Source organism: Microcoleus sp. D2_18a_B4, from assembly GCF_036702475.1.
In the GTDB taxonomy this organism is placed as follows: Bacteria; Cyanobacteriota; Cyanobacteriia; order Cyanobacteriales; family Microcoleaceae; genus Microcoleus.
In genome coordinates this window covers 1-57,377 of record NZ_JAUBTL010000048.1, presented here as the reverse complement: position 1 = coordinate 57,377, position 57,377 = coordinate 1, and the positions used below count along the sequence as shown (strand labels likewise).

Annotated in this window: 58 protein-coding genes, 1 tRNA gene and 1 pseudogene (1 of these 60 running past the window's edge); 35 read left to right on the top strand and 25 right to left on the bottom strand. The window is 46.4% G+C overall.

The window, feature by feature from the left end; all coding sequences use genetic code 11:
- On the bottom strand, positions 1-297 hold the 5' portion of the coding sequence (locus QUB04_RS23800; RefSeq protein ID WP_333288146.1) for an SDR family oxidoreductase. Its footprint begins 492 nt before the window's first position; only the first 297 of its 789 coding nucleotides appear in the window; it begins with the start codon at positions 295-297; the stop codon falls past the left edge of the window.
- Positions 298-393: 96 nt separating this feature from the next.
- Here QUB04_RS23800 and QUB04_RS23795 point away from each other — a divergent pair, with 96 nt between their 5' ends.
- Positions 394-1,728 carry a hypothetical protein gene (locus QUB04_RS23795; RefSeq protein WP_333288144.1) on the top strand — a complete coding sequence of 445 codons (1,335 nt, stop codon included), beginning with the start codon at positions 394-396 and terminating at the stop codon, positions 1,726-1,728.
- A 193-nt stretch (positions 1,729-1,921) separates the two neighbouring features.
- Here the strand turns inward: QUB04_RS23795 and QUB04_RS23790 are convergent, their stop codons facing one another.
- The 3 genes from QUB04_RS23790 to QUB04_RS23780 all read right to left on the bottom strand — a co-directional run bounded on the left by QUB04_RS23790 (position 1,922) and on the right by QUB04_RS23780 (position 5,645).
- Positions 1,922-2,158 (bottom strand): 2Fe-2S iron-sulfur cluster binding domain-containing protein, encoded by a 237-nt coding sequence (locus QUB04_RS23790; RefSeq protein ID WP_333098507.1) that lies wholly within the window; start codon positions 2,156-2,158, stop codon positions 1,922-1,924.
- A 110-nt stretch (positions 2,159-2,268) separates the two neighbouring features.
- Positions 2,269-3,735: a cobyric acid synthase CobQ gene (cobQ, locus tag QUB04_RS23785; RefSeq protein ID WP_333288142.1), complete on the bottom strand. Its 1,467-nt coding sequence runs from the start codon at positions 3,733-3,735 to the stop codon at positions 2,269-2,271.
- Between the two features lie 200 nt (positions 3,736-3,935).
- Positions 3,936-5,645, bottom strand: coding sequence for a Ycf66 family protein (locus tag QUB04_RS23780; RefSeq protein WP_333288140.1), 1,710 nt, complete (start codon positions 5,643-5,645; stop codon positions 3,936-3,938).
- A gap of 370 nt (positions 5,646-6,015) precedes the next feature.
- Here QUB04_RS23780 and QUB04_RS23775 point away from each other — a divergent pair, with 370 nt between their 5' ends.
- The gene (locus QUB04_RS23775; RefSeq protein ID WP_333288138.1) at positions 6,016-6,198 is read left to right on the top strand and encodes a hypothetical protein; all 183 of its coding nucleotides are present in this window, start codon (positions 6,016-6,018) and stop codon (positions 6,196-6,198) included.
- A gap of 374 nt (positions 6,199-6,572) precedes the next feature.
- Positions 6,573-7,013 carry a DUF6918 family protein gene (locus QUB04_RS23770; RefSeq protein WP_333141058.1) on the top strand — a complete coding sequence of 147 codons (441 nt, stop codon included), beginning with the start codon at positions 6,573-6,575 and terminating at the stop codon, positions 7,011-7,013.
- A 120-nt stretch (positions 7,014-7,133) separates the two neighbouring features.
- Here the strand turns inward: QUB04_RS23770 and QUB04_RS23765 are convergent, their stop codons facing one another.
- The 3 genes from QUB04_RS23765 to QUB04_RS23755 form a co-directional block, all read right to left on the bottom strand.
- Positions 7,134-8,636, bottom strand: a complete 1,503-nt coding sequence (locus QUB04_RS23765) for a HoxN/HupN/NixA family nickel/cobalt transporter (RefSeq protein ID WP_333288137.1) — start codon at positions 8,634-8,636, stop codon at positions 7,134-7,136.
- Between the two features lie 259 nt (positions 8,637-8,895).
- A complete protein-coding gene (locus QUB04_RS23760; protein WP_333288134.1) occupies positions 8,896-10,296 on the bottom strand; it encodes a tetratricopeptide repeat protein in 1,401 nt (466 codons plus the stop codon).
- 116 nt (positions 10,297-10,412) lie between these two features.
- A complete protein-coding gene (locus QUB04_RS23755; RefSeq protein WP_333288132.1) occupies positions 10,413-11,627 on the bottom strand; it encodes a DUF4331 domain-containing protein in 1,215 nt (404 codons plus the stop codon).
- A gap of 777 nt (positions 11,628-12,404) precedes the next feature.
- Between QUB04_RS23755 and QUB04_RS23750 the strand changes: the two genes are divergently transcribed.
- The 4 genes from QUB04_RS23750 to QUB04_RS23735 all read left to right on the top strand — a co-directional run bounded on the left by QUB04_RS23750 (position 12,405) and on the right by QUB04_RS23735 (position 15,623).
- The gene (locus QUB04_RS23750) at positions 12,405-12,971 is read left to right on the top strand and encodes a sigma-70 family RNA polymerase sigma factor (protein WP_333288130.1); all 567 of its coding nucleotides are present in this window, start codon (positions 12,405-12,407) and stop codon (positions 12,969-12,971) included.
- 150 nt (positions 12,972-13,121) lie between these two features.
- On the top strand, positions 13,122-13,736 hold the full coding sequence (locus tag QUB04_RS23745) for a cupin domain-containing protein (RefSeq protein ID WP_333288128.1): 615 nt from the start codon (positions 13,122-13,124) through the stop codon (positions 13,734-13,736).
- Positions 13,737-13,930: 194 nt separating this feature from the next.
- Complete coding sequence (locus QUB04_RS23740) at positions 13,931-14,404, top strand: DUF732 domain-containing protein (protein ID WP_333288126.1); 474 nt, start codon at positions 13,931-13,933, stop codon at positions 14,402-14,404.
- 409 nt (positions 14,405-14,813) lie between these two features.
- A complete protein-coding gene (locus QUB04_RS23735; protein ID WP_333288124.1) occupies positions 14,814-15,623 on the top strand; it encodes a hypothetical protein in 810 nt (269 codons plus the stop codon).
- Positions 15,624-15,842: 219 nt separating this feature from the next.
- Here the strand turns inward: QUB04_RS23735 and QUB04_RS23730 are convergent, their stop codons facing one another.
- Positions 15,843-16,430: an acireductone dioxygenase gene (locus QUB04_RS23730; protein ID WP_333288122.1), complete on the bottom strand. Its 588-nt coding sequence runs from the start codon at positions 16,428-16,430 to the stop codon at positions 15,843-15,845.
- Positions 16,431-16,651: 221 nt separating this feature from the next.
- Positions 16,652-17,860: a NupC/NupG family nucleoside CNT transporter gene (locus QUB04_RS23725; protein ID WP_333288120.1), complete on the bottom strand. Its 1,209-nt coding sequence runs from the start codon at positions 17,858-17,860 to the stop codon at positions 16,652-16,654.
- A gap of 245 nt (positions 17,861-18,105) precedes the next feature.
- On the opposite strand from QUB04_RS23725, the gene der reads away from it, so the two are divergent.
- The 8 genes from der (at position 18,106) to QUB04_RS23685 (ending at position 24,817) form a co-directional block, all read left to right on the top strand.
- Complete coding sequence (gene der / locus QUB04_RS23720; protein ID WP_333103879.1) at positions 18,106-19,467, top strand: ribosome biogenesis GTPase Der; 1,362 nt, start codon at positions 18,106-18,108, stop codon at positions 19,465-19,467.
- A gap of 169 nt (positions 19,468-19,636) precedes the next feature.
- Positions 19,637-20,632, top strand: a complete 996-nt coding sequence (locus QUB04_RS23715) for an energy-coupling factor transporter transmembrane protein EcfT (protein WP_333288118.1) — start codon at positions 19,637-19,639, stop codon at positions 20,630-20,632.
- A 250-nt stretch (positions 20,633-20,882) separates the two neighbouring features.
- Entirely contained in the window at positions 20,883-21,341 is a 459-nt protein-coding gene (gene acpS, locus QUB04_RS23710; protein ID WP_333141032.1) for a holo-ACP synthase, read from the top strand.
- 42 nt (positions 21,342-21,383) lie between these two features.
- Entirely contained in the window at positions 21,384-21,653 is a 270-nt protein-coding gene (gene pipX / locus QUB04_RS23705; protein WP_006634205.1) for a transcriptional coactivator PipX, read from the top strand.
- 72 nt (positions 21,654-21,725) lie between these two features.
- Positions 21,726-22,391 carry a YggS family pyridoxal phosphate-dependent enzyme gene (locus QUB04_RS23700; protein WP_333141030.1) on the top strand — a complete coding sequence of 222 codons (666 nt, stop codon included), beginning with the start codon at positions 21,726-21,728 and terminating at the stop codon, positions 22,389-22,391.
- A 117-nt stretch (positions 22,392-22,508) separates the two neighbouring features.
- A complete protein-coding gene (locus QUB04_RS23695; RefSeq protein ID WP_333080778.1) occupies positions 22,509-23,126 on the top strand; it encodes a cell division protein SepF in 618 nt (205 codons plus the stop codon).
- Between the two features lie 199 nt (positions 23,127-23,325).
- Positions 23,326-24,171 carry a pyrroline-5-carboxylate reductase gene (gene proC / locus QUB04_RS23690; RefSeq protein ID WP_333141028.1) on the top strand — a complete coding sequence of 282 codons (846 nt, stop codon included), beginning with the start codon at positions 23,326-23,328 and terminating at the stop codon, positions 24,169-24,171.
- A 16-nt stretch (positions 24,172-24,187) separates the two neighbouring features.
- Complete coding sequence (locus tag QUB04_RS23685) at positions 24,188-24,817, top strand: hypothetical protein (protein WP_333141026.1); 630 nt, start codon at positions 24,188-24,190, stop codon at positions 24,815-24,817.
- A gap of 372 nt (positions 24,818-25,189) precedes the next feature.
- On the opposite strand, the gene plsY is transcribed toward QUB04_RS23685, so the two are convergent.
- From plsY to QUB04_RS23665, 4 genes are all read right to left on the bottom strand, one after another.
- Entirely contained in the window at positions 25,190-25,870 is a 681-nt protein-coding gene (gene plsY / locus QUB04_RS23680; RefSeq protein WP_333141024.1) for a glycerol-3-phosphate 1-O-acyltransferase PlsY, read from the bottom strand.
- A gap of 167 nt (positions 25,871-26,037) precedes the next feature.
- On the bottom strand, positions 26,038-27,369 hold the full coding sequence (locus QUB04_RS23675) for a DUF3086 domain-containing protein (RefSeq protein ID WP_333288116.1): 1,332 nt from the start codon (positions 27,367-27,369) through the stop codon (positions 26,038-26,040).
- 58 nt (positions 27,370-27,427) lie between these two features.
- A complete protein-coding gene (locus QUB04_RS23670; RefSeq protein ID WP_333141020.1) occupies positions 27,428-27,820 on the bottom strand; it encodes a DUF3119 family protein in 393 nt (130 codons plus the stop codon).
- A 53-nt stretch (positions 27,821-27,873) separates the two neighbouring features.
- Complete coding sequence (locus QUB04_RS23665; protein ID WP_333141018.1) at positions 27,874-28,668, bottom strand: MlaE family lipid ABC transporter permease subunit; 795 nt, start codon at positions 28,666-28,668, stop codon at positions 27,874-27,876.
- A gap of 186 nt (positions 28,669-28,854) precedes the next feature.
- On the opposite strand from QUB04_RS23665, the gene QUB04_RS23660 reads away from it, so the two are divergent.
- The 19 genes from QUB04_RS23660 (at position 28,855) to QUB04_RS23570 (ending at position 47,280) form a co-directional block, all read left to right on the top strand.
- Positions 28,855-29,142 carry a hypothetical protein gene (locus QUB04_RS23660; protein WP_333288115.1) on the top strand — a complete coding sequence of 96 codons (288 nt, stop codon included), beginning with the start codon at positions 28,855-28,857 and terminating at the stop codon, positions 29,140-29,142.
- A gap of 98 nt (positions 29,143-29,240) precedes the next feature.
- A complete protein-coding gene (locus tag QUB04_RS23655) occupies positions 29,241-29,369 on the top strand; it encodes a hypothetical protein (protein ID WP_332959644.1) in 129 nt (42 codons plus the stop codon).
- Between the two features lie 27 nt (positions 29,370-29,396).
- Positions 29,397-29,840 (top strand): Hsp20/alpha crystallin family protein, encoded by a 444-nt coding sequence (locus tag QUB04_RS23650; RefSeq protein WP_333141014.1) that lies wholly within the window; start codon positions 29,397-29,399, stop codon positions 29,838-29,840.
- Between the two features lie 325 nt (positions 29,841-30,165).
- Entirely contained in the window at positions 30,166-30,528 is a 363-nt protein-coding gene (locus QUB04_RS23645) for a hypothetical protein (protein WP_333288112.1), read from the top strand.
- 1 nt (position 30,529) lies between these two features.
- Entirely contained in the window at positions 30,530-30,913 is a 384-nt protein-coding gene (locus tag QUB04_RS23640; protein ID WP_333288110.1) for a hypothetical protein, read from the top strand.
- 128 nt (positions 30,914-31,041) lie between these two features.
- On the top strand, positions 31,042-31,404 hold the full coding sequence (locus QUB04_RS23635; protein WP_333103896.1) for a hypothetical protein: 363 nt from the start codon (positions 31,042-31,044) through the stop codon (positions 31,402-31,404).
- Position 31,405: 1 nt separating this feature from the next.
- Entirely contained in the window at positions 31,406-31,789 is a 384-nt protein-coding gene (locus QUB04_RS23630; protein ID WP_333288108.1) for a hypothetical protein, read from the top strand.
- A gap of 128 nt (positions 31,790-31,917) precedes the next feature.
- Positions 31,918-32,280 (top strand): hypothetical protein, encoded by a 363-nt coding sequence (locus QUB04_RS23625; protein ID WP_333288105.1) that lies wholly within the window; start codon positions 31,918-31,920, stop codon positions 32,278-32,280.
- The gene (locus QUB04_RS23620; RefSeq protein ID WP_333288103.1) at positions 32,273-32,668 is read left to right on the top strand and encodes a hypothetical protein; all 396 of its coding nucleotides are present in this window, start codon (positions 32,273-32,275) and stop codon (positions 32,666-32,668) included. Before QUB04_RS23625 ends, QUB04_RS23620 begins: the two co-directional genes overlap by 8 nt.
- A gap of 346 nt (positions 32,669-33,014) precedes the next feature.
- The gene (locus tag QUB04_RS23615) at positions 33,015-33,416 is read left to right on the top strand and encodes a fasciclin domain-containing protein (RefSeq protein WP_006634220.1); all 402 of its coding nucleotides are present in this window, start codon (positions 33,015-33,017) and stop codon (positions 33,414-33,416) included.
- A gap of 202 nt (positions 33,417-33,618) precedes the next feature.
- Positions 33,619-38,724 carry a PAS domain S-box protein gene (locus QUB04_RS23610; RefSeq protein WP_333288101.1) on the top strand — a complete coding sequence of 1,702 codons (5,106 nt, stop codon included), beginning with the start codon at positions 33,619-33,621 and terminating at the stop codon, positions 38,722-38,724.
- Between the two features lie 316 nt (positions 38,725-39,040).
- Entirely contained in the window at positions 39,041-39,268 is a 228-nt protein-coding gene (locus tag QUB04_RS23605; protein WP_333141000.1) for a hypothetical protein, read from the top strand.
- A 317-nt stretch (positions 39,269-39,585) separates the two neighbouring features.
- On the top strand, positions 39,586-40,671 hold the full coding sequence (locus QUB04_RS23600; RefSeq protein ID WP_333140998.1) for an amino acid ABC transporter substrate-binding protein: 1,086 nt from the start codon (positions 39,586-39,588) through the stop codon (positions 40,669-40,671).
- A gap of 306 nt (positions 40,672-40,977) precedes the next feature.
- The gene (locus QUB04_RS23595) at positions 40,978-42,192 is read left to right on the top strand and encodes an ABC transporter permease subunit (RefSeq protein WP_333140996.1); all 1,215 of its coding nucleotides are present in this window, start codon (positions 40,978-40,980) and stop codon (positions 42,190-42,192) included.
- A gap of 48 nt (positions 42,193-42,240) precedes the next feature.
- Positions 42,241-42,840, top strand: a complete 600-nt coding sequence (locus QUB04_RS23590) for a hypothetical protein (protein ID WP_333288099.1) — start codon at positions 42,241-42,243, stop codon at positions 42,838-42,840.
- Between the two features lie 22 nt (positions 42,841-42,862).
- Positions 42,863-44,062 carry an amino acid ABC transporter permease gene (locus QUB04_RS23585; RefSeq protein WP_333288097.1) on the top strand — a complete coding sequence of 400 codons (1,200 nt, stop codon included), beginning with the start codon at positions 42,863-42,865 and terminating at the stop codon, positions 44,060-44,062.
- A gap of 51 nt (positions 44,063-44,113) precedes the next feature.
- Complete coding sequence (locus QUB04_RS23580) at positions 44,114-44,866, top strand: amino acid ABC transporter ATP-binding protein (RefSeq protein ID WP_333140990.1); 753 nt, start codon at positions 44,114-44,116, stop codon at positions 44,864-44,866.
- A gap of 116 nt (positions 44,867-44,982) precedes the next feature.
- Positions 44,983-47,058, top strand: a complete 2,076-nt coding sequence (gene uvrC, locus QUB04_RS23575) for an excinuclease ABC subunit UvrC (RefSeq protein WP_333288095.1) — start codon at positions 44,983-44,985, stop codon at positions 47,056-47,058.
- A gap of 151 nt (positions 47,059-47,209) precedes the next feature.
- Positions 47,210-47,280 (top strand) — tRNA-Gly (locus QUB04_RS23570).
- Between the two features lie 155 nt (positions 47,281-47,435).
- On the opposite strand, the gene QUB04_RS23565 is transcribed toward QUB04_RS23570, so the two are convergent.
- From QUB04_RS23565 to QUB04_RS23515, 12 genes are all read right to left on the bottom strand, one after another.
- On the bottom strand, positions 47,436-47,786 hold the full coding sequence (locus QUB04_RS23565; RefSeq protein ID WP_333288093.1) for a flagellar alpha dynein: 351 nt from the start codon (positions 47,784-47,786) through the stop codon (positions 47,436-47,438).
- A 32-nt stretch (positions 47,787-47,818) separates the two neighbouring features.
- Positions 47,819-48,136 carry a hypothetical protein gene (locus QUB04_RS23560; protein ID WP_333288091.1) on the bottom strand — a complete coding sequence of 106 codons (318 nt, stop codon included), beginning with the start codon at positions 48,134-48,136 and terminating at the stop codon, positions 47,819-47,821.
- A gap of 139 nt (positions 48,137-48,275) precedes the next feature.
- Positions 48,276-51,032: a DUF3854 domain-containing protein gene (locus QUB04_RS23555; RefSeq protein ID WP_333288089.1), complete on the bottom strand. Its 2,757-nt coding sequence runs from the start codon at positions 51,030-51,032 to the stop codon at positions 48,276-48,278.
- 133 nt (positions 51,033-51,165) lie between these two features.
- The gene (locus QUB04_RS23550; protein ID WP_333288087.1) at positions 51,166-51,558 is read right to left on the bottom strand and encodes a hypothetical protein; all 393 of its coding nucleotides are present in this window, start codon (positions 51,556-51,558) and stop codon (positions 51,166-51,168) included.
- A gap of 460 nt (positions 51,559-52,018) precedes the next feature.
- The gene (locus QUB04_RS23545; protein ID WP_333288086.1) at positions 52,019-52,297 is read right to left on the bottom strand and encodes a hypothetical protein; all 279 of its coding nucleotides are present in this window, start codon (positions 52,295-52,297) and stop codon (positions 52,019-52,021) included.
- The gene (locus QUB04_RS23540; RefSeq protein WP_333288085.1) at positions 52,290-52,766 is read right to left on the bottom strand and encodes a hypothetical protein; all 477 of its coding nucleotides are present in this window, start codon (positions 52,764-52,766) and stop codon (positions 52,290-52,292) included. The genes QUB04_RS23545 and QUB04_RS23540 overlap by 8 nt, the downstream gene beginning before the upstream one ends.
- A gap of 205 nt (positions 52,767-52,971) precedes the next feature.
- Complete coding sequence (locus QUB04_RS23535; protein ID WP_333288083.1) at positions 52,972-53,580, bottom strand: hypothetical protein; 609 nt, start codon at positions 53,578-53,580, stop codon at positions 52,972-52,974.
- A 284-nt stretch (positions 53,581-53,864) separates the two neighbouring features.
- Positions 53,865-54,203: a transposase gene (locus tag QUB04_RS32625; protein WP_445301090.1), complete on the bottom strand. Its 339-nt coding sequence runs from the start codon at positions 54,201-54,203 to the stop codon at positions 53,865-53,867.
- A 12-nt stretch (positions 54,204-54,215) separates the two neighbouring features.
- The gene (locus tag QUB04_RS23530; RefSeq protein ID WP_333288082.1) at positions 54,216-54,401 is read right to left on the bottom strand and encodes a hypothetical protein; all 186 of its coding nucleotides are present in this window, start codon (positions 54,399-54,401) and stop codon (positions 54,216-54,218) included.
- A gap of 104 nt (positions 54,402-54,505) precedes the next feature.
- Entirely contained in the window at positions 54,506-54,793 is a 288-nt protein-coding gene (locus QUB04_RS23525; protein WP_333288080.1) for a hypothetical protein, read from the bottom strand.
- 270 nt (positions 54,794-55,063) lie between these two features.
- Positions 55,064-55,564: a translation initiation factor gene (locus tag QUB04_RS23520; RefSeq protein WP_333288078.1), complete on the bottom strand. Its 501-nt coding sequence runs from the start codon at positions 55,562-55,564 to the stop codon at positions 55,064-55,066.
- A 108-nt stretch (positions 55,565-55,672) separates the two neighbouring features.
- Positions 55,673-56,176 (bottom strand): hypothetical protein, encoded by a 504-nt coding sequence (locus tag QUB04_RS23515; protein ID WP_333288076.1) that lies wholly within the window; start codon positions 56,174-56,176, stop codon positions 55,673-55,675.
- Positions 56,177-56,923: 747 nt separating this feature from the next.
- Between QUB04_RS23515 and QUB04_RS32620 the strand changes: the two are divergent.
- Positions 56,924-57,269 (top strand): annotated as a pseudogene (locus tag QUB04_RS32620) (ISAs1 family transposase); the annotation flags it as partial.
- Between the last annotated feature and the right edge of the window lie 108 nt (positions 57,270-57,377).

Sequence of the window (57,377 nt, the reverse complement as noted above, 5' to 3'; positions counted from 1 at the left end):
CGGGCGATCGGCAAAAGCACCGTAATCGCCAAAACCCGCATTATTCACCAACAAATCAACCGTCCAACCTTTTTTAACAACCGCGTCAAATACAGCATTTGTGGCTCCTGGTGCGGTCAAATCTTGAACGATAATTTCGACCAAAATATTGAATTCCTGTTGCAGTTGAGCAGCTAGCTGTTGCAATTTGTCTTCGGAACGAGCTACCAAGATTAGATTGTGCTGGCGTTTGGCTAATTCGGCGGCAAAGGCTGCACCAATTCCGCCAGAAGCACCGGTGATTAAAGCAGTGGGCATGAATTTAATTCTGATTATTTGATATAAACTTTATATATTTTAACAATTATTTTGACTGGAACCTGTAAAATAATTAAAAGGGAATAGGTGAGTTTTATGGCGCGTCTTACCGATCGAGCTTTTGAAATTTTGCGGGCCGAAGTTGACAAGTGCGCGGCGGCTGATAGTCTAGCCGGTGATGTCTACCGACGGATGGTAATCAAGCGGTTGGAGAAGTTACGATCGCAAAACGGCACTTTTGCGTCAATAGAAGAAATCCGCGATACCTTCAAAGACCAATTTCCCAACTTCAGCGAACAAGCTCTCAAAGCTGCCGTCAAAGCCAACCGCCCGCCCGGATTGTTCGGTAAAATCATCTTTGCTGGGAGTTTGCTGGGAAGTGCTGCGGGGATAATTTGGCTCATTAACCTACCTTTTCCCATGATTCGCTGGCCCGTCGCCAAAACAATGCCGATATTGTTGCTGCCGAGTTTTATGAGTATGGATCACAATTACCGGCAGGCGATCGCCCTTGTGGAACAATCCGATCAACTCGTGAATAAAGCCACGGCTGTCGCTGATTTTGACTTGGGCGAAATTAAAGCAAAACAAGCGCAAAAACACCTCGACGCCTTGCCCGTGTGGTTCCTCGGCTATTACCCAAAGAGGTACTGCTCTTTTTTTAGCTGCAGTTGGCAGTTTACACTCGATGAATTTCAAGCCGCCCGCAAAAATGTCGGGCGGATGGAGGCTCAGATTTTCCAGCAAAAAAATGCTTTTACTCAGTTAAATCAAGTCGAACAAACTCTCAACGCGGCGAAACAGCAGTATCAGCAAGCCAAAACCGCTGCGGATAGACAAAAAGCAACGGTAAATTGGCAAAGTGCGATCGACCAACTCAATCAAATTCCCGCCGAAACCCTCGCGGGAGAAACGGCTAAGAAAACACTCAAAGCAGCAGAAAGAGACTTTCAAGCAATGGGCGGTGTAGCCACCGGTTCTGTGCAGGCTGACAACTTAATTGAAGCTGCCAAAGAATTTGCTCTCTCCGCCGCCGTCGCCGCCAAAAAACCACCGCATCCCGCCGCACAGTGGGAGCAAATAGCACAATTGTGGCAAGAAGCTATTAACAGACTGAAATTGATTTCTGTCGATAACCCTGGGTATCTCGACGCTCAAACCAAACTCGCTCAATATCAAAAAGATTTAGGAATTACCCAGATTAGACTGGAAGCAGAAAAAGATTCTGCAAAAGCCTTGCAAGAAGCTAAAAGCTTGTTGGCAAACTTGCAAAATAATGTGAATTCTCAAAATCCCGGTTACTCCCTTAGCCAGTTGCAACAAATTATCAATCAATTAGAATCCGTGAAACCCGGGACAACAGTTTATCCCGAATCCCAAAAATGGCTGCAATCTGCTCGCAAGAAACAGCAAGAATGGCAAAAAAATTAGCTGTTGACAGTTGACTGTTGACTGTTGACAGTTGACAGTTAACTGTTGACTGTTGACTGTTGACTGTTGACTAATGACTGTTGACTAATGACTAATGACTAATGACTAATGACTAATGACTAATGACTAATGACTACTGCCAACTGCCAACTGCCAACAACCAACTGCCAACTGCCAACTGCCAACTGACAAATTACCAAGTCGGGTCAACATACAGATTAATTGTCACTTGCTTTTTCCCGTAAGGGATGCCGGAAATACAAGCACAAATCGTATCTCCGCCATCAATTTCTACTTCGCAAGCGTGACAAGAACCCATGAGACAGCCAGTAGGAATAGAAACCCCTGCACGTTTAGCTACATCTAGCAAAAGCTCTCCTGGTTCAGCTTCAACTGTCACGTTATCAGGTAAAAAACAAACTTTTGTCATTGAATTTGAACCTCCACTCTAACAAACAATAGTTAATAGTCAACTGTCAACTGTCAACTGTCAACTGTCAACTGTCAACTGTCAACTGTCAACTGTCAACAGTTAACTAATTAACCTAAAATATGCTTTATATCTAAATGCTTTTCCACTGTATCTGCTAGAGAGTCTAACAGAGTTTCTCGGTGTTCTCGGTAATTAGGAATACCTGTAGGCAATGCGCGGAGTCCCCGCTGCTGCCGCAAGTGATTTAACCAAGCTCGCCGCCAAGCTCCGTTATCAAAGATGCCGTGCAGGTATGTACCCCAAATTGATTGAGAAGTATTGACAATGCCTAAACTAGCATCGTCAAATAGCGGTTGAGTCAAATCTGACTCTAGGATTTGCGTTTTTCCTTGATGAATTTCGTAACCGGAAACTGGCAAACCCGGTTGAGGATAGTTAGATGTTACGATTCGTTGGCGGGCAATTTTGTTCGGTGCCATCGCAGTTTTCAAAGGCAGCAATCCCAATCCTGGAAATTCTCCCTTTTCTCCCTCAACCCCTTCTTTATCCGTGATACTTTGTCCCAGCATCTGAAAGCCGCCGCAAACTCCCATGACTGTACCGCCAGCTACTAAATAATTTTGAATAGCTTTTGCCATACCTGTTTGGCGCAGCACCTGCAAATCGGAAATTGTAGTTTTAGATCCTGGTAAAATCACGGCGTCTGGATGGCCTAAATGGTCTTTTGGGCTGACATATTTGACTGTGACGGTAGTTTCCGACTCCAGGGGGTCAAAGTCGGTAAAATTGGAAATTCGAGGCAGGCGGATGACCGAAATATTTATGTCGGTTTGAGAATTGGGAGAACGCCGATCGAGCAAATCGAGAGAATCTTCTGAGGGAAACACTTCGTCTATCCAAGGAATCACGCCAACTACCGGGATTCCCGTCCTTTCTTCTAGCCAAGTCAGGCCCGGATCTAATATCGATTTTTGCCCTCGGAACTTATTAATAATGAATCCTTTAATTAAAGCTCGTTCGTCTGGATCGAGCAATTCCAAAGTACCGATAATGTGAGCAAAAGCACCGCCGCGATCGATGTCAACTACTAGCAAAGTTCGAGCTTTTAAATATTTAGCTACCCGCATATTTGTTAAATCGCGGTGTTTGAGATTAATCTCAGCAGGGCTGCCGGCTCCCTCACACACAATCATGTCAAATTCTTGCTTGAGAAATTCTAAAGATTCCCGAATAGCTTGCCAGCCGATATCGAAATACTGCTCGTAATATTGAGATGCTCGCACATTTGCGATCGCCCGGCCCTTGACAATCAATTGAGAAGTCATGTCTCCTTGTGGCTTGAGCAAAATCGGATTCATTTCTACCCAAGGTGCGACGCCCGCAGCCCAAGCTTGCACTGCTTGAGCGTAACCAATCTCTCCGCCGGCCGCTGTGACATAGGAATTCAGTGCCATATTCTGACCTTTAAACGGAGTTACCCGCCAGCCTCGCCGTTTAAAGATTCGACACAAAGCTGCTACGAGTAAAGATTTCCCTGCGTGAGATGTTGTTCCCACGACCATAATTGCTTTCATAATATTAATGGAGAAGGAAGAGGGAAGAGGGAAGAAGGAAGAAGGAAGAAGGAAGAAGGAAGAGGGAAGAGGGAAGAGGGAAGAGGGAAGAAGTAAGAAGTAAGAAGTAAGAAGTAAGAAGTAAAAAGTAAGAAGTAAGAAGTAAGAAGGCAGAAGGCAGAATCAAAAAAAATTCTGGTTTCTACCTTTTGCTTTCTGCCTTAAGATGACGGCTTATCTTCGCCGGATACATTCTCAGACTTGGATTCATCGGCCACACGAGCAGCTTCTACTAGCTCCGAAGGGGGGGGATTCGGGCGAATCAATTCCGGTTGTTCTCCCTCAGAAGATGGTGTTTTATCTGTGGAAGGGGGGGGATTCGGGCGAATCAATTCCGGTTGTTCTCCCTCAGAAGATGGTGTTTTATCTGTGGATTCGATCGAGATCACTGATACTGAAACCGTTTCCACCTGCACGCTCAACCCAGGTTCTCCCGGTACTTCTATCTCTACAGGCTCTGCCATTTCCACCACTGTCATTTCCAGAGATACAGCAGGGGCTTCTGCTTCCGGTACGCCTGCTGCTTCCGGTTCACCAACTGCAGCCAGCGGTGTCTGGGTTTCCACAGATAAAGCAGGGGCTTCTGCTTCTGGTACGCCTGCTGCTGCTTCCGGTTCACCAATAGCAGCCAGCGGTGTCTGGATTTGGGCGGACGATCGATCTTCGATCGGAGTTTCCCCTATTTTGTCAGAACTCGCGGTTTCTGTGGCCATCAACGCGGCCATTGCTTCAACATTGGTGGGAAAAGGCACTCCCAGGCTTGTTTCCACAGGAGTGTTGCTGCTTTCGGCTGCCACTTCCGCAGCCGCCTGGGCTAATTCGGATTCGAGAATTTGGTCGATACCCGGTGCAGGAGTTGGCGTTATTTTAGATTCAGGTGCGATCGATTCTGGAGTCGCTGAAGGTTTTGGCGTCTGGGGAGTTGCATCAGACTTGTTTTTACCCGCACCGAGTCCTAACATACCGCCGAGACTATTTTTGATATTGTCAAACAGACTACCGAAACCGCCGGCTTTTTTAGCTGGTTTAGGAGGAGTAGGAGGAGTTGGGGCCGCCGTTGGGGCCGCCGCCGCTGCCGCTGCCGCCTGCGACTCTTTAACGGCTGTCCTCCATTCTGTTTCCTCGTCAAAATCATCGACTTCTGGCTGCTGTTGAGGCTCTGGCTGAGCCTCTACTGGCTCCACACTTGGTGCAACGGCTATTTCTGAAATTTCTAGAGGTAGAGGTAGAGGAGTGAAGTTGCTGGCTAATTCTGCTGGAGGTTGTGAAGTCTCAGCAGCAGGAGTTTCGACTGAAAACACTGGTATTTCTGCAATTGCAGGTGTTTTCGAGTCGGGAATTTTCAAGTCAGGGGCGATCGCACTTTCTGCAGTTGCCTCGTCGATCGCACTTTCAGCAATACTTTCAGCTATGGGGGTAATCGCCGGCTGTTCCTCTAGCTTTACCTCGCCCTTATCCAGAGTGGGTGCTGGAACCACATCAGTTTTCGGTTTGGGCGATCGAACAAACTTAGGTTTTTTCGCCGCTGCGGGTTCTTTTTTCTTGGCAAACAAGCCAGCAAACGGCACGCCTCCTGCAGCCAAATTCGCCGACTGAGGAATCGGCGTTTGCTCAGCAACGGGCGTCACCTGCCGGCGCAAAGTCAGAGTTTCCCAGGCAAACCAGCCCAACATCGCCACGCCCGCCATTTGACCAAGCAGGAGAGCACCAGTAATTCGTCCCGCACAAGCCCATAAAATTAACGCATAAAAAAGCCCTACCCCGCTCCAGGTAAAATCACTTTTGCGGTGCACTTCTGGAAAAAAGAAGGCCGCCATGTAAATACTGAAGCTGCCTAGACCGACCGCCAACGCCAGAATGTATGCAAGCATCTTGTCGGTACCTCCGCTGTGTCAAATAACTTCTACGCGCTAATTCTACCTTTGAGAGAGACTCAACGGCTTCTTTCTCTAGGACAATTCTTGATTTGTAGGGAAGTTTGGCAATGCGCCGTGTAAGGAATTTAACACGTTCAACGGATGTTGACGCCAGAAGTGCGAGTCAAGATTTCCCACTCTCCCCCACCTCCCTAATGCCATCACCCCCTAGGCCCACACCCCCTATCCCCATCACCCCCTTCTCCGTGGTGATAGATGTCACTTAGACTATGCCCGTGCGATCGCACCAAGCGACTGAGGATGTTTATATGTTGTAGGTGTAAGAGGAATTATGCCCTAGGGCATAGGTATGGGAGACAATGCCATGTTGGAGAAACTATTATTAGCCGCCGGCTTAACCTTATCCCTTCACATATTTCCCGGACTAAGCACTTCCGCGAAATTACCGAAAAATTTGGTAGTGCGATCGAGCGATCGTCCGGCTCAAACCGTGAAACTTCCCCTCGTTTCAGTACCTGCAGGCGTCAAGCCGAACGTCCAATCGTAATGATACCTGCAAGATACGTGCAAGTGCGATCGGACTTAGGCAGAGCCTTTCTAATGTTTTTTTCGAGCTGTCCTCTTTTCTATGTGGCTGTTCACAACTCATCAGTTTGTAGTCAGGGCTTTAGTCCTCATTAATCTCACCTAATAAGGACTAAAGCCCTTACTACAAACCCTAGGTCAATAATGACTAGCAGATTGAACCTTAATTTTTATAACATACTACTAGACAAATCTCAACATCAGCTTGTCAAGTAAAGACTTTCAAACCTTAAAAAACTTGTGTAATCCTGACTAAAGGATCAAAATAGATATATAATCCCCTGATGGCTCTCCAAGCTAATAAGCACATTGACTATTAAATCAAGGAAAGCGAAAATGGGACTTAGCGATATTCTATTGAATGAAAACAACAGAGAAAGTTTTGTTGATGACTGTGTAAAGCTGATAGACAAACAAGTTGCAGCAGCGCCGGGATTGGGTGGTATGGCTCTTAAAGCTGCCTACTCTACTGTCAAGGGGATACGGGCTGACTATTGCGCCCAAGTCGTCGATCAACTTCTGCCAGAAATCTCGATCGCACTCGATCCGATGTGGGCTGAAGCAGTAAACAATGGCAACCCAGTCGAATATCTAGCCCAAAGAAAAGCTGAAGTAGCAGACGAATTGCTCCAGATCAGCGACAAAAAAGCCGAGAACAGCACAAGAGCGGTTGTTAGAGGCGCTTATGCCAAACTCCGCCCCTCAGCTAAGACTTACGTGGAAAAGGGAGTACCGGATTTAGCCGAAATTATTAATAAATATAATAGTGCGGCCTGATAACTGAGCAACGGCTAAAAAACAGAATACCCAGATACCCGACTTATTAAATAAGTCGGGTATCTTAAAGAAGACTTATTCGTAAGTTTGTACTTAGGAGGGAGAGTCCTGATTTTAGAGTTATCCATTGCCAATTACCCACTGATTTGCAGCCAATATTTTCAACATCGCCTGTCCGGTAATTCCCAACCCCAAAAACATTACAAACATAGCGCTAATCGCAGGCAGAAATTTGACTGCTGTTATCTGTTTGGGCAGTTTATCAAAATTCCGTTTGGCATAAACTAAGATTAATCCGATCGCACTCAGCACTAAAGCCAATCCCAAACTAAACGCTACCACTAACGTCATTCCCAAACCAATATTGCCCAAAGCCGACGCACTCAACAGCATCACCAAAGCGGAAGGACAAGGCAACAAACCGCCGGAAATCCCCAATGCTAATAAGCTTTTCCAAGTAATGGGAGAACCGTCAGTACCGGGCGGCAAATGCGAGTGAAGGCGCCCGTCTCCGTGATGGTGGTAGTGGTGAGATATATCGGGTTTTACAGGCTTAAATTCTCGCTCCCAACTTCCTCTAGTCAAAAGATTTACTGGTTCTTCACATTCCGCAGTAAGGACTTTACTCCTTAAAAACCAGTTTTTATTAAAAATTTGAGTTTGGATTTTTTTGAGAACTTCAGTCCTCACTACCAACCTAGTCTTGATTTTTGATAAGAGTAAGTTAAACCCGATGAAGGCTACTAATAAACCAGAGATTAAACTCAGCCAAGGATCTAATTTTTCTGGGTCAATTAAGTTAGAAGCAAACAAAGTAATTCCGCCCACAGCAAACACGCCTGCAGTGTGAGTAATTGTAGTCGTCGCTGCTAGAAATAAAGCGTGTAGCGGAGTAGCCCGCGAACCAACTAAATAAGCGCCGACTATGGTTTTTCCGTGTCCGGGCGACATCGCGTGCACGCACCCCCAAGCAAATGCTCCCGCTACTGCTAGCAGCAAACTCCAACCTGAATCCCAGATAGATTCCTTTCCTGCTAACAAAAAGTCCCGGTTTTGCGGCGTAAACACAAAGCTTTTTACAGCACCGGCTTGCACAATCGTAGCTTGACAGCTAGCTGTCGGAACTCCGGGCAAAAACAGATTGTAATTAATCCGCAATTTCTCTGGTTTGGAGATGGAAATTGAGTCAGGTAAACCGGGGCTTTTATCTTGAGAAGGTGCGGGCCAGGTGTAGTCTAAAATTAAGGTGCTGTGGGTATTGGGCTGCTGGATAACACTGGTGCTTTTAGCTGCTATTTCTAGCGGGTTTACTGCTACGGAGCCTTGAATGTTGCTACTGTTGGTGAGGCGGATTTGTTGGCTAAAAAACTTTTCTAGCTGTGTTTGGTGGTTGCGAACTTCAGCAGGTTGTAGCTGGCTGTCTCGATTGTCGTCGGCGAAGTTTGTTAAGCCGGTTGGGAAAGTTAATGTTATTTCGGTTTGCAAATCGTTGACTACTATTTCTGCTACGGATAAGTCTGACCAGTGTGAGTAAACTGGTCGGGTTGAGGTTGTTAGTAACAAGGAAAGTGTCAGGGAAAATAGGATAAATAATTTTAAAACTCGGTTCAGTTTGTACTGCATAAATACATTTTTGTCGGTATTTTGTTGGGTTGTTTGTAATTTTTTCGGCGATCGATCTTTTCGTGAGTCTCACAGTCCGCCAGGGGTTGAAACCCCTGTCTCATAGCGAAAGTCGGTTGAAACCGACTAAAAGATTTTCTAGTTTTTAGTGAAATCTTTCAGTCCTATGCAAGAGGACTTAAGCTTTTAGGCAGGGGTTGAAACCCCTGGCGGATTGACGGAATGGCGAACTTGGCCGAATGGCTGCTATTAGCTAATCTCAAAATTCATAACTTCCCAAACCGAATGCTTGGCGAGATCGATCGTCAAAAGTCGGGTCAATTTCCTTGGACTTTTGAAAATAAGCGCGAGATTCAGCATCCTTACCTAAAGTCCGGGCGATCGCACCAGCCCGGTAAAACATCCCCGCATCCCGAATCCCCGATCGCACTATTTCGGCCATCACTCGATCGGCCTTTTGCCATTCACCAGAGGCCGAAAACGCCCAGGCTAAAGTATCCAACGTGACAGCATCCCGCCGAATTTTCACCTCCTCCTGCATTAACGCCAGCGCTTCCGCGACATCCTGCGATCGACCTTTTTCCAGCAGCAAACTTGCTAAATCCCTGCGGTGGCCAAAACCGCCAGAAACCTGTTCCTGTCGCAGCCCTGCTTCTGCTTTGTCGCGAAGTCGCCGGGATTCGATCGCATCTCCCTGCAAATCCTTCACCCTCGCCATACCGCGATCGACAATGCGATCGAACACAGTCGCAACCCCGCCAGAATAGGCCGAAACCTTCCTGTAATAGCCTTCCGCTTCCCGATAATTGCCCTGGCGCGTCTCCAAATCCGCCAAATAAATCAGCGCCAGCGGGTATCGCGGCACCAACCGCAGCGCCTCCAAAAACAGCGCTTTCGCCTGCACAAACTGCCCGCGACGCGCGTAAAATCGACCCAAGAGCGATCGGGCCCGCGCCGAACCAGCAACCTCTCCCGGTTCCTCCGCCGCCATTGCTTGGCGGTAATCCTGCAAAACCTCAGCATCTCGGCCCTGAGACTCTCTCACTAAAGCTCTCAAAGTGAGAGAACCCAAGTTAGGAATCCGGTTAACTAAGGCTTCTGCGGCTGCATTGGCCTCGCTCACTTTACCCATCGCTAAGTGAGATGTAACTAAAAGGGCGATCGCATCTTCATTGTCAGAACCCGCCTGTTTAGCAAAGCGCAAAGCAGTAACAAAATCGTGTCTCGCCTCGGCAATTCGAGCTAAAACTAACAGCGCACCTTGGTTGTCAAAAGGCAAATCGGCGATCGACCTTTGAGCCGCTTGTTCTGCCAATAAAAACCAACCTCCCTCCCCAGTAGCGCGAGCCATTTTTAAATAAGATCCCGCCAGTGACGCCCGGTTCAAACCGCTGCGGGAATCAACGGCCAACCGCTGCTGGTAAAAAGCAATCTCTTGCTGAATTGCTTCCTTTTGATTGGGATTATTTCTCAAACTTTCCGAAAAATGATAGCGGTAATTACTATCGAGATTTTCGGGGCTTTTGTTAGAAAAAGTTGCTGAAATAAAACGCAAGTTAGGAGGTAAATTCACTACTACCATCCCAACTAAAGGAACCACTCCCAGCAGCCACCACGAGAAAATATCCGATTTTATTTCCGGTTTAATTTTAGTTTTCATACATCCGCGTTAATCAGCGTTCATCTGCGGTTAAAAAAAGTATTTTCGATATGTCATTAGCCAATAATCAATAACTAATGGCTAATGACTAATGACTAATGACTAATGACTAATGACTAATTAGGCGAAGGCACATAAGGAAAATTCGCTTCTACAGGTTTGTGTCCCTGAGCCGGATTTCCCGGAGTTCCGTTATATGAAACGTTATCGCCAACCGGAGAGCCCACCAAAGCTCCCAGAGTGATATCAATAACGTCGTCCATCAGCATACGACCTCCGATCAAACTTCCTTGAGAATTTGTAGCGCTAGCGTAGCCGCTGGTTTTTGTGGTATCGATCCGCATGACATCGGGTAAGAAAGCTCCGGCGATCGCATTTGGATCGACATTATCCCGACCGTCCAAAAGATCGACAGCATTTAGAGTAGCAACAGCTTCCTGCCGCACCGGAGCAGCAGCAGCGCTCAAATCCGATCTCGGAGGAATATTATTGAATGCTTCCAGATAAGCAGGAGTAACTATCAAACCCTCATTAATTGCAGGTCTTGCCAAACGCTCGAATTGTTTAAAACCGCCAGCTCCATCCCGGATCGAAACTGTTGACCAAACATCAAAAGTATTTGCCCCTGTTCCTGCTTGCAAAAACGCTTTCGGAACGCGGACAGCAATTGTATTGACGTTGTAACCTTTAGTAAAGTCGATCGCTTGACTCGGTTCTTTAAAAGCAGTGCGCGGCCCTGTTCCCAAAGCTGCGGCGCGAACTCGGAAAAATTGTTCCACATCAAAGAAAAACGGGTCTTCGCGTAAACCCGCAAATACAGTCAAGTTAGAACCGCCCACAGGTACTGTATTCAAAACAGCATTAGAATTCAGCGGAGTTGTGGCAATTAGCCCGCCGTTAACTGTAGTCTTAGCAACAGTCTCCGAGCCACCGCGAACAACAGTTACAGCTACCGCTTGCATACCTCTATTGTTAGGCGGACTGAAGGCAAACCGCAAGATAATATCCGAACGTCCAGTAGGTGTAGAATTCACGTCACCTACCTGGGTGATGTGAAATTGGTAGAGGGCTGTAGTGCTGAAATAATATTGATAGCGAGCTACAGACCGGGGATTTGAATTCATCGTAAATACTAAATCTCCGTCCGCAGCACCGGAGTTTTGGTCTTTTTCGCGATATACATATAGGTCAGTTAAATTGACCGCGCGACCTTTGATATCTACTTCGCCGTCGTCGTGGTCAGAAGCGACAATTATCCCTGGAGTTAATAGAGCAATTAGAGCTACTTCAATAGCTAGTATGGTTCGGCGAATTTTTTTTGTGAGCTTCACAGTTAGCACCTTTATTTCAATGTAATTTTTGCACAAATCAATGGTAAATAACCGGCCTTATACCAATTTTTTATGAGGCCCCGTAGAATCTGATCCCCCCTAACCCCCCTTAATAAGGGGGGGACAAGATTCTTCTCAAAGTCAACCCCTACTCCCCAACAATCAGGGGGATTTAGGGGGATCGAGATATGTGAAACTTCACATTAAATTGGTATTAGCGGGTTTTACTTTTGTAGCAACAGGTTGAAATCTGTCAACCTGTCGGGCTTTGGCGCTGTTGCTGAGCCTTCTCCTATTGGTGGTATACGAAGGTTTGGCAATTTTGGATCTGTGCTGCCAGACTAATTTATGTAAAAAAGTGGGTAATTGAGGATTTACTCGTTCCCGGACTATCCTTGGGAATGCCTGCTCCCAGACACGGCTTCCCTCGATAGAGCGGAGCCAGAGCCTCGCTTAGAGGGGTTTCCAGGCTCTTATTGGGAGCGATCGAACAAAGCTTGGGAACGAGTGAAGGGCGCGGTTTTGACTCTTCACGCTCAGGGATTTTTTTGTTCTGCATAAAGCGGATTGCTAAGTCTCAAAAAAATCACTAATTAGGTGGTAAAATTCCAGATGACTTGGGATTTATAGAATTCAAAGCACGACAAAATTAGCCTAAAAAGGCATACTCCAGTTTGTACCCCAACTTCAAACTTAAAATTATGTTCTGTAGTGATATACGCCGAATTTTTAATTTTGGATCTGTGCAGTCAAAACAAAAATTTTAGGTACACTGAGATGACAGGCCAGAAGTCAGGCGATGAATCGCTGCTTTTAGTGCAGATTGCCCAGAAAGACCAAACGGCATTAGCTAAACTTTACGATCGCTACGGTCGCCCAAGTTACGCTCTCGCTTACAAAATCCTGGGTTCGGTAGAAGAAGCGGAAGAAGTGGTACTCGATGTTTTTTCCCAAATTTGGCAAAAAGCAGCAACTTACGATCCTTCTCGCAGTCGAGCAGATACCTGGTTGTTCATGCTTACCCGCAGTCGTTCCCTCGATCGGCTGCGAGCTGTGCAGCGAACAGTCCGGGCTGCTGAAGCTTGTCTGGAAGAGGCTAAAGTACCCATCTCTAGCGTTGCAGAACCGATGGAAGATGCAATGTTTAAAGAACGCAGGGAACAAGTCAAAGCAGCCTTAGAAAAACTGCCAAAGGAACAGCAACAGGCGATCGAACTCGCTTACTACCAAGGGCTGACTTGCGCGGCGATCGCAGCTAAAACTGGTATCCCGACAGGTACAATCAAAACCCGAATTCGGTTGGGTCTTTCCAAATTGCGTCAAGCTTTGAGCGAAGAATTTTAGATAGTCAAAAAACAAAATTTAAGTTGTTTAACATTAATCTAAAATTGTGGCATCTCCAATCATCCATCTTGAGTGCGAGGGCTGCAGACCAATTTCAAGTTTAAAATCAACCTAGGCTGAATTACAATTAATGGCGGAAAACAGATGGAAATGATGCCAGACGAGGAGTTTAATATCCTTGCAGCCCTTCAAGCTCTCGATACCCTCGACGAGTCAGAACGTGGCGCATTTGCAGAGAAATTGAAAGAGTCCCCAGAACTTACAAGTGAATTAGCTGCTTTGGAATCCACAATTGCCGCGATCGCCTACACAGCCCCCCCAGTTCCTGTCGCCCCCGACCTCAAAAACCGCCTGTTCCAGCGTATAGCCGAACTGCCGCCAATCCCGGCAGAATCAGCCAATATAAAGCCAATTGTTACTTCCCCAACCGAGAACAATACTCCATCTTTAATAGTGCGATCGCACGATGTCAAATGGAAATCTTATGGAGTTCCGGGAGTCTCGTTCGGCAAGCTTTACATGGACAAAAAAAAGCGCGAAATTACCTGCTTGATGCGCCTAGAACCTGGAGTAACATTTCCCCTGCACCGACACGCTGCCTCGGAGGAAGTGCTTGTATTAGAAGGAGACTTAATTGTAGAAGGGGAAATTTGCCATCAAGGCGACTACATTCGATCGGTTCCCGGTTCCACACATTCGCCCCTCACCCAAGGGGGATGTTTGCTGTTAATGAAAACTTCCCTAGACAACGAAATGTTCGTCTGATAATATTATTTTTGTTTAATTGCCGACAGCTTGGAGGGCGGGTTTATGTAGATTTTTAGTTATAAGTATAGATGGTTGGTGAAACCCGCCCCTACAATTATTTCGGTTAATTTACCGGACACGATCTCACTCAAAAACACCCGCATTGCTCCGCAGTCGGCGGTTAGAAATGCCAACTATATCACGTAATTACAATGCTAAAATACTCGCATATAACTGCTGTTTTGTCCGCCCTTATTATACAATTTGTACCCAGCAACCAAAGCGCGATCGCCCAAGAACGCGAAGGATGTTTTCTTGTCAATGCAGTGGGAGAAGTAATTAACTTAAATTTGTTGTGTTCGCCCCAAGAATCCGACATTAAGCTGACAGGAAACGATGGGAAATTTCTCGAAGACTACAAACGCTTAGCAAAAAGCTACTCTCCCGAAGCAACGGATAATTTACTGCAAGCAATCCAAAGGGCCCCTGGTCAAAAAATTGCGGCAGCTAAAAGAATGTGTGCGGAAGCAAAATCGGGAGTTTCTCTGCCGGAAGTTAAATTAAGGGCGATCGGGCAAGCTGTCAGTATCGAAAATCCAACTGCCAAAGAAAGTTTTCTCGCCGATACGGATATTATTACCACCCTTGCCGCCAATCATTATTGCCCGGAATTAGCCAGTAAGTAATATCATGAAATCTGTAGAGACACGGTAATGCATATTAGTGTCAACTTAAGCATTTAGTCCGCCATTCCTCCCGTTCACCCGGCATTCCGCCAGGGAATGAATTCCCTGTCTCATAGCGAAAGTCCTCTCAAAGAGGACTGAAGAACTCATTAGTCCTCATAGCGAGGAATTTAGCTTTGAGGCAGGGGTTTCAACAAGAGCCGGACTATGGGTTTAACGTTAAGTTCGCCTTGGGTAAGGCAGCATCTCAGTTTTGATTTGACAGGAGTGCAAGGGGGACGATCGCACTTCTAAAAAACCATTTTTCCAAAACTGAGATTCTCCCACGGTAATACGGCGTCTTTACTGGCAGTTACAATATTAATTGTCATTTTGTCGCGCAACGATTCATGAAATTACCGGACATGAGATGAAACATTTAAAATCAAGTTCCGCCGACTTGCGGGATTTATTCAAAGACAGCATTACAGTGAAATACCTCGCGGAACCGCTGAAAGCTGTCCCCGCTTGCGAAGATGCCGCCAAATTGCGATCGTGGATGGAGGCCCGCGATTTTGACGTGCTCGGTATTGAAGAAAACGGCACGGTTTGCGGCTATGTAGAACGATCGCACTTAAAGACAGGTAAGTGCAGCGACTACCAGCAAATTTTTCACCCCTCACAATTAATTGCCGCTGCCACTCCTTTGATGGAATTGCTGCCGCTGCTTCGAGAAAAACCGAGATTATTTGTATTGGAAAGCAACAGGATCAACGGGATTGTTACCTGCGGCGATTTGCAAAAAGCACCAGTGCGGATGCTGCTGTTTGGATTGGTGACGCTTCTGGAAATGAATTTATTGCGGATCGTGCGGATTTACTTTCCCCAAGATTCTTGGCAGAAATTCCTTAAGGGCGATCGCATTTTAGCAGCAAAACACCTTTGGGAATTGGGGCGATCCAGAAATGAAGCAATTGACTTAATCGATTACCTGCAATTCTGCGACAAGCGAGATTTAATCCTGACTTCTGCTGAAATAGTCGATCGGCTGGGGCTCAAATCCAAACGCTACGGGGAGCGTTTTTTAAAGTCAGCAGAAGCATTGAGAAACAAATTAGCTCACGCTCAAGATTTAATCAACGGTTCTTCTTGGCCGGAAGTAATTTTTTTAGCTCAGGAAATAGAAGCGCTTTTGCAGCGTTGCGAAGAAATTGAAATTGCCGCACCTAATGAAGTATAGCCTTTCGAGCGAAAGATGAGGTACTCATGGGCATAGGCCTCCGTGGGCCTATGCCTCCGTGGGCATAGGGCATAGGCCTCCGTGGGCATACCTCACTTTTTTGAGAACCGCTATAGAGAGCATTTAATCCTCGTCTTTTATAGAGAGACTTTGTTTGTAGTGTCGCCATTTCAATCGCCTATTTTGATAGAGGAAGGTGCGCCGAAGCGCACCCTACATTTAGTTTTTAATTTTTAGTTTCCTGTTGGTATACTTAGGAACCCAGCCTTGAGCACTGGTGTAATACTGCAAGGCTTTCAAGTACAGCGACGGAGTGAGATAAAACCAATGTTCGGTATTAGCGGGCACTTTAATGTATTCTTCAGCTTGCAGCATTAATTGTACCTGAGAGCCGTTAGAATACACAAACCCAAAAACGCATTCCCCAGCTAAAATGTGAAGAACTTCTGCATCTGTGTGGGTATGAGTGCGATCGCTTTGAGTCATCAGCGCGTAAATCTGCTGCGAACCTGGATGCAGCACTTTTAAGTCGCACCACCGATATCCGCTGGCGCGCTTAAACTGTTCAAACTCGCTATTATATGCTGCGAGAATCTGCTGTTTTTCTGTTACATTGAGAATGTCTTGAACTAGCAGTTCTTGAAACGCCGGATTTTCGTTTGCGGGCAGGGAATCGATCTCAATATTTAAAACTGCCAGTTGACTCGCGATCGCCCGGATATCCGTATATGTTCTACCGTCTTCTAGTTGCAGAACAGCCATATTACCACCTAATGTGTTGAGCTTTGAGGGAAATTTAGTTTCCATTTTTAAGCTGCTGTTTTAAGCTTTCGTCAAAAACTAAACTTCTGCTTATTTTCAATAATAGCCGATCGCTAAAATTCCATGTCCTGCCTCGCCAATCATCAAAGTAATACCACCCATAAAATAATTTTGGGGGTTTTTTAACTTTTATTTAATAAGATTTACTGGAGTTAATGTAAGGTGCACCATAAGCACCGCACAGCTTAACTAAAAACTCACAACTTTCAAATCAGCATCCCCGCGATACAAGCAGTCATAAAACAAGCCACAGAGCCAGCAATCATCGCCCTCACGCCCAACCTCGCCAAATCGCCTTGCCGCTGCGGAGCCATCGCGCCAATTCCCCCAATCTGAATCCCGATCGAACCAATGTTAGAAAACCCGCACAAAGCATAAGTCGAGATAATTTGCGATCGTTCAGAAATCGCCTGTTGTTTCACCAATTCCATCAAATCTAAATAAGCAATAAACTCATTCAAAATCGTTTTTTTTCCCAAAACAATCCCCACCTCTGCACAATCAGCCCAAGGCACCCCCATCAGCCAAGCAACCGGAGCCATCAAATAAGCAAAAATTAATTCTAGCGACAACTGAGGCAAACTAATTAGCCCTCCAAACCACCCCAAAAGCGCATTTAAAAAAGCCAACAAACCCAAAAAAGCAATCAGCATAGCGGCCACATTCGCCGCCAACTTCAACCCGTCGCTAGCACCCGAAGCCGCCGCATCCACCGCATTAGCATAAACCTGCTCCACCTTCACCTCCACCTCCCCAGCAGTCAGCGACTTTTCAGTTTCTGGGTACAGCAATTTAGAAATAGCCAAAGCTGCTGGTGCAGACATCACCGACGCCGCAATTAAATGTTGAGCCGGTACTCCAAAAGAAATATAAGCTGCCATGACTCCGCCAGCAATTGTGGCAAATCCTCCCGTCATGACAGCATGAAGTTCCGAGAGCGTCATCGCCGCCAAATAAGGTTTAATTAACAATGGAGCTTCCGTTTGCCCGATAAAGATATTCGCAGCACAAGAAAGCGTTTCTGCGCCCGAAGTTTTCATGGTTTTAATCATCAACCATGCCACTGCTTGCACAACTCGCTGTAAAATGCCGTAGTGATAAAGTATGGTGATAAACGAAGAGAAAAAAATGATAGTCGGCAGCACTTTAAAAGCGATAAAGTGTTCGGCAAAATTGTCTCCAAAGATAAACTTTGCCCCGGCATCAGAAAAATTGAGAAACTGCGTCACCATATCTCCCAAAAATTTAAAGACAGCCAAACCAGGAGCAGTTTTGAGAATCAAAATAGCAAAAATTAGCTGTAAAGCAATTCCCCACAATACGGGCGGCCATTTGACAGCGCGCCGATCGACTGAAAAGACGTAGGACAAACCGACAAAAACAGCTAACCCGAATACAGAAATAAGTCGTTCCATTTAGCAATTTTTAGAGAATGTGCAGCAAGCATTTATCGTTACCAGGCTCTGGTAATCCAGATTAACAGTCCGATCGTACTTTATCTCGTTTCCAGAGGTCGCCATGAGTTCGCGGCGCGGGCAGCACAGCCCCGGAGGGCGTATAATACACGATGCAGCCCGATCGCATACAATCTGGGCCAGTTTCGCTTACAATAAAAGGCTAAACCTCAAAATCACGGCGCAGCCTAATTGCTGCTACTTTTATGTCTCTACCTATAGTTGCTATTATTGGACGCCCCAATGTAGGCAAATCGACGCTCGTCAACCGTTTAGCCAACACCCAAGACGCGATCGTCCACGACGAACCGGGAATCACGCGCGATCGCACTTACAGACCAGCATACTGGGGCGATCGGGAATATCAAGTCGTAGACACCGGCGGGCTAGTATTCGACGACGAGACAGAATTTCTGCCTTTAATTCGCGAACAAGCAATGGCGGCCCTCGCAGAAGCCAGCGCAGCCATTTTCGTAGTTGACGGAAAAACCGGGCTCACCGGCGGCGACGAATCGATCGCATCTTGGCTGAGACTGCAAAAAGTCCCAGTCATTCTCGCAGTCAACAAATGCGAATCCGAAAATACAGGGCTTACCCAAGCAGCAGACTTTTGGCAATTGGGGCTCGGAGAACCTTTCCCAGTTTCCGGCATTCACGGCAACGGCACCGGCGAATTGCTTGACAAATTAATTACTTATCTTCCCACGGAAGTATTACCAGAAGTTGAGGAAATTAAAGTAGCAATTATCGGTCGTCCCAACGTCGGCAAATCGAGTTTGTTAAACGCATTTCTCGGAGAAAATCGCGCTATAGTCAGCCCGATTTCCGGCACAACCCGCGACGCGATCGACACCTTAGTAGAACGGAACGGTAAAACCTACCGCCTGATCGACACCGCCGGAATTCGGAAAAAGAAAAACGTCGAATACGGCGCAGAATTTTTCGGCATCAACCGCGCTTTCAAAGCCATCCGCCGCGCCAACGTCATACTATTAGTAATTGACGCCATAGACGGCGTTACGGATCAAGACCAAAAATTAGCCGATCGCATCAGCCAAGAAGGTCGAGCCTGCATCATAGTCGTCAACAAATGGGATGCCGTAGAAAAAGACTCCGACACCATCTACGAGTACGAAAGAGAAGTAAGAACCCGACTTTATTTCCTCGACTGGGCAGAAATGATTTTTGTTAGCGCCATGAGTGGACAGCGAGTAGAAAAAATCATTGAATTAGTAGACAAAGCCTCCGACGAACACAAGCGCCGCGTCACTACCGCCGTCATTAACGAAGTCATAGAAGAAGCCACAACCTGGCACTCAGCCCCAGTTACCCGCCAAGGAAAACAAGGCAAAATCTATTACGGTACTCAAGTGCGATCGCAGCCACCGACAATCGCCCTATTTGTCAACGATCCCAAACGCTTCACAGAAAATTACCGCCGCTACATGGAAAGCCAATTCCGCAAACATCTAGGCTTTACTGGTACACCAATGCGGCTGCTTTGGAGAGGCAAAAAAGTTCGTGCCACAGAAATGAGCACAACAAACAGAGCACTGCGCGTCAAGTAATTTTCGATTTTAGATTCAATAAAAAACGCAATTTAACGATCAAAGCAAATTGCGTTTTTTTCTATTCTCTTCCTTCTCTTCCTTCTTCGCGTCCTTCGCGTCTTCGCGGTTCAATAAATTAGTATTATTAATAATCGACAATCTAAAATCTAAAATCTAAAATCGCCAAATGGACTTACTTCGATCGCTCCCGATAGGGCTTTACCTAGAACAACCCGTAACCTGGCTTCACCGGCTAGACTCCCGCGTAAAACTAGCTTGGTTGATGACATTTCTGATTGCACCAATACTCGCTAATCCCATCTGGCGGCTGATGCTAGTAGGAATGTTAATCGTACTGACACTAACAGCAGCAATTCCCTGGCGCGTGTGGAAACAGCAAATGGGACTGCTGTTGCTATTCTGCCTATTAATATTTTGCCTCAGCGCGATCGCCCCCGACGGACTCCCCGCAGAACACCAGCCCCGCATCCCCGCCGACGAATTAACCTTTTCCCAACAGCCCGCAACTCTTCCACCCCCGCCCCAACCAAAACCCTGGTATAAACCTTTTAACTTAGGCTCAAACTCCCCAATCCCCAATCCCAAAGCCCAAAGCCCAAATCAACTCCCCCAACCCACAAACTACCGCTACGTTTTATTAAAACAAGGCCCGATTAAAATCACCCGCAAATCCCTAGATTTAGCTATCAACGTCAGCACCCTATTTTTCACAGTAATTTACAGCACCAACCTCTACCTTCTCACCACAGCCAGCGAAGAAATTACCGCCGCCCTTGAAAACTTAATGCAGCCCTTGCGTCGCTTGAACTGGCCTATTACCGAAATAGCCTTAACATTAACTTTATCTTTGCGATTTATTCCCCTAGTATTGGAAGAAATACAAAATTTAGTGCGATCGGTCAGAACCAGAGCGATAAACTGGAAAAAACTCGGATTTCGCAGCGCCGCTCAAGTGTGGTTGATGATAGCGGAGCGGCTGTTAGAAAACTTGCTCCTGCGAGCTGAACAAATAGCCAGCGCCATGAAAGTTCGCGGCTTCACCAGTCCCGATCGACACCGTGTAGAATGGCACCAGTTGCAATTGAAAATCCGAGACTGGATCGCCCTCGGCTGCTTGCTCATCCTCTGGAGCGCCCGCTTTGTTTGGGGTTGGGACAGTTAAGATTTTAGATTTTAGATTTTAGATTTTAGATTGATTGATTGATTGATTAGATTTGAGATTGAAGAATTGGGAAGGACTGATTCGAGTTTCAGATATCGGGGCTCTTCACGAGGGATTGACCCTACAAGAGAATGAAACAGCCCTGGATTCGAGCGGGGTTTGGAGCACGGGCCTAGATTTGAGTAAGTTTTGTCTGGTACGCGACAGTCCTGCTAAAGTAATGGAGGCAAATATTTAGAGAACCCAGACCTTGAACATCTATCTTGGGACAGATATCGTATATGTTCCGCGCATTCAAGCCGCATTAGACCGGTTTGGCGATCGCTTTCTCGAAAAAGTTTACACACCCGCCGAACAAAGGGATTGCGGGCAACTAAATTCTCAACACAGCAGCATTAAAGGTAAAATGAATCGAGTTTCCTGCAACCAGCTAGCGGGTCGCTGGGCAGCAAAAGAAGCCGTTGTCAAAGCTCTAGGCACGGGATGGCGGGGAATACGGTATGCAGATGTGGAAATTCGGCGCTCCGAAAACGGTGCTCCCAATGTGCAACTGCACGGAACCGCAGCAGCACAAGCCTCTGTTTGGGGAAATTGCCAGTGGCAATTAAGCCTCAGCCACGACGGAGACTATTGCACGGCTACGGCGATCGCCCTTTGTACCCCGCTCTCAAACAACGCCGTCGGGCGATCGAACGAAACTAAAATCTAAAATCGAAATCTTTAATCTAAAATTGATAGATTGTGAGTGTGAATGACTACCGAAACTTACCTGAATCATCCAAACTTTGGCCTCCTCTTCAGGGTATCCCAGGTTGAAGACAGCCAAGAATTATTTACCACCCTATACGCCCAACGCCTGTTTTTTTTGGTGACAAACGGCCCTGGGGGGCTGAGATTTGAACCAATCAGTCGCTCCGACGCTCGCCTCATGGTCGAAATTCGCCTGCGAACCCTGCGTCGCAGCGGTCAATATCAGGAGTACGACCAATTGCAGACCATTCACCAGCGCACATTTCAATAACGAAAATCAGTAATTTTGTAATTGGTAACTGTCTAAATTTTCCTTCCCTCCCGTCAAGAGCGTTGAGCACCCATGACCATAGCCTCTCGAATTAACAGCATTCGCCAACACTTGCCGGAATCAGTGCGGTTAATTGCCGTTACCAAACAGGTACCGACTGATGCTATCCGCGAAGCATACGACGCCGGTATCCGGGATTTTGGCGAGAGTAAGGTTCAAGAGACTGCCGAAAAACAAAGCCAACTGCAAGATTTACCGGATATCAACTGGCACTTGATCGGGCACTTGCAAGCCAACAAAGCCGCCAAGGCCCTAGAGCATTTCCAGTGGATTCACTCTCTCGACAATTTAAAGCTTGCTCAGCGACTTTCGCGCTTGGCGGGCGAACAGTCCTGCTCTCCCCAAGTCTGCCTGCAAGTCAAAATGTTGCCCGACCCGGACAAATACGGCTGGAGCGTTCCAGAACTGCTGGCCGACCTTCCAGAACTCAACAAATGTCAGCATATCAAAATTCAAGGTTTGATGACAATTCCTCCGCTGGGATTAGATGACTCGCAAATCCTAGAATTATTTAACAGCACTCGCGAACTTGCACAGAAAATCCAGCAGCAAAATTTGCCCTGCATTCAAATGCAGCAGCTCTCGATGGGGATGTCGGGAGATTATCATTTGGCAATTCAAGCAGGTGCTACTATGGTACGGCTAGGACAAACCTTATTTGGCTCTAGGAGGGGATAAATAATTGAAATCTTCTGATAAAGACAATTTGGGTTAAATATAGAATAGTCAGCCACCCGCGACTAACGCGCAACGCGAGTATAGTCGGGGCAGCAAAGTCGTGAAGGAGCGTGAATCATGAATATTTTTTCTAAACTGCGAGATTTTGTAGGCATCAACAATGAGCCTGAGTACGATGACGTGTACGACGAAACGGAAGGGGAGCGGTATCAGAACTTTTACCAAGCGCCTGAACCCAACCCCGCTGCCGTCGCAGCAGCCGAAGAAGAACGTCGTCAAAATCGTAGAATGCGAGAGCGGTCAGTAGTAGGATCGACAGGTATGGATGTCGTTGCACCAACCGGGGGAGTAGGGTCAGTAATGAATAACGTGATTGGAATGCCTGGAGCTATGAACGGGATTTCGGAAGTAGTAGTAATGGAGCCGCGCACTTTTGAAGAGATGCCGGCAGCAATTCGAGCCCTTAAGGAACGCAAGTCTGTGGTTTTGAACCTGACGGTGATGGACCCAGACCAAGCGCAAAGAGCTGTGGACTTTGTGGCGGGCGGTACTTATGCCCTTGACGGTCATCAAGAGCGAATTGGCGAAAGTATTTTCTTGTTTACGCCTAGCTGCGTGCAGGTGAGAACTCAGTCTGGTGTGGTTCACGAAGTGCCTCCTGCTCAAGGACGCCCTCGTGCTGCTGCTCCTGCACCGACAGTCTGGCCGGCAGAACAAGCTCCAGTAGCTCAGTAGTCAGTAGTTAGTAGTCAGTTGACAGTGGTGAGTAGTCAGTAGTCAGTAGTCAGTAGTCAATAGTTAACAACTAATAACTGTGGAATAAACACTGCGGATTAATAACATTAGCTAACAACTAAGTAACCAATGACAACTGACAACTGACAACTGACAACTGATAACTCAAAAGTGACAACTGACAACTGACAACTGACTAATGACTAACATAAAATTTGGTACGATCGGCGGCGGGGTAATGGGAGAAGCTCTCTTATCCCGCTTAATAGCACAAAAAGTTTATTTGCCTTCAGAAATATTGGTGAGCGAGCCTGGGGTAAAGCGCCGCGAGTTTTTGGCTAACAAATACGGGATTGGAACAACAGCCAGCAATCTAGAAGTTGCTGCGGCTACAGAAGTGCTGTTTTTGGCGATTAAACCGCAAGTTTTTGATACGGTAGCTTTGGAGTTGGCGGTGGCGGCCGATCGCAAACAAGGAAATAATGGAGAAACGGCTAATTCCCAGCCAGAAGCGCTGGTAGTGTCGATTTTGGCAGGAGTGCCACTCAGCAAGCTCGAACCAGCTTTTCCGGGGCGGGGAGTGCTGCGGGTGATGCCGAATACTCCGGCAACGGTAGGGGCGGGAATGAGCGCGATCGCTCCGGGAAAACTCGTGCAACCGGCTGATTTAGAATTGGTAAAGCGCATCTTTCAGGCCGTGGGAGAAGTGGTAGAAGTACCTGAGAGTATGCTCGATGCGGTGACTGGGCTTTCGGGTTCCGGGCCTGGTTATGTAGCAATTTTGATAGAGGCCTTGACAGATGGCGGAGTTTGTGCAGGACTGCCACGGGCGATCGCCTCTCAATTAGCTTTACAAACAGTATTTGGTACAGCGAAGCTAATGCAAGAAACGGGAATGCACCCGGCACAATTGAAAGATCAAGTTACGAGTCCCGGCGGTACAACTATTGCGGGAATTGCTAAATTAGAGAGTAACGGCTTTCGTTCTGCACTGATCGAAGCAGTGAAAGCAGCTTGTTTGCGTTCTCAAGAATTAGGTAAATAAAAACAGAGAATTTAAGATGGCTTATAGCGACTTCAAGCTGAAGGAACTTGTCAAGCAATTTGACTTAACTCTTAACGAAAATCAAGATTTGTTTGCCGATATATCAGAAGTAGAATCTAGCGAAATCCTGAAAGTAGCGTTGAAAGAAAACGCAGCATTAGCAGTAGATATAAATACGGAAAAAGCTCGATCAGAACTGATTATTGCACCAATTTTACTTGAAGTTAGGCGGCAGTTAAATTATCAGATTGGTTTATTTTCAGGTTCCGAGTTTAATGTAGCTCCTGAAAAAGGATTAAATGGAACCTGTGATTTTTTAATGAGTTTGTCAGCGGAACGGCTGTTTATCAGCGCCCCTGTGATTACCCTTGTTGAAGCTAAAAAAGAAGATATTAAGGCTGGTTTCGGGCAGTGTGCAGCGGAGATGTTAGCGGCTCAGTTATTTAATGAGGAAGAAGGAAATCAGATTCCCATCATTTATGGAGCCGTGACATCGGGTACTGTGTGGAGATTTTTGAAGTTAGAGGGCAATATTGTTTCTATTGATGCGATCGAGTATTATCTGAGCGATGTCGGAAAAATTTTAGGGATTTTATTAAGCGCTATACCCAAATCCCCGACTTCGCCGAATTTGTCTGGATTCTAAAACGGCGATCGCATTTTACATTCACAGGAGTTATATCATGTCCGGTCGATTACCCTGATTCCTGTAGGGGCGGGTTCACCAATAATATTTGCCAAAAACGGACAATCTCACAAACCCGCCCCGGCAATTGTATTATGGGCGATCGATCGGACATAATATTACGCATCAATACCAAAAAAACCGGGTTTTTCCTCAGTGTTAAAGGCTAAAATGCACTATTTCCGTAAAAAACCAGGTTTCTGTATCTAGGACTAATTCAGCAACGGAGGACACGGCAATGCCGTTTCCCTACCGCAAAATAATCAATCTTCCAGGCTTGGATGTAACCATCACCCGATTAATTGTAGTGCCGTGTCCTGACTGTGGGTAATATCAATCGCTAGCTGCTGTTTCCAATTTCTGCCCAATTCTCGGTTCCGTACCATTCAACAGACGCTGAATATTGCTCCGGTGCCGTACAATTACAAACACACCGCCCGCAATTCCAAACAATACATAAGCCAGCGGCTGATGTAAAGCAAACATCAATCCAGCAACGCTAATTGCCCCTATAATCGAACTTAAAGAAACAATTCGCGACACCGCAAATACTATCCCGAAAATTCCGAAAGTTCCCAAACCAACTGGCCAGTACAAACCCAGCAAAACTCCCAAACTCGTAGCCACAGATTTACCGCCGGTAAACCCCAGCCAGATTGATTTGCTGTGGCCCAAAACAGCAGAGAAACCGGCCAAAGTTGCCATCCAAGGGAGGAGAGTTGCAGTATTTTCTAAACCTGCCGCGGTTGCTAGCTGGCTGGTAAAAGTGAGAGAGTAAATGTAGCGGATTAGGACGATCGCACTTACCCCCTTCAACACATCAACCAACAAAACCCCCAACCCCGGCCACTTCCCCAAAGTCCTCAGTACGTTAGTCGCACCAGTCGAACCCGAACCAACCTCTCGAATATCAATTCCTAGCATCCATTTCCCCAAGGCGTACCCCGTAGGAATCGAACCCAGCAGATAAGCTGCTATTAGCAATGCGCCATTTAAAATTATCCAGCTAGCCATTTTTTAATTTGATATTTCGTGTACAGCAGAAGGAAGAAGGCAGAAGGAAGAAGGAAGAAGGAAGAAGAAGGAACAACCAATTCCGGTCAATTTCCCTCTGAGTTTCTTCAGTCCGCGCAGGCGGACGAAAGTTTGTATAGCAGCGAATTATATTCGCCCGGACTTGCTCAAAAATCCTTAGCAGTCGTCAAAGTTTGCGGATCGGCAGCAAAGGCCAGCCATAACGGAAATTGCAGGATTGACAAACTAATTAAATCCTCAGTTTCATCAATGACAATTAGTGGCAATTTACCATCTTTCACCAGTCGATCGGCTTTTTGAGCCAAAGCCTCCGCAGACTCAAACATAATAATCCCCCTTTCCGGGCCAAAATCGCTGCGAGTAATGCCCAAACAGTCCTGCAAACCCCGGCGCCACTCTCCCAAACGTTCGGGACTGTTGGCGAGCACCAAAGTCCGCACCCGTCCGCCGTAGACGCTTCTGAGTACAGAAATAATTGTCGAAGTAATCAAGATATTTTGCAAGCGCGAACCCATAGTCCGCAAAGCACCCCTTCCTCCTTGAGTGAAAAACCAGTTAGAAACTCGTTCTGCGTGGATGGGTTCAAAAGTGCGGCGGAGTTGCCAAGGCGGGCCGTAGTAGTCGGGGACAGTGCGGTATTGATCGAGGGTGCGGCGAATTTGTTTGGCTTGTTCTTGAAATCCCTGTTCGGCAAATTTGGGATTTACCGGTGCTGAGGATTGAGACTCCTCAGCAGCAGTTCGCTGTGGTGTCTCTTGCACTGGCGGTGTCAAATCTAAGAGTTCTGCGGTGGCGGCCAAATCCTGCAAACTGCCTACTAGATAGTCTTTGAAACCTTGGACTCGAATTGCTAAATCTTGGGAAACGCCGGCAAAAGTGGTTCGCATTTCCTTTTGAATTCGATCGCGCCGGCGTTCTAGTTTTTCTACTTCGATTTGTAGCGCTTGTTTGCGCTGATCTAGTTGAATCAAGCCGTCTTGTACCAAACGCCCGATCGATGCTTGAGCCTGGCCCAACGCTTCTATAGCATTGGCTTTGTCGGCTTCCAATGTGGCAATTTTTTCAGTCAAAGCTTGTTCTTGCTGCTGCAATTCTTGGACTCTCTCTGCCAACTGTTCGGTAATATTTTCTGGGATGTGCGTTACCGTTTCTGGGATTGCTGTTGGCTGGGAGTCTGTGGGAGGCTCGATTTGAGCGATCGGACTTTCTGATTCGGCCTCGTCGGTGTTGGGTGGAATTTGGGCGATTGCGCCTGCTTCGTCCACGAATTGGGCGATTTCGGCATCTTCCTCGTCCAGCGGCGGGTCTGTTTCCGGCGGGAGTTGGGCTGGCAGTTCATTTTCGTCGATCCACAAATCTCGTGTTTGAGATAGAACTTGGTACTCCGTCTCATTCACGGGTAAATCGACTTCGCCGTCACCGCTTGGGGCGACTGGTTGTGGTTGCGGTTCTTGGGTTGGAGATTCGTCTGAATTCATGGGAAATTTTGTTCGGCGTGGGCACGGAAAAGTTAAAAATTTAAAATTAACAACTTTTTTAGTCTTGACGGGGACAGCGCTGTTCTAAGCAAGCCTGTAGCATTTTACGATCGAACAGAACCGGCAGAAAGTGAATGCTGTTAATTTCTTTGAAATAGAACAAAATCGGCACAGCGGGCCAAAATATCCGCCAATTTTGCCATTCTCGGTAAGGAAAGCGGCGGATTAAGTTGGACGATCGATAAATGTCCAAATCAGTTGGGGTAAATTGCAGCCGGATGGTGGCAGCTTGGTACATCAGAAACAAGCCGAACAGCGAAAGTGGCAAACTCACCCACTTCTGCACGAACAGCAGCGCTAGGCCCGCCAGTACCAGGACTAGGGGAATGGCATAACTCGGGGCGAGTTCGATCGTACTTGCCGGCGCAGTCGAAGAGGCAGTGCTATTCACGGGTTTAAGTTAAACGAATTTTGTCAATACTTTATATTTTACCGTTTCCTAGCTTACAAGCCTTTGAGTACGCTAGAGCCCGTCCCCTGAAACATCAGCCAAGTCAGGAAAAAGTTCACAATAAAAATAGCCAGTAAAGCCGTCACCACCGCCGTAGTAGTCGATTGGCCGACGCCTTTTGCCCCGCCGGTGGTGGTCAAACCCCAGCTAGTGCCGATTACAGCAATCAAACCACCGAATACAAAAGCCTTAATTGCCGCGCTGCAAATATCCCACAGACTCAGGAAATTGCGGACTGATTCTAAAAACACGCTTTGAGAGATGCCGTACATCGTCGTAGCAATCAGCAGTCCGCCCGCGACGCCGGTGACGAGACACATGATAGTTAAAATTGGCAGCATCAAGCAGCAAGCAAGGACGCGGGGAATTACTAAATAGTCGATCGGGTCTGTTCTGAGCATCAGCAGGGCATCTATCTGTTCTGTTACCTGCATCGTGCCGATTTCCGCTGCAAAAGCCGAACCTACCCGTCCCGTCACGATTACGGCTGTTAAGACGGGGCCGAGTTCGCGCGTCAAAGACAAAGCCAAAACGCCACCGACGACATTGCCTGCACCGAGGTTAATAAACTCCCTCGCTACCTGAATAGTAAATACCATGCCGACAAAACCCGCAGTCAGCAAAGCAATCAGCAGAGATTCCGGGCCGACTGCTGCCATTTGGTCGAGGGTGTTGCGGCGGTGAATTTTGCCCCTCAGCAAGTGCAGCATGACTTGGCCGCCCAATAAAGCTGCTGCCAGCAACCGCTGACTCCACAAACTGAGGCTGGAAGATGTAGTGGTGCTCAAGGGGATTTCGAGTATAGAACAACTGCCAAAAATGAAATTTATCTACAAATCTTAAACAAGTTTTTTCTCTAACATTTAAGATTTCTGACAGAACCGGCCACTGAGGGCGATCGCTGCCTATTGTAGAAAAGGACAAGTTTTGTTTGCTTGTACCTTTCGGCAGTTTAGCTGAATTTACTGACTCTTATGAGCATTTTTCCCAATTTTCTTCGCTCTGTACTGCTGACGGGCCTGTTGAGCTTTGTCGCCCCCGTATTGTTAATCGGCGCAGGATTGACTAGCTTTTCGCTGATTGGCTTCGTGCCTGCTCTCCAAGGAGTTGGTCGTTCTGGAGAAGAGCTGATTTTGCAGTTCTTAGCTACTTTCGGCAGCGGCTGTCCCCTCCAGGGTTTTTTCGTAATCGGTCTAACTTTTAGTTTGGTGGGTGCTTTGTTTGATACCTACGCTTCTTATCAGCATTCGCGGTGGAGTTAATCGAACCTTCGATTTTAGATTTTAGATGAGAATTCCTCGAGCGAATCTAAAATCTAAAATTGCTGGGTTCGGGTTGGATCGGATACCCGCCCCTTTTGATGATTTTACAATACCGATCGCGAATGTTCGGAAATGCGATCGCTCTTTTTGCGGAAAACCGAATTCCCCAGTTTCGGGAGCTGGAATATATTAAATACAAGTTGAGTCAAGTGTTTCTCAACCCCTAAAAACTTCAGATAGTCGAGGTATTAGTTATGGCACTTATTCGTTGGGAACCTTTGCGGGAAATGGACTCCTTGCAGCGAGAAATGAATCGGTTGTTTGATAGCTTGACACCGGCAACCGATCGCGCATCTAACGGTGTTGCTTTTGTACCCCCCGCCGAACTCGATGAAACTCCCGAAGCAATCCACCTTAAATTAGAAGTTCCAGGCATGGAAGCTAAGGATTTGGACGTACAAGTAACCGCCGAAGCTGTTGCTATCAGTGGCGAACGCCGTCTGGAAACTAAGAGTGAAGATAAAGGCATGACTCGCTCTGAGTTCCGCTACGGTTCGTTTCGCCGGGTGATTCCCCTACCCGCACGGGTTCAAAATGACAGCGTACAAGCTGAGTACAAAAATGGAGTTTTGCACCTGAATTTGCCCAAAGCGGAAGCGGAAAAGAACCGCGTGGTTAAAGTTCAAATCGGTGGCTAATAATTGTTTCCTACTTTAGTTAGTTAATTAGTAGGGGGGCGCAAGGCACCCCCTATTTGTTTTGGGAATTGATTATTGGTCATTGGGAATTGATAATTGGGCCGAAAAGCATTGGGCATTGCGAGTTTGAGGAATGATCTTTCCTTCTTCCTTCTTCCGACTTCCCTCGGACTGACATCCGTTACATCCGTTACATCCGTTACATAATCCGTTGCCGAACTTCTTCCTTCTTCCTTCTTCCTTCTTCCGTTACATCCTCAGAAAGCGAATCCGTTGCCGAACTTCCTTGTTCCCATTCTTCAACCGTGCTAAACTCAAAAAGGCAATGGTTGGTGAGGAGACTTGCGTGCCGAGTCAGGGAGTTGGAGGAAATGGAATTGCATCTGAGTTTGGAGACTTAACCGGGATGACTCGCGAAGAAGTCGATGATTTTTTGCGCGGATTGGGTGCTAAGGTAAAAATTTCTTCAGGAAATTATGTTGAATACAAATTTTCTGACAGGTCAAAAGTCATCATCCGCACTAATAGTGAAGTTGTTCGCCTGCGGGCACCGCGATATGGCTCAGATGGTAGAAGAATAAACTGGGGTTTGCGTCTTGACAAAGATGGTAGCGTACTCCAAACACGCGATGAATTTGGCAATCAGATTCCTGATACGCACATTACTGGAGAAAAAGTGAGTAATTAATATGCCTGATGACTACAACTTGCTTAATTTAGGTGGACTTACATCCCTCGTGAAAAATGTCAATGTGTCTTTGTGGGGGAATGAAGTATTACTGGAATGTATCTACGATCCTACAGGCGCTCAATTGCCTTACTCTTTAGTTTTTCAAGACTGCCGAGAAATTATGTGGGAGGTGCATGATGAAGAGGAAGTAAAAGAACCATTAGCTGATTTGATTGGTTTTCATTTGGGTGAAAACGCGCACCGGAAAGCAGCTTTGATTCATACTGATATTTTTGAAATTTCTATTTTGTACGGCAGTTTTAGCATTCACAAGGGAGAAAACCTAAATGCTGAAGATTTAGAGACAGAGGTTTTGGTATCACAAGCGCAAGCAGTCGTTTAGTAATTTCGATGTTAGCTGTGAGATTTTAGATAAAAGACTTGGGAATGAGTTGAGAAACAGAGGTTTTGGTATCACAAGCGTATTGCGTAGCTACTTGCAAAAGGTAATGTGCTAAACTCGAAAAGGCAATGGTTGGTGAGGAGACTTGCGTGCCGAGTCAGGGAGTTGGAGGAAATGGAATTGCATCTGAGTTTGGAGACTTAACCGGGATGACTCGCCAAGAAGTCGATGACTTTTTGCGCGGACTGGGTGCAGAAATCAGAACTACTGACGGGGGTTATCTTGAATACGAATTTGCCGATCGTTCGCGAGTCAATATCCGTCCTGATGGTGAAGTTGTACGCACCCCAGCTCCCAGATACGGTTCAGATGGCCGAAAAATAAACAAAGGTTTGCGTCTTGACAAAGATGGCAGCTTGGTCAAAACACGCGATGAATTTGGCAATAAGATTCCTGGGACGCACAATACTGGAGAAAAAGTGAGTAATTAATATGCCCGATGACTACAACTTGCTTAATTTAGGTGGACTTACATCCCTCATCACAAATGTCAATGTGTCTTTGTGGGGAAATGAAATTTTATTTGAATGTATTTACGATCCGACAGGCGATCGATTGCCTTATAGCATAGTATTTCATGACTGCCGAGACATCAGTTGGGAGGTGTTCCATCCTGAAGATGTCAAAGATCCTGAAGCTGATTTGATTGGTTTTCATTTAGGTGAAGACGCGCACCGGAAAGCAGCTTTAATTCATACTGATATTTTTGAAATTTCAATTTTGTACGGCAGTTTTAGCATTCACAAGGGAGAAAACCTCAATGCTGAAGATTTAGAGACAGAGGTTTTGGTATCACAAGCGCAAGCAGTCGTTTAGTAATTTCGATGTTAGCTGTGAGATTTTAGATAAAAGACTTGGGAATGAGTTGAGAAACAGAGGTTTTGGTATCACAAGCGTATTGCGTAGCTACTTGCAAAAGGTAATGTGCTAAACTCGAAAAGGCAATGGTTGGTGAGGAGACTTGCGTGCCGAGTCAGGGAGTTGGAGGAAATGGAATTGCATCTGAGTTTGGAGACTTAACCGGGATGACTCGCCAAGAAGTCGATGACTTTTTGCGCGGACTGGGTGCAGAAATCAGAACTACTAGAGATGGTTATGTTGCATATAAATTTTTTGATAAGTCAACAGTAATGATCCGTCCTAACGGTGAAGTGATTAGAACGGCTGCACCGAAATCTGGTTCAGATGGAAGAAATATCAACAAAGGTTTGCGTCTGGATAGAGATGGTAAATTATTGCGGACGAGAGACGAATTTGGTAATTTAATTCCAGGTACTCACAATACGGGAGAAAAATTAAATGAGTGATTGGAAGGATGACTATAACTTGCTTGGATTGGGTGGTTTTACATCTTTAATCACAAAAGTAAACGTATCTTTATGGGGAAACGAAGTATTAATTGAATGCGTCTACAATCCCGAAGAAAGATTGCCTTATATGCTGGAATTCAAACACTGTCGCGATATCAATTGGACTGTACACGATGAAGAGGCAGTTAGCGAACTGGAAGCTGAATTCTTCGGAATTTCTTTGGGCGATGCCGAACACCGCAAGCCTGCGGTGATTACTACAGACATTTTTGAAATTTCAATTTGGTACGGCAGTTTTAGCATTCACAAGGGAGAAAACCTAAATGCTGAAGTAGCAGATTTAGACACCGAGGTTTTGGTATCACAATCGCCAGCAGTCTTGTAGCCATTGAAAAGCACCGCGCCGTTAAATTCCCAAGCCGTTAGTAATATTATGTCGTGTAAAATAACTATTACAGTCCTGGACGCACTCCGACTCCTCGAAACTCGGTTTTTTACCTAATCGGCGGGTTTTAACGCGTCTTTTCGTAAAAAACCAGGTTTCTGGGCCCCCATGCGTAAGTCCTATATTATTAGGTTTGTAGTGAGGACTGAAGTCCTCATCAAAATCTGAGGATTGAAGTCCTCACTACAAAAGAATTACCAATTTTTCAAAAAAGACAGTAGGTATTGTTGCGCGCCTCAGTTTACGATACTTAATAGAACTTTTTTCCCAGATGAGGTAAAACACAATGCCTGATATTGTTGATATTGCCGTAGGTGCGGGTTCGTTCCAAACCCTCGTAACAGCCGTGCAAGTAGCTAATTTAGTAGACGCGCTCAAAAGTCCGGGCCCTTTCACTGTCTTTGCACCCACTGACGATGCCTTTGCGAAATTGCCGCCGGGAACTATCACAACCCTAGTGCAGAACGTTCCCCAACTGACTAGGATTTTGATGTTTCATGTCGTCTCCGGCAAGTTTATGAAAGCTGATTTGGCAAAACTCGGTTTTGTTACTTCCTTGGAAGGTTCGCCGATTAAAATTGATTGTTCTGACGGTTTTGAGGTGAAAAATGCTACAGTTGTCGCTGCGGATATCGAAGCTGATAACGGCGTCATTCACGTCATCGATAACGTGATTTTAATGGGATAACTTCGCCGTTTAATCTCGCTTCGGGAGCGAACCTGGTGCTTTGCGGTGCCGATTTGCTCCCGATCGCACGCTTTATTTTATCGGTTGAAGGTAATTTCAATATAAAAAAGTTGTCTTTTCGCCGGATGTATTTTAAGATGATTGTTTGCCAAAGTTTTAAAATCAATAATTATAATATAAGCAAACCAGTGTGGTGAGCACTATGCAAATCCTAGCCGCCAGCCTCAAAGCAAAAGTCCGCCAGCGTACCTTGGAACTGCAAGTTCTCAACCAACTTACGGAGAAAATACAACTCGCGGCTGGCGCTGATGAAATTTGGTCTGCGTGTCTGACACATCTCGATCGCCTCATTCCCACAGAGACGATCGCAATTTTGACGCTACCGGACGATCGACTATACCTGCAACACTTACAGCCCTTAAGTGCTAGCGCCCAAGCCGAAATTGAAGGGCGCTTGCAAGCTGCTGGCGCTGAATGGCTTGCTGGCAATCGGGACTGGGCGCACAACATCGCTCCGCCACCAATTGCTCAGTTTCAGTCGGTCTTGATGGCACCAGCCCACCCGGATGAAAGTGAAGAATTGTTGGGAGTATTTTTCATTGGTGCAGAGCAGGCAACTGCTTTTAATTTGGAACACCTTTGTTTGCTCCACACGGTCGCTCAAATTTGTACAAAACAGTTAACTATTTTAGCAGCTAAAACGACCATTGTCAAGGATAAAGTTAAAAATAATTGGGTTCTGGATTCGGTAATTCAAGAACTATTGGTGCGGGCTGTAATGGACGTGGCCCCGGACAGAGTTTTTGCGAAAGATAGAAACTTTAGATACATTTTTGTCAATCAAAGTTTTGCTGAATATGTGGGGAAAAATGTTGAGGAAATTATCGGCAAAGATGATATTGAATTAGGGTTTTGTGCCGAATTAGTATTTGGCGATCGCAACGGCAAAATTAGGGGCATCCGCGAGGAAGATCGAGCTGTGCTGGCTGGGGAGAGGGTTCGCAATCCCTACCAGGCGATCGTCTTTCAAGGTGGCAAACAGCACATCTTTGACACGCAAAAAGTGCCAGTGTGCGATGCAGAGGGTAATATATTTGGGGTTTTGGGTTTTTCTAGAGAGATTGGTCAATTGCAGGCCACAGATGAAGCCAGGAATCAAAGCCAAGCCCAACTGCAAAAAATTACTGCTAGCGTACCGGGTACGGTATATCAAATTGACTTGCATCCAGACGGCTCAATGGCCTTCTCGTTTGTGAGCGCGGGCTGCCGAGAATTGTATGAAATAGAACCAGAGGCTGCTCAGCAGAATTTTAATGTAATTGTTGACATGATTCATCCCGAAGATCGAGATGATTTTCTCAACTCGGTGACGCTTTCTGCTGAAAATTTGCAGCCTTGGCGCTGGGAAGGAAGAATTGTCACTCCGTCAGGAAAACTTAAATGGGTGCAAGGAGCTTCTCAGCCAGAATTTCAAGCATCGGGGGAGATAGTTTACTACGGCTTGTTCACAGATATTAGCGCCCGGAAACAAGCTGAACGGAAGCTGCAACTTTATCAACAAATCTTTTTGAAATCCAACGATGCGATCGCGATCTTAGACCCCCAAGGCTATTACTTAGAAACAAATCAAGCTCACACGGCTTTGCTGGGCCACAGTTCGTCTAAATTGTGGGGAAAAACCCCGGCAACTCACATGGGAGAACAGGGATTTGCCTCGGTAATGCAAAGCTTGGCAGAAACTAGGAGTTACCGAGGCGAAATGACCTTTATTAAGGCTGTGCAAGAAGGAACAGTTGAGGTCGAGGTTTCGGCTTTTGCGGTTTTAAATGATGCTGGGGATGTAGTTTGTTATGTAAGTGTCAAAAGAGACATCAGCGAACGCAAGCGAGCTGAGGAAAAACTAAAACTTTACCGAGAAATATTTTTAAACTCCAACGATGCGATCGTCATTATCGATGCTGACGGGTTTTTCGTCGAACAAAATCTTGCTCACCAAACACTTCTAGGATACACAGACGCGGAATTAGAAGCAGAAGCTTCGCCGCTGGTTGCGGGGGATCGCTTTTTGGCAATTGCCCAAAGTTTAGCAAAAACAGGAAGTTTTAGGGGCGAAATTACTAACTCCACTAAAAAAGGCCAGACGCTGGCGATCGACGTTGCGGCATACTCTGTGATTAACAACGCCGACGATGTAATTTGTCATGTCTGCGTCAAGCGCGACATTACCGAACGCAAAAAAGGAGAAGAAGAACGGCAAAAATTTGTGTCGCTGATTGAAAACAGCAGCGATTTTATCGGTATGGCTACCCTGAAAGGCCAAACGCTGTTTGTCAACGAAGCCGGACGAAAACTGGTGGGTGTAGAGAATCTTTCGGCAGTGCTTTATACGGAGATATGGGATTATATAGGGCCCTATTTTCAACAGAAATTCAGTCAAGAGATTTTACCAACAATTATCAGTCATGGCCAGTGGCAAGGCGAAGGTCAAATGCAGCACTTGGCCACCGGACAACCCATTGATGTTGTGATGAATGCTTTTCTGGTCAAGCACCCTCAAACCACCGAACCGCTGTGCTTTGCTGCGGTAATTCGCGATGTCACCGAACGCAAGCAAGCTGAGAGAAGGCTGCGCGAACAAGCAGAACAAGAACGGCTGGTTTCGGCGATCGCCCAGCGAGTCCGGCAGTCTCTCAACCTCACTCAAACTCTGAGCACTGCTGTACAAGAAGTGCGGCAGTTGCTGGGCACTGACCGCACCGTAATTTATCGTTTTGAGTCCGAGGAAACAGCGCTGGTTGTTGTGGAATCTGTAGGGGATGATTGGATGCCCCTGCTGGGCAGAAAAGTTCAAAGAACATCCTTTGGGGAAAGTTTTGTATGGCTGTACAGTGCAGGAACAATTCAAGCAATGGCAGATATTTATACTGCCGATTTGAGCGAGGAACACCGAGATTTACTTGCTAGTTTGCAGGTAAGGGCTAATTTAGTTGTACCAATTTTTATAGGGGATGAAAGTCAGGGGTTGGCAGTCGAATATTCGCCGGAAACTCGAAGTGAACTGCCGGGAAGGAGTTTGGAAACGAGTCAAAATCGGTTGTGGGGATTGCTGATTGCCCATCAGTGCAACGCTCCGCGTGTTTGGACTGATTCTGAGATGGATTTGCTGGGAAGGTTGAGCGTGCAGTTGGCGATCGCCATTCAGCAATCTACTCTTTTTGAACAAGCGCAGCAGGCCCGAGAAGCGGCCCTAGAAGCCTCTCGAATGAAGTCGCTATTTTTAGCAAATATGAGTCACGAAATCCGCACTCCGATGAATGGAGTGATGGGGATGACTGATTTGCTGCTGAAAACAAATCTTACTCCCGAACAACTTGACTTTGTACAGACGCTGAAACTCAGCGGTCAAAATTTACTCTCCATCATTAACGATATTCTGGATCTCTCCAAACTGGAAGCAGGAGAAATGCGCTTAGAAACAATCGAATTTAACCTCAGTATCTGTCTGGATGAAGTGCTGGATTTGTTGGCTAATCCAGCACAAGCAAAAGGTATAGAAGTGGTGGCGCTGATTGACAGCGATGTGCCGCTGCAAATTAAAGGCGATGCAGCGCGGTTGCGGCAAATACTCACTAATTTAATCAACAATGCTATTAAGTTTACAGAAGCAGGAGAAGTGGTAATTGAGGTTGCTAATGCTAGTAATCCTGGGTTGTTGGCAGGTAGCGATAATCAGAAAATTTTAGAGAATATCGAACCGTTAAAAATAGAAAACAATGACTCTATGCTCCTGCTGTTTAAAGTCACAGATACAGGAATTGGGATTGCTCCCGAAGACAAAAAAAAGCTGTTTCAATCTTTTACTCAAGTTGATGCCTCTACGACAAGAAAATACGGTGGCACAGGTTTGGGGCTGGCTATTTCTAAGGAGTTGGTGGAGTTAATGGATGGGCAAATCGGTGTGGAAAGTACCCCTGGTCAAGGCTCGACTTTTTGGTTTACTGTGCCGACAGTTACGGAAAATTTAACCGCTGTCGGGACAGCGTGTGACGTGAATTTTGAAACGGTGCTGGCGGGGCGAAAAATGTTAGTTGCCAGCGATAAGCCGACAGTGCGAAAAGTGCTAGTGAGAATGGCTGTTTTGTGGGGAATGGAAGTTGAGGAGGTTGAGAACGGTTGGATGACGATCGCATCTCTGTACAAAGCTGTTAGCGTTAATTCCCCTTACGATATCGTTTTGGTTGATATTCAGTTGCCGGAAATGGTGGCGGGAAGTCTCGAACGCTTGAGGATTTCTGAGCCGGCAATGCAGCAGACGCATTGGGTGGTACTGACTTCAATGACTCAGCTTGCAGAGGCGAAACGCTTGGTTGATAGCGGTTTTAGCGGGTATTTAACTAAACCTGTTAAAGCTCACCGACTATTTGATTGCTTGGCGAATGCGATCGCCCCGATGACGCCGATTGATGAGCCGCTGGCAAATCCCACCTCCAATCGAGCCTCAGCTATTGACAACCGGCAGTTAGGGAGTTTAAAGATTTTGTTAGTTGAAGATACTCCAATTAATCAAAAAGTGGGTCTCAATCAACTCAGAGTTTTGGGATGCGCGGCGGATGTCGCGAATAACGGCGCAGAGGCGCTATCTATGGTTGCTCTGAAAAAGTATGACATTGTGTTGATGGACTGTCAGATGCCGGTTTTGGACGGTTACGAAGCAACGCGGGAATTGCGCCGCCGGGAAGTGGCAGATGATGCTGCTGGGAAGATGGAGCCACATCAAAAGACGGTGGTGATTGCGATGACGGCGAATGCTTTGAAGGGCGATCGAGAAAAGTGTCTGGCGGCGGGCATGGATGATTATATTAGCAAACCTATTGCGATCGAAAAGTTAAAATCGGTACTAGCAAATTGGTCGGCCAAGCTAAAAATTGGAACTCCCAAGTTTAATGGGGAGGAACTTCAAAACTCTGATCCCGATATCGAATCGGTAGTCGATATGGCACGTTTGCACGAAATTTCGGGCGCAGATTTAGAGTTTGAGCGGGAAATACTGCAAGCTTTTGTGGTGGATACTGCTAGTTATTTAGAAGCTGCTAAGGGGGCGATCGCCTCGGGAGATATGGAGACACTCGCCCGCCACGCTCATCAAATTAAAGGTGTCAGCGCTACGGCGGCGGTGCGGTTAATGCCCGATATGGCAGATCAGCTTCAAAGTCGGGCCGAATCTAATGATGTGGAGGGGGCTACAAAAATCATCGCTGAATTAGAAATAATTCTGGCGAGGGTTCAAAAGTTTGTGGCTACTGAGTAGTCAATCAATTTTCTTTGGAACCGGGCCATCGGGCCCGATCGCGCACGGATCTTGGCAGCCCCCGCAAGCGAGCGCGTGTAAAGATTTTTAATGTTTTATCAAGATGTTTATCTCAATGTGAAGGAATTGGGAACTCTTATAACATCTTGTGTGTTGTAACTTGTGACACTACTGTCTTAAGTTATTGTGGTCAAATATAAAATAATCATTAAGCCGATGGATATGAGGGTGCTTTTCGTCTATCGGCTTGAGACACCAAGACCAGCTTTTCGCTATGCCCGCCCATTAAGTGCGTATTTACGCTCAACGAGGTTTTATGACTCCAGTCATGTTACGCCAACTCTGGTCATTAATTGAGACCACCCAAGCTACTCTGTTAGTCAATTTAGACGATGCCACCCTGGTACAGTGGCTGCTGAAACAGTTAAAGACGAACTCTGCGCTTAATGGCAAAGAAGCAGATTTGTTGGACGAATACATCCAGTCTCGGCTGTCCCTAATCCGCGATTTAGCTGAGCAGCGGCTGGCACCAGAGCTACGGTGAGCGGATTCAATCAAAATCGGATAAATATTCCAGGGAAAGGCGATGATCGCTCGCGCTGGGCAGAAATAGCAGAAAAGAAACCGGGTTTCAGGGATAAATTTTAGGTTTGACGACCAGCCCTCCAGCCAGAAACCGGGTTTCTAACTTTGGGCTCCCAGCTTGCTCAAAAAAAACAGGCGGGTAGTCGGTGCACTTGCCGCTGTGCAGCACCGGATGCAGAACGGCTAATTTGAAACCGGAGGCTGTGTAGATCGCCGATCGCCACAGTTCTGACAGCTACAAGGTAGGATTGTCAGGAAAGCGTTCTATTAAAATCTATGCGTAAATGGGGATTTTTGCTACTAGCAAGTGTGTTGTTTGTGGCACCGTTGGCGTCTTGTAGGGATCGATCGGCACAAACCGGACAAACAACAGCAACAACTGCAGCGGGCGGCAACTCGCAACAAGGTTCCAGCCGGATAGATACAATTGTCAGCCGCGGCAAACTGATTTGTGGCGTCAGCGGCGAACTGCCGGGTTTTAGCTTTGTAGACGAAAAAGGCAAATATTCGGGATTGGATGTGGATGTGTGCAGGGCTGTGGCGGCGGCAATATTTGACGATCCCGAAAAAGTCGAGTACCGAAAACTCAACGCTAAAGATAGATTTACAGTTTTGCAGGCGGGAGAAATCGACATTCTCAGCCGAAATACCACCTACACCGCGAGTCGCGACAGCACTACCGGACTGGAATTTGCCCCGGTGATCTTTTATGACTCTCAAAGCATCATGGTCAAAAAAGACAGCGGCATCAAAAGTTTAAAAGATTTTGCGGGCAAATCTATCTGCGTGCAGACAGGTACGAGCACCGAACAAAATTTGTCTGACCAAATGCGAAAAATAGGAGTTAAATACACTCCTGTCGTGTTTGAAGATGTGAATTCTACCTTTGCTACCTATCAAGAAGGTCGCTGTCAAGGTGTTACTGCCGATCGATCGCAGCTAGTCTCGAAGCGGACAACTCTGCCGAATCCCGATAATAATGTTGTTTTGCCGATCGTGATGTCAAAAGAACCCTTAGCCCCAGCGGTAAAAAGCGGCGATCCTAAATGGGCTGATGCGGTGAGATGGATCGTTTTTGCGGCGATTGAAGCTGAAGATTTGGGAATTAATTCAGGAAATGTAGACCAAATTGTGGCAAGCACTACAGACCCCAGCGTCAAACGTTTGCTAGGAACAGAAGGAGATTTAGGTAAAGGTTTCGGACTCCCGAACGACTACGCCGTCCGCGTTGTGAAGAAAGTGGGGAATTACGGGGAAATGTACGATCGCAACCTTGGCCCCAAAAGTACACTCAAGTTAGAACGGGGTCAAAACAGACTCTGGAAAGATGGCGGTTTGCTTTACTCGCCGCCATTCCGCTAATTTTAGTTAACTGTTGACTGTTAACTGTTGACTGTTGACTGTTAACTGTTGACTGTTGACTGTTAACAGTCACGCACCAAAGCTATGTAGGGTGCGTGACGGTGAAAATCCCGATCGCCAATCGAGTAACTATCAAGTCATATCAAATCCGGTAGCATCGGAATAATTCATCTCTGCATTCTCTCCCTCTGCGTTCTCTGCGCCCTCTGCGGTTAAATCATTCCGATGCAACCGGAAACGATATCACGCACCAAAGCTCAATCTCGCCTGGATTTGCCAGCAGATTTATCAAATATAATTTAAATTATGAACCCAGAACCTCAACCGGGCAAAGCCCAGAAATTTCCCTATTTTAAAGATATATCAAAACTCCTGCGGGACGATCGCTTCTGGAAAATTGCCGTACAGGCGATCGCCCTAATTTTAGTAATAGTTGTGATCGCGATTCTCGCGGACAATCTGGGCGCCAATTACTCGCAACTGGGGATTGCATTTGGATTTGACTTTCTCAATTCCCAAGCATCTTTTGACATCGGCGAAAGCGTGATTCCCTACAGTCCCGAAAATACTTACAGACAAGCTTATTTTGTCGGTTTAATCAACTCGCTGCGGGTGATGGGTCTCGGCATTATTTTCGCAACAGTTGCGGGTTTGACGGTAGGAATTGCGCGCATTTCCGACAATTGGCTGCTGCGGAGTTTGGCTGGTTTGTATGTGGAAATTTTGCGAAATACGCCGTTATTGCTGCAATTATTTTTCTGGTATTTTGCAGTTTTCATTTCCCTGCCCAAACTCGAAGACAATCAGCAGATGAGGGGGCCGATTTACTTGACAAATCGCGGCATTGCTGTACCAACAGCGGTGGCTTTGCCGGGTTTTGAGATTTGGTTGATTCTGCTAACTGTCGGAGTTTTGGCGGCGGTGGCGCTGTGGATGTGGCGGGCGCGGGTGATGGTGGAAGAAGCTAAGCCGGGAAGACAGTTGTTTTGGGCTCTAGGTGCGATCGGGCTAAGTGCAATCTTAGCTTGGATTATCACCAAAAATCTGCCTTTTCGCCTAGATTTCCCCCGCCTGACACCAACATTGCAACTCGAAGGAGGATTAAAATTAACTCCAGAATTTGCAGCCTTGGTGACAGGGCTCAGCTTGTATACTGGCAGTTACATTGCAGAAATTGTCCGGGCCGGAATTCAGTCAGTATCCAGAGGCCAGTGGGAAGCGGGAAAGTCTTTGGGGCTCAAGTCTGGAACAATGATGCGGATGGTAATTTTGCCACAAGCTTTGCGGGTGATTGTGCCGCCTTTAACCAGTCAGTATCTGAATTTAGCTAAGAATTCGAGTTTAGCTGTTGCGGTTGCTTATCCCGACGTTTATTTTGTTGTGGGATCTCCCACGTTGAATCAGACCGGTAGGGCGATCGAAGCAATGTTAATTATCATGGTAACATATCTAACAATTAGTTTGATAGTTTCTCTGTTCATGAATTGGTACAATAAAACTGTACAAATCAAGGAAAGGTAAAGAGTTAATGTGGGAAATTTTACAACGGCGATCAAAGGAAATAGAAAAATGGCGTACAGGGATTTTAGTTTAGAGGGCGCAGTCCAAACATTTGAATTAAAGTATTCGGAAGTCGCCAATTTGTTTGGCAAAGAACCCAACTTAGAATGCAGCCAACTACTAGCAGAAACTCTCAAGCGCAGTGTACCGTTAGGTCTCGCAAGTAATACCCAGAAATCCCGCGCTGAAATGATTACAGCACCAATTTTAATTGAACTTAGAGAACAATTACAAAATCGAATTAGCTTATTTTCCGGTATTGACTTTAATGTTGACTCCGAAAGAGGCTTAGACGGTAGTTGCGATTTTCTAATTGGCAATTCATCAGGACTTTTGTTAGTTGTTGCACCAGTCATTATAATTGTAGAAGCAAAACCGGAAAATCTCAATAGTGAATTGGGACAGTGCGTAGCAGAAATGTTGGCAGCTAGAATATTTAATGAACGTGAAGGCAACGATATTCCGGCGATTTTTGGCGCTGTAACTAGCGGAAATATCTGGAAATTTCTCAAATTAAAAAATCAAGTAATTGAAATAGATTTGACCGAGTATTACCTCACCGAGGTTAATAAAATTTTAGGTATTTTAGCCAGTGCAATTAATAATTAATAATTAATGAGCAACCAATAAAATGGAAACAATACCTGTATTACCGCCCCCAGCCACCGAATCGCCTACCCCTTGGAATTGGGCGCGCAAAAATTTATTTAGTACCTGGTACAACAGCATTCTGACAGTAGTTTGCCTAATTATCGCCTTCCAAACTATTAAAGGAATTATCGTTTGGGCAACAACAAAAGCTCAATGGCGCGTATTAGAAGCCAACTTGCCGCTATTTTTCGCGGGCAGATTTCCCAGTGATTCTTACTGGCGCCTCTGGATAGTAACGGCCATAATTGCTTTGTTGGGAGGATTAACTTGGGGAAACATTCAGCGGCAAGAACGTCTTTGGAATCCGCCTTTACTAATTATACTCGGTGCTGCGGTTGTGGGTGCGGTCATTTCGCCGATCGACCTAACCTCTCGCCTTTACCTGCTAGCAAATATTATCGCAGCCGCCGCCAGCTATGCCATCGGAAGGCAAATTCACCCAAAAATCATGGACTGGATGCCTGCAATTTGGGTTCTTTCCTTCCCAATAGTTTTGTGGTTAATTAAAGGCGGGTTGGGTTTGACAGAAGTGTCAACAAATGATTGGGGCGGTTTAGTATTGACGCTGTTTTTAGCAGTTATTAGTATTGTGCTTTCCTTTCCTTTGGGAGTATTGCTAGCACTAGGGAGACAAAGTTCTTTGCCAGTTGTGAGATTGTTATCAACATTATACATTGAAATTATTCGCGGTTTACCATTAATTGGCATTCTGTTTTTGGGTCAAGTGATGCTTCAACTCTTCTTGCCGCCCGAATATCCGAAATTGGATAGAGTAATTAGAGCCATTGCTGGATTAACGTTATTTAGTGCAGCTTACTTGGCGGAAAACGTGCGCGGTGGCTTGCAGGCCGTGCCCAGGGGACAAATAGAAGCAGCTAGGTCGATCGGGCTCAATACACCCCTGCTTACAATTCTCATTGTACTGCCTCAAGCACTGCGAATAGTCATTCCGGCGATCGGCGGTCAATTCATCGGATTATTTATGGATACTTCCCTGCTCTCTCTATTCGGAATGTTAGAATTAATAGGAATATCCCGCGCAGTTTTAGCAAATCCATCCTATATCGGCAGATACGCCGAAGTTTACGTATTTGTCGGCATCATTTATTGGATATTTTGCTACTCAATGTCCCTAGCAAGCCGCAAAATTGAGCGAACTTTAGGCGTAGGTCAAAGGTAAAAAAATATCTGCGTTCATCCGCGTTCATCAGCGGTTTAAAAACAAAAAACTATGGAAACTCAACTAACAGGCCCCGAACAAGTAATCGTAGCAGAAAACGTCCACAAATGGTACGGACAATTTCACGTACTGCGCGGTGTCAGCATGACGGTAAACCGAGGTGAAGTGGTTGTGGTGATGGGGCCATCTGGTTCGGGAAAATCGACGTTTATTCGCACATTCAACGCATTAGAAGAATACCAACAAGGTAAAATTACGATCGACGGAATCGAACTTTCCCACGACTTACGCAACATTGAGACAATTCGCAGCGAAGTAGGAATGGTGTTTCAGCAATTTAACCTGTTTCCCCACTTATCAGTCTTGCAAAACGTCATGCTAGCGCCAGTATGGGTGCGCCGCTGGCCGAAGAAAAAAGCCGAAGAAGTGGCAATGCAACTCTTAGAAAGAGTGGGCATTTTGGAACAAGCAAAAAAATATCCCGGACAGTTGTCTGGAGGACAGCAGCAGCGTGTCGCTATTGCACGTTCTCTGGCCATGCAGCCTAAAATCATGTTATTTGATGAACCGACATCAGCATTAGACCCGGAGATGGTGCGGGAAGTTTTAGATGTAATGCGAAATTTGGCTCAAACGGGAATTACAATGGTGGTTGTGACTCACGAAGTCGGGTTTGCGCGCGAAGTTGCCGATCGCATTGTGTTGATGGATGGCGGCGTTTTAGTGGAAGAAGCGAAGCCGGAAGAGTTTTTTCAGAACCCGAAGGAAGAACGCACTCGCAAGTTTTTATCTCAGATATTGTAACTGATTTTAAAGTGTAGTCGGTGGGTTTGGCGACGGTAGCAGCAGTAAAAATCGGCACAATTAAGGTAAAATAAAAGAGTGTACAATCAGTCTCTATTTTGCTGAGATAGCTTGCAATGCCATCCACAAAAACTCTGCCGTTAGTTAAAGACTCGGAACGCCTAGAAAGTCGCCTCAAAGAAATCCCGGCGGTTCCTGGTGTATATTTAATGCGAGACGAGAGCGATCGCATCCTTTACATTGGCAAATCAAAAAAACTCCGAAACCGCGTCCGTTCATACTTCCGCGAAAGCCAAAATCTTAGTCCCCGCATCGCGATGATGGTGCAGCAAGTGCGCGAAATTGAATTCATCGCCACCGATACAGAAGCGGAAGCTTTAGCGTTAGAAGCAAATCTCGTAAAACAGCACCAACCTTACTTTAATGTCCTTCTGAAAGATGATAAAAAATATCCTTATTTGTGCATAACTTGGTCGGAGGAATACCCGCGCATTTTTATCACCCGCAAACGCCGGGCCGGTAGTGCCAAAGACCGCTACTATGGCCCCTACGTCGATACAGGGGCGCTGCGGAGTACGCTGCATTTAATTAAGCGAATTTTCCCCCTGCGGCAGCGCCCTCAACCGCTGTTTAAAGACCGTCCCTGTCTGAACTACGACATCGGGCGCTGCGTTGGCGTTTGTCAAGGGTTAACTTCGCCGGAGGAGTATCGTAAAATCATCCAAAAAGTAGCGATGATTTTCCAGGGAAGAACTCAGGAATTACTCGACTTGTTAGCGCCGCAAATGGAACAAGCTGCCGAAGATTTAAACTTTGAAACGGCGGCGCGCATTCGCGACCAAATTAAGGGTTTGCAGTCTTTGAGTGCGGGTCAAAAAGTCTCTTTGCCAGACGATACTGTTTCCAGAGATGCGATCGCACTTGCGGCCGATAGTCAGCACGCTTGCGTCCAATTGTTCCAAATTCGTGCAGGTCAATTGGTCGGAAGATTGGGATTTATGGCGGAAATACCCTCCCAACTCAGGGCGGGCACGGGGGCACCGCCCCTACAATCGGGGGGGGAAGAGTTATCTCAACTTTCTCTTTCCTTTCCTCCTGGGCAAGGGAGGGAAGGAGGGGGGGTAGAGGCCGGAGCGATTTTGCAGCGCGTGTTGGAAGAACACTATCAAAATGTCGAATCTGTAGAAATTCCCAGCGAAATTTCAGTGCAGTACGAATTGCCAGAAGGAGAAATATTAGCAGATTGGTTGAGCAACCGTAAGGGGCGAAAAGTTACCATTTTGACTCCGCAGCGGCAAACTAAGGCAGAGTTGATTGAGATGGTGGAACGCAATGCTGAGTATGAATTGGCGAGAATGCAAAGATTGAGCGATCGCAATTCTCAAGCAATGGAAGATTTAGCAGAAATTCTCGATTTGCCAGAAGTTCCTCGCCGCATAGAAGGTTACGATATTTCTCACATTCAAGGTTCTGACGCCGTAGCTTCCCGCGTGGTATTTATTGACGGTTTGCCCGCAAATCAACACTACCGCCATTACAAAATTAAAAATCCTGAAATTAAATCGGGTCATTCTGATGATTTTGCTAGTTTAGCAGAAGTTATCGGTCGCCGATTCCGAGGATTGAAGGAAGAAGAAAGTTCGGCAACGGATTTTATAACGGATTTAACGGATAGAACGAATAAGGAAGAAGAATTTAGCGATTTAGGAAATTCGGAAAAAATCAGCAATTTATCCTCAGTTTCTCGTACTATTTCGGACAAACCCGACTTAATTATGATAGATGGCGGCAAAGGTCAACTGTCAGCAGTTGTGGCTGTTTTGCGGGAGATGAATTTGCTAGAAGAGTTGCGCGTTGTCAGTTTGGCAAAGCAGCGAGAGGAAATATTTTTGCCGGGGGAATCTTTGCCACTGCCAACTAATTCTGAGCAGCCTGGGGTACAATTATTGCGCCGGGTGCGGGATGAGGCGCACAGGTTTGCTGTGAGTTTTCACCGGGATCGAAGAAGCGAGAGAATGAAGCGATCGCGCCTTGATGAAATTCCCGGATTGGGACACCACCGACAAAAACAATTGTTGGCACATTTTCGGTCGATCGACTACCTCCGTTTAGCGACTCCCGAACAGTTGGCAGAAGTTTCTGGGATTGGCCCGCGTCTGGCGCAGCAAATTTACGATTATTTCCATCCGTAAAGCCTTACCCAGCATCGGAGACGGGGATTTTCGGGGTGAGGGGGCGATCGGGCCGCAAGTCCCTATTTAGCCACTGTGAGGGAGGTATTCAAAAATTTTGCACAGGCCTATTGCAATCCCCAGAGACTTGTGGTATGTTTAGTTTCTGTGCGCGGGCATAGTTTAGTGGTAAAACTTTAGCCTTCCAAGCTAATTATGCGGGTTCGATTCCCGCTGCCCGCTTATGTCTATAAAAACCTCAAACCAACGATAAATCAACGGTTTGAGGTTTTTTATTGCTGATTTTTTGGGTTTTCAAGGGGTCTAGTTGACTAGAAATTGACTAGAAATTGGAGACAATTTGCCTCGTTTGAATACAAATTGAATACAATCCATACCTAGACTGGGTTTGAGCCGTTCTCATCCGCTAGAAGTCCCAGAATAGCGTTGATGTCAGCACCGACAACTTTCGTCGTTTTGCGCTGCGTTCTCAACCTATTGAGCAAGTCGGCCGCTTCTGGAAAATCGGGAAAATTTTTACTGGCTGCATCATTTTTTGATTTTTGTCTCAGGTCGGAGAGTTCGACTTCCCGTTCTGCGAGTTTCGCTTCAACTTCCTCGCGATCGCGCCGCACTTCCTTAAGCTCTTGCTCCAACATCTGCACCTTCAGTCCCAAATCGCCGTTGCGCTCGTGTAACTGATTTAGTTCTTTATCCCATTCTGTAAGTTGCTTGTTGGCCGCTTTCAATTCCTGCCTGAGTGATTCATCGTTGCCGTCACTCAGGCACTCAATTTTCCCAGCCGTTCCTCAATGGCGGCCATCCGTTCCATTACCGGGTCAAGGCGATCGGCTACAGCCTTGTCTACAGTGTCTACAATTTCTGTAGACGCGACGCTATCATTGCTTCGTGTAGACAAATCTGTAGGTGTTGTAGACAATGTAGACAGATGCGCTGTAGACAGTGTAGACGTGCCTGAGACTTCCTTGAGAATGCGTTGTGCAGCTTGACTAAGCGACTCACCGTCTAGCTTCTGAGCTTCTATCCAGTTCAGGAAGTGACCGGATGCTCTGAATGATACGACTTGACTTTGACTCATTGTAGACAGCTGTATACAGTATTTGTCTACAGTAACTGATATCTGTCTACACTGTCAACAATTTGTAGAAAAAACTTGTAGACACGAAAATCCCCCAATTAAGGGGGAGGGAATTGAGCCGTTAGTTGTCAGATAGTGGCTAAATTTTCCGCAGGTCGCAGAAGAGCATTGAGATTATCCGACCGCCCTTGTGTTTTTCGCGCTCTTGCCAGTCAACCTTGCAACTGATGCTCGTATGAATCTCAACGATGCGACCGTGCCAGTTGTAGCTAGAGTCCTCTGGTTTATTGCCAGCCACTTTGTCTCCGACTCTGAATGCTTTGAGCGGGTCAGAGCAGGGGACACCTGTGAGTAACTCTGTCAGTTTTTGCTTGTCGGAGTCGGAGAGTTTGGAGAAAGAATTACAAAAGTCCAAAATAGTTGGCAAAACTGCTTCACTTGCTTCACTTGCTCTACTAGCAAGGGTTGTAGCTTCACTCATTGCTTCACTCGGTTTGGTGAGTGAAGCAGCGAGTGAAGCAGCGAGTGAAGCTGTATCCTTTTCGCAGTGGGAGAGTGAAGCAAGTGAAGCAAAAGTCTGCACAATTCCAGACAAATAGAATTGCCCTTTGAGTGGATCAAGGCTGCCACCCTCTGTATGGCGTACTTTTTGAATTTTAGGGAAAATCTCTGAAAACCTTGCAAACACTTGATTTATAGCCTTTACAGGCGTGTCGTATTTGTTGGGTAGATCATGCCAAATCAGCTTGTTTTTGCGATCGTTCGTACTCTGTTCAATTTCCAATGTCCCCGTTTCTACATACCACCCTTGCAGTCGCTCCCACAAATCCTTAATGTAGATGCGGCCGCCAGCTTGTACCTCAATGCCAGCGTCGCGGACAAACTGCCAGATGTGGCGGCTTTCCTCCTGAGCCTTCTGCATGGCTTCCTTGGTCGCCTTGTAGTCGATACCCTCGGAAAGCAACAGCGGCCACCGCTCCAACATTTTGTTAAGCATCGCCGGGGCAATCTGTTCGAGAATGAACTTTTCATCATCCTTAAAGCGCGGGTCAGCTTCTAATTGCCCCTCAGCAGCGATCGCGTTTTTGGCGTAGGTCTTCTCAAAATTCAGAATTCCGTACCGACCCTCGATCGCCTCGGTTCCTCCGGTGATGGACGGCAACTTATTGCAATTAGCAAAGAAAGTAGCGATGGGTTTGTACTCATAACTATCTTTGCCCTTGCGTTCGATGTCGATCGGGTCGCCCGTGATGAATTGCTTGAGACTTTGGATGCCGTCGAGGTCTACTTTCGCCGTATTTTCAGAAGCCCAGTTACAAATACTTCCCTCTACTCCTGCCAGCGTGAACTTGCGCCCGGTATCGTAAGCTCGGAAGTCAGACAAAGACTTCCCAGTCATTCCGTTCCCGTAAACAGCAGCGAGCACGGCGCGGAGAGTGTCTTTACCATTGGAGCCTTCCCCGTGACAGAGCAAACCTTTTACGCCCCGCCCCGTCAACTTTAAGCGCGCCAATTTTAGGTTAAATGCAGCAGCAGCCGTCCGCAGGAAAATTTCTCGTTGGGATGGAGCCAAGCACTCTAAAAGGCGATCGCAATCTGCCGGGTCAATCGTGGGGTCATACTTGCATCCGACATAGGTATAGATATTTTTTGGATCGTGTGGCTCTACCTTGTAAGTGCCGTCAGCGTTGACTTTAATTACTCCATCAGGGGTGTTTAATCCATCAGGATTAATAGTATTTGGATCTACCGCAAAACCTGCAATCACCCAGTCATAAACCTGATTAATGCTTGCAGAATTGGCATATTTCTTGCGAGGGACGTGGCGAACCATTTCAACGTAGTTACTCAGATAATCGCGAATCCGCCGCTTTTCTACCACTTCTAGACGCAGCTCGTAATGAGTGCCAGTAAAGCAGTAAAGTTGCCCCGCGATAGACGCCCAGTGACCCTCAGAATAGAGATATTCCTCGGCTTTCAGTACAAAGTTTTGCTCTCCGACAGGCGCGGTGTCTGGGATGTAGTCGCTCTCACTACTAGAAGATGACAAAGATACTACATTCTCATGTGTGCGCGGGTGAGGAATTAAAGAAATATTAGGGTTTGAGGCGTTCTTTTTTCGATCGACCTTCTTAAGATTTTTTTCCCATTCTGCAAAGGTTGGAGCCTCGGCAACAGCTTCTAGAAAAGCATTCTCGCTCTTCCCTACGATTAGATCGTCCATTCCTTTAAATTTGCTATCCCAGCAAGTGATGTAGACGGTGCACCCGTTGTTAACAAGAAGGGTGGCGAATTGGATGATGGCAGCGCGGCAAGATGGGTTGGCCGCATAGTCAGAGTCAAAATCTATGTAATGAACGGTTCCCGGCTCCGCCCATTCCTCAACAAACTTTGCCAACTTTCCATCTTTCCCCCAATTCCAAACGCCAGTTACGGCGATCACTGCTAAGCCAATGCTTAGACCCGCCCCTGCCTTCTTAACTCCCTCTGTCCAATGTCGGGGGATAGATTTGTCGGCGTGAACTTTTGCCCAGTAATTTCTATCAGACATGGCTAGGAAGATTGCGTCGGGTTCCATGCCACTGGCTGTCAAATATTTGCGCTCTTTCTCGCCTTCGGGATGATGTGGTTTGTCTGGCTTGCCTTGTCCGTACAAGTTGCCGGCCTGCTGACCTGTTCGCCACAAAACACCTCGACCCCACCAGCCCCCCGTCTTGATAGGCACTTTGGGGCGGATGCGTTCGTTAAGCTCCTTGGCTGTCAGCGATTCAATGTTCAAGCGGGCGATCGCTTCGTCAACGGCTGAGCCCTGACACCACTCGATCAAGTGCTTATTAGAAATATATTTTGAAGTAGTTGAAACTTGCCCGTCGATCGAGTTAATATTGTGGGACATGATGATTTGTCTCGTCTTTCTAAGGGGATGAGTGAATTACCTAAAACCGTTGCACTCATGTCTCAATTGAAAGCAGCGGTTTTTTGGTGTCTAGAATTTGTTGAAAATTTAGAGCATAGGAGAGACCGCCCCGCTAGTTGACTAGGGGTGCGATTAAGCTGTCGTTACGAGCACAGCCACCTATTTCGGCGTCAGGAAATGGCACAAAGCTTTCAGGTGGCCCCCGATCGCATTCATATCGTGGCAACTCTACTTTTCCGGGAACCTCTACGGGTATGACCCAAAAAGTGTCCAAAATTTCGGAAAAACCAAAGGCTATAACGAGCGCGAGTTTTTCATTTGCGCTCAGTGACACGCTGTAGACCTTAACGAGAAATTTTGAGAGGGTGCGGATTAATACCCGCCAAAACATCGTGCGGGTAGGTTTTAGTTCCCTCTGGCGCTCCAAGACAAACTCCCATGATTCACCCTCTCTAGGGAGAAGCACTGTGCTTTCTAGTTTTTTCTTGAGAGTCGCAATGTCCATCGTTTTATTTTAGGAGAGAGCCGTAGAAAACAGCCGCTTGATGTGTCCGAAAATAGGATGCCGGGAGTTGTTCGAGCGATCTCGGATCATTTAAGTGATCCGAGACAACTGCCAACAACTGAAACGCTTGCTCAGAAGGTGCTACAGGTATACATCACGATCATCGATCATTTAAATGATCGATCACAACATGGAACATCTCCGAGAGGGTCTGCTGAGTGTGAAAATTGCCCAAAACGGAGTGAGAAACTGCAAACCCCCAAACCCCCTTCCAGAGAGGCTTGCAGGTATACCCTGCGATCACGGATCATTTAAATGATCCGCGACAACATATAGCACTCTCCACAGCCCCTAAAAATTGCTTCATTTTGGCTCTACTGGGCATTACTGAGCCCAGTGGATTTAACGATGTCGCAGCCGGGAGATAAGCCCTAGTTCAGCCCTCTCCCTTGTTTGGCCGCTACCGATCGCCCTGACCACCCAGAACCGCATCCCACGGTCGAGGTTGTGGTTCCCCCGGTGTTGGTGTTGGCGGGACTGCTACCCCGAGCTGAGGCAATTGCAAGTCGTTGAGGTAGTAGGCGTACTGATTGTCCTCCCCCCGTTGTGGGTAGAACTTGCCGTTAGTTTTCCAAAAGAAATCTTTACCTCGCAAAACCGCCAATACTAACTCTATCTCTGACTTAGTACCAGTCAATCTTAGGGCTGCTGTTGTTGGGATGTTTGGCAGTCTAGTCATCACTTTCCCCCTTCACAAACGGCATCAAAAACTCATACTCAGCCTTCGCGTCCCGGTAAGCTTGGCTACTGCCGGCTGATACTCCCCAAATTTCTTTAAGGATTTTATTCTTGCCGGTGATGCCCTTCGCGTGACATTGCAGAATTAATTCGATTTGTTCGCGCTGCCTAGTGGATAAATTCACTACTGCGAGTTCGCTAGAATCGCTCGATGTCTGATTCAGTAGCAGTTCTAGTGATTCTCTTATCGAATCGAGTTCTGCCTCTTGTTCGTCGGTTCGTTCGTTTGTTGCCAGAATTTGTTCTGCTTCCTGTTGTCTTTGTTTCTGAGAAATGTATACGCTTGTCGAGATTTCATCCACCACATCGGCGGTGATTGCCCGCTCTTTAATTGCCTCAATCTCCCCTTGCTCAGACAGTTTACGTGCGATATTGCCAGCGGTAACAGCACAAGCAATTGCAGCGCACAAGCTAATTATGCGGGTTCGATTCCCGCTGCCCGCTTGCTTCTATAAGAACCTAGAACCCTTGATAAATCAAGGGTTTTGGCGTTTCTAGGGCTTAGCCTCTATGGTTGCACAAGGCGTTTTGGAGACAATTTGGAGACAATTTGGAGGCAAAGACGGGCTGTTTGGAGACAAATTGGAGACAATTTGGAGACAAAATTGGAGACAATCAAGTGCCTAGCTCTGCCAATATGTCCAAAACTGCCTTCATATCATCCGGGTCAGCCTTCGACTTTTTACGCCGCGCTCTCAACCGATTGAGCAAGTCAGCCGCTTCCGGTAAATCCTTGCTGGCAGTGACTGATGCTTGTCTCAGGTCAGAGAGTTCCGATCGCAATTTAGCCAATTCCTCTTGAGATTCCGTCCATCTACTATCTAAATCCCGGAATTCCTCCTCTAGGTCTTTCCGATCAGCGCGCTCTTTCTCAAGTTGTGATCGGAGTGTTTTCACTTCCTCTCTCAACTTATTGGTGACTGCATTACTGGATTCTAGAAGTTTGGCGTAGTCAGCTTTTATTTTTTCCTTCTCTGCCTGCTCCTCGACAAAGAATGTACGGTTTTTATCCGCTTCCCTTGTCTGTCTTTCCAGCGATTCTTGGCATTTAGTTAGTCGCGTACTCCATATACCGGAGTTTGCAATAGCCCTGTCAACAGTTGCTTTGAGAGTTATTTCGGCATCCCTGTATCCCTGTATTTGGAGTGTCGATTGTTCTAGTTGATGTCTCAGCGCCTCATTTTCTGTTTGTAAGTTACCTAGTACAGCTCGGCGTAAATACACAGACTATTAAACAGCCAAGACTTTACCCTTATATGTCCAATTAAAAGGTTTGGCTATTGTTTGATTAAAGTAGTTAATAAAATTGAGGATGCGATTTTTCAGATCGTACTGACTGGTGAAACTTGCTCTTTTTAGTAATTTCCGCACCAAAATGCGCTCACCAAATCTCTATTTGATTAAGCCACGAAGAATGTTTTGGTGTGTAATGGAAAACAATTTGATGTGTTGGGTCACTTAAAAAAACAGCGCGGAATTTCATGGATTGAAGTATGCCGCTTTTTCCCTTAATACCGAGGTCGATATCTAAGCCTTCTTTTTCGGCAACCAAACGCACCAGTGATTCTGAGCCGGTGAGTATTCAGACAATCCATAATTAGATGCCATTTTTGGGCAGCCGGATCAGTTTCAATGAGGTGACGAATATTCAGTAAAAAATCGGACTCTGTTCTCGAATCTCCACAAGTTGGTTTAATAATCTTACCATTCGCAATGTTGAAATTTGCTATCAAGCTCTGCGTACCATGACGAATATATTCAAACTCTCTTCTGACAACTTTACCGGGTCTCATTGGCAAGTCTTTTTCCAGACGTTCAATAGCTTGAATCCCTGTCATTTCATCAATCGATATTGTGTGTTATCCTTGTTGAGCGCGTTCAATCGCAGTCAGATATAAGTCGCTAATATCTTTGACTTTTGCATCAAATTCTTCATCCACAGGGGGGGTTAACCAGTAGCGGGAGGCGTGTGGTTGCAGTTCTGCTTCTTTTAATAATCTACCAACATGGCGGACGGATATAGTTTCAATAATGCCTTGTTTCATTATTTGGGCCGCCACTTCTCTGGCAGAGAGAGTGACTTATTGGTCGTCCATAATCTGACGGTGAGGAACATGCCATTGCAAATAACTCTGTTACTTGTTCCATGCTAAATTTTGCCGGTGCGCCAACACGCTCTCGATCTTGTAATCTTTGTAAAATCGATAACTCTTTTCCCTCGCTCTCCAACCATCGGTTTCGCCCCTTCACGAGCCATCTGCCGATTAATCTCTAGGCTTCGGCTTATTTCACGATGGTTTTGACCATCAGATGCCATGATAATGATTTTGGCTCGTAGCACGATTTGTTGCGGCGTTTTGTGTTTGTCGATCAACTTCTGAAGTTCATGACGCTCGCCATCGCTTAAATTTAATATTTTAGGCATTAATAAGGCCATATATTACTCCTCCATCGCCGACCCAAACAGGTCTCAACTAACTCTAGCCTTTGTCACGCTTGGTTTGCGGACTAATCTTTACCTAAAAATCTCGCTGCTGCCACCTTTGCAGCATACCTCGGCTTACCTAATCTTTCTGAGAAACGCTATATGTTATTCTACCACAAATATAGTCTGTATACTTACGCCGAGCTGTACTAGTTCTCAACAAAAAAAAACACCCCCGTAGGGGTGCTGTTGCTTACCAGGTAATTTTTCTAGCTAACTGACTTAACTAAACCCTTCCTCATCAGCCGGGTCGCCGTAGGGATCTTCGCTGGCCGGGATCACATTGCCGAACATTCCAGCATCCGCTACGTAGTCAGCCGGGTCGCCGTAGGGATCTTGGCTGGCCGGGGTCAGGTTGCCGAACTGTCCGTAGTCGGTACCGGCGTAGTCTGCGGGGTCGCCGTAGGGGTCTTGGCTGGCCGGGGTCAGGTTGCCGAACTGTCCGTAATCTGCGGGGTCGCCGTAGGGGTCTTGGCTGGCTGGAGTCACGTTGCCGAACTGTCCGTAATCTGCGGGGTCGCCGTAGGGGTCTTGGCTGGCTGGAGTCACGTTGCCGTACTCTCCGTACTCAGCCGGGTCGCCGTAGGGGTCTTGGCTGGCTGGAGTCACGTTGCCGTACTGTCCGGCATTTGAGGCATCTTGGTAATTGCCATCAGGATCGAGTTGCTCGCTGTCTGGCCCGACGATCGCATCTTTTAACTTCCGCAAAAATCCGTCTACCATGATAAAGTTCCTCTTTTTTATGTGCTGAAAAACGACTGTTTTAGATTGGGAATCCCAGATTTAATTGAAAGTCAGGGAACCTGAAATCTAAAATCTCCAATGCTTAGACTACTGTGCGGGAACAGGACTTGTAGCTTCCGGCAAGGTAGTAAGGTCTCGACCGGTATTTTGGTTGTTGTACCCCTGGAATTCGCGGTAACGCGCTGCCTCGGACTCCGGAACTTTAATTCCTTCAGGCGGGGGCGTTACCCAGACCGCGCGATTCTGGGCATCGCGGTAGTAAACGCGACCGTTTTTGGAAAGGTAATGTTTTCCCTGCGGCCCCTTTTCTTGTTTATTTTTGTGCTGATTGTAGATGTAGTAAAGGGCTGCTGCTCCTGCTAAAGTAATCCCTACTTTTTGAGCATTGCTCAGTCCTTTTTTGGCTTGTGGGGAAGGAGTGGAGCCGCGATTAGTTTGGACTCCTCCTGCGCGAGTGTTGTCAACAGGAGGCGGGGGAGCGGAATTTTGCTGGCTAGAACCGCAAGCACTCACAAAGGGAAATGTCAGCAGCGTGGTCAGCAGCAGAGCCATGAAGCGCGATCTTTGGGGTTCGGGTTTGATTGTGTTCATTGCCGCTCCGAATTGTCGGGATTATAGGTAGGGTGTGTTTTGGCGAGGTTGAGGAACCTGAGCTGCTGCTAACAGTTTTTAGAATAAATTAATTTCTCACAGCAATTTTGACAAAAGTAGTTGCTGAGAATTTATCAACAGCGCAGGTACGGTATTGCGTTTCTATTTAATCATGCTGTAATCTCTCGATGATTTACTCATTCCAGGGATATAAATAAACTTTCTTTGATTTCAGTCCGCAGGTATATGCAAATGCGCGGCTTCGGGTAACAATAAATTCCGTTTGTGGACTGCTCAAAGCAAAGTGAAGCAGACGGAGGGGGCGAGTCCGAAACTCAAAGCAGCACTGGCTAGGGAAAGGAGGCGGGATTTAGATTAGAAGGAAGAAGGAAGAACGCCCTTCGACTTCACGATCGGGTAAAAAGCAGGAAGAAGCAATAATAGCCAGGGTTTGAGCAATTAATATCAATTCCGGTGGCATCGGAATGATTTAACCGCAGAGGACGCAGAGAACGCAGAGGGAGAGAACAGAGAAATGAATAATTCCGATGAATGGCGGATGTGATATAAGAACATCCTAACCGTCTTGGCGGTTGCTATATAATTCCGGCGGTATTTAATTGGGTTGAACTCAGCGCGAACCCATCTAAAATTTATGTTAACAGAATCTGGTATCTTGGAGAAGAATTATTGACTACATCCAAAACATTTAATTAGAGTTTACCCTGCCGGACAGTCAAACCTGAAATCACCATTGCCGACCATTTGCGTGACGTAGAATATCCCAGAATTGAGCGGAGGAAACATTATTAATTAATTGATATTATTACCATCTCAATTTGTGCCGTGATTGGCGGTGCTGATCCAGGGGTGGATATCGAAAGTTACGCGCGCAGCTCAATACGAATGGTTAAAGAAAATTTTAGAATTGCCGAAGGCCATACCCTCACCTGACACAATTGCACGAGTATTTTCGCGCCTCAACCCGGAGCAATTTCACAATTTTTTTTTGAGGTGGATTAAATCTATTAGTTGCTTCAATCCCGGAGAAGTAATCGCAATTGATGGCAAAACTCTTCGCCATTCTTACGAGGGGGGATGAGAGCAAAAAGCCATTCATATGGCATTGGTGACAAGTTAAGGCTGTAAGTTTTTTGTCAAGAGGCTTTTGGAGAATTCTTGAAAAAGAATTGGTCAGAAT

Bases quoted from the DNA above. Each gene is read 5' to 3' on its own strand.
- QUB04_RS23795 (WP_333288144.1), top strand. From the start codon at position 394: ATGGCGCGTCTTACCGATCGAGCTTTTGAAATTTTGCGGGCCGAAGTT.
- QUB04_RS23790 (WP_333098507.1), bottom strand. From the start codon at position 2,158: ATGACAAAAGTTTGTTTTTTACCTGATAACGTGACAGTTGAAGCTGAA.
- cobQ (WP_333288142.1), bottom strand. From the start codon at position 3,735: ATGAAAGCAATTATGGTCGTGGGAACAACATCTCACGCAGGGAAATCT.
- QUB04_RS23780 (WP_333288140.1), bottom strand. From the start codon at position 5,645: ATGCTTGCATACATTCTGGCGTTGGCGGTCGGTCTAGGCAGCTTCAGT.
- QUB04_RS23775 (WP_333288138.1), top strand. From the start codon at position 6,016: ATGTTGGAGAAACTATTATTAGCCGCCGGCTTAACCTTATCCCTTCAC.
- QUB04_RS23770 (WP_333141058.1), top strand. From the start codon at position 6,573: ATGGGACTTAGCGATATTCTATTGAATGAAAACAACAGAGAAAGTTTT.
- QUB04_RS23765 (WP_333288137.1), bottom strand. From the start codon at position 8,636: ATGCAGTACAAACTGAACCGAGTTTTAAAATTATTTATCCTATTTTCC.
- QUB04_RS23760 (WP_333288134.1), bottom strand. From the start codon at position 10,296: ATGAAAACTAAAATTAAACCGGAAATAAAATCGGATATTTTCTCGTGG.
- QUB04_RS23750 (WP_333288130.1), top strand. From the start codon at position 12,405: ATGACAGGCCAGAAGTCAGGCGATGAATCGCTGCTTTTAGTGCAGATT.
- QUB04_RS23745 (WP_333288128.1), top strand. From the start codon at position 13,122: ATGATGCCAGACGAGGAGTTTAATATCCTTGCAGCCCTTCAAGCTCTC.
- QUB04_RS23740 (WP_333288126.1), top strand. From the start codon at position 13,931: ATGCTAAAATACTCGCATATAACTGCTGTTTTGTCCGCCCTTATTATA.
- QUB04_RS23735 (WP_333288124.1), top strand. From the start codon at position 14,814: ATGAAACATTTAAAATCAAGTTCCGCCGACTTGCGGGATTTATTCAAA.
- QUB04_RS23730 (WP_333288122.1), bottom strand. From the start codon at position 16,430: ATGGAAACTAAATTTCCCTCAAAGCTCAACACATTAGGTGGTAATATG.
- QUB04_RS23725 (WP_333288120.1), bottom strand. From the start codon at position 17,860: ATGGAACGACTTATTTCTGTATTCGGGTTAGCTGTTTTTGTCGGTTTG.
- der (WP_333103879.1), top strand. From the start codon at position 18,106: ATGTCTCTACCTATAGTTGCTATTATTGGACGCCCCAATGTAGGCAAA.
- QUB04_RS23715 (WP_333288118.1), top strand. From the start codon at position 19,637: ATGGACTTACTTCGATCGCTCCCGATAGGGCTTTACCTAGAACAACCC.
- pipX (WP_006634205.1), top strand. From the start codon at position 21,384: ATGACTACCGAAACTTACCTGAATCATCCAAACTTTGGCCTCCTCTTC.
- QUB04_RS23700 (WP_333141030.1), top strand. From the start codon at position 21,726: ATGACCATAGCCTCTCGAATTAACAGCATTCGCCAACACTTGCCGGAA.
- QUB04_RS23695 (WP_333080778.1), top strand. From the start codon at position 22,509: ATGAATATTTTTTCTAAACTGCGAGATTTTGTAGGCATCAACAATGAG.
- proC (WP_333141028.1), top strand. From the start codon at position 23,326: ATGACTAACATAAAATTTGGTACGATCGGCGGCGGGGTAATGGGAGAA.
- QUB04_RS23685 (WP_333141026.1), top strand. From the start codon at position 24,188: ATGGCTTATAGCGACTTCAAGCTGAAGGAACTTGTCAAGCAATTTGAC.
- plsY (WP_333141024.1), bottom strand. From the start codon at position 25,870: ATGGCTAGCTGGATAATTTTAAATGGCGCATTGCTAATAGCAGCTTAT.
- QUB04_RS23675 (WP_333288116.1), bottom strand. From the start codon at position 27,369: ATGAATTCAGACGAATCTCCAACCCAAGAACCGCAACCACAACCAGTC.
- QUB04_RS23660 (WP_333288115.1), top strand. From the start codon at position 28,855: ATGAGCATTTTTCCCAATTTTCTTCGCTCTGTACTGCTGACGGGCCTG.
- QUB04_RS23655 (WP_332959644.1), top strand. From the start codon at position 29,241: ATGATTTTACAATACCGATCGCGAATGTTCGGAAATGCGATCGCTCTT.
- QUB04_RS23650 (WP_333141014.1), top strand. From the start codon at position 29,397: ATGGCACTTATTCGTTGGGAACCTTTGCGGGAAATGGACTCCTTGCAG.
- QUB04_RS23645 (WP_333288112.1), top strand. From the start codon at position 30,166: ATGGTTGGTGAGGAGACTTGCGTGCCGAGTCAGGGAGTTGGAGGAAAT.
- QUB04_RS23640 (WP_333288110.1), top strand. From the start codon at position 30,530: ATGCCTGATGACTACAACTTGCTTAATTTAGGTGGACTTACATCCCTC.
- QUB04_RS23635 (WP_333103896.1), top strand. From the start codon at position 31,042: ATGGTTGGTGAGGAGACTTGCGTGCCGAGTCAGGGAGTTGGAGGAAAT.
- QUB04_RS23630 (WP_333288108.1), top strand. From the start codon at position 31,406: ATGCCCGATGACTACAACTTGCTTAATTTAGGTGGACTTACATCCCTC.
- QUB04_RS23625 (WP_333288105.1), top strand. From the start codon at position 31,918: ATGGTTGGTGAGGAGACTTGCGTGCCGAGTCAGGGAGTTGGAGGAAAT.
- QUB04_RS23620 (WP_333288103.1), top strand. From the start codon at position 32,273: ATGAGTGATTGGAAGGATGACTATAACTTGCTTGGATTGGGTGGTTTT.
- QUB04_RS23615 (WP_006634220.1), top strand. From the start codon at position 33,015: ATGCCTGATATTGTTGATATTGCCGTAGGTGCGGGTTCGTTCCAAACC.
- QUB04_RS23610 (WP_333288101.1), top strand. From the start codon at position 33,619: ATGCAAATCCTAGCCGCCAGCCTCAAAGCAAAAGTCCGCCAGCGTACC.
- QUB04_RS23605 (WP_333141000.1), top strand. From the start codon at position 39,041: ATGACTCCAGTCATGTTACGCCAACTCTGGTCATTAATTGAGACCACC.
- QUB04_RS23600 (WP_333140998.1), top strand. From the start codon at position 39,586: ATGCGTAAATGGGGATTTTTGCTACTAGCAAGTGTGTTGTTTGTGGCA.
- QUB04_RS23595 (WP_333140996.1), top strand. From the start codon at position 40,978: ATGAACCCAGAACCTCAACCGGGCAAAGCCCAGAAATTTCCCTATTTT.
- QUB04_RS23590 (WP_333288099.1), top strand. From the start codon at position 42,241: ATGGCGTACAGGGATTTTAGTTTAGAGGGCGCAGTCCAAACATTTGAA.
- QUB04_RS23585 (WP_333288097.1), top strand. From the start codon at position 42,863: ATGGAAACAATACCTGTATTACCGCCCCCAGCCACCGAATCGCCTACC.
- QUB04_RS23580 (WP_333140990.1), top strand. From the start codon at position 44,114: ATGGAAACTCAACTAACAGGCCCCGAACAAGTAATCGTAGCAGAAAAC.
- uvrC (WP_333288095.1), top strand. From the start codon at position 44,983: ATGCCATCCACAAAAACTCTGCCGTTAGTTAAAGACTCGGAACGCCTA.
- QUB04_RS23560 (WP_333288091.1), bottom strand. From the start codon at position 48,136: ATGAGTCAAAGTCAAGTCGTATCATTCAGAGCATCCGGTCACTTCCTG.
- QUB04_RS23555 (WP_333288089.1), bottom strand. From the start codon at position 51,032: ATGTCCCACAATATTAACTCGATCGACGGGCAAGTTTCAACTACTTCA.
- QUB04_RS23550 (WP_333288087.1), bottom strand. From the start codon at position 51,558: ATGGACATTGCGACTCTCAAGAAAAAACTAGAAAGCACAGTGCTTCTC.
- QUB04_RS23545 (WP_333288086.1), bottom strand. From the start codon at position 52,297: ATGACTAGACTGCCAAACATCCCAACAACAGCAGCCCTAAGATTGACT.
- QUB04_RS23530 (WP_333288082.1), bottom strand. From the start codon at position 54,401: ATGAAACAAGGCATTATTGAAACTATATCCGTCCGCCATGTTGGTAGA.
- QUB04_RS23525 (WP_333288080.1), bottom strand. From the start codon at position 54,793: ATGGCCTTATTAATGCCTAAAATATTAAATTTAAGCGATGGCGAGCGT.
- QUB04_RS23520 (WP_333288078.1), bottom strand. From the start codon at position 55,564: ATGGTAGACGGATTTTTGCGGAAGTTAAAAGATGCGATCGTCGGGCCA.
- QUB04_RS23515 (WP_333288076.1), bottom strand. From the start codon at position 56,176: ATGAACACAATCAAACCCGAACCCCAAAGATCGCGCTTCATGGCTCTG.